The following is a 57,671-nucleotide window of genomic DNA, read 5'->3' as shown; positions in this document are numbered from 1 at the left end:
AGCGTCCCGTTCGACCCGCAACCGCTGGACGCACCGCTCGATCCGGACCAGTTGGCCTACGTGATCCACACCTCTGGATCGACGGGGCGGCCCAAGGGCGTCCAGGTCACCCACCGCGGCCTCGCCCACCATGTGCGCTGGGCCGCGCAAACCCTGACCTCCCACGGCGAGGGCGGATCCGCGCTGTTCTCGTCGGTGGCCTTCGATCTCGTCGTACCCAACCTCTGGGCAACGCTGGTCAGCGGACAGCGTCTGTGGATGTGGCCCGAGAACGGTGACCTCGCGGATCTGGCGGACGACTTGTGCGCAGCCGGCCCCTTCAGCTTCCTGAAGCTGACTCCGAGCCACTTGGAGGTACTGGCGAGCCGACTGGACGGGAAGCGCGCCAGGGCGCTGGCCGAGACCGTGCTGTCGGCGGGGGAGACCCTGACCGGATCCGCGGCCGATCGCTGGCTGGGGTGGCTGGGCCCGGGGCGGTTGATCAACGAGTACGGCCCGACCGAGACGACCGTGGGTGCGTCCGTCATGCCGGTGAACATCTCGCCTGCCCCCGACCGGGTCCCGATCGGACGTCCCTTGCCGGGTGTCTCCCTGCACACGGTCGACGAGGGGCTGCGCTCGGTGCCGGTGGGTGTGGTGGGCGAGTTGTGTGTGGGTGGTGTCGGTGTGGCCCGCGGTTATCTGGGCCGGCCGGAGCTCACCGCCGAGCGGTTTGTGCCCGATCCCTTCGGGCGGCCCGGTGCGCGCCTGTACCGCACCGGTGACCTGGCCCGGGTCCTGTTCGACGGCACCGTGGAGTTCGTCGGCCGCACCGACGACCAGGTGAAGATTCGCGGCCACCGCGTCGAGCCAGGTGAGGCCGAGGCCGCCCTCGTCACGCTGCCAGGGGTCGCCGAAGCCTGCGTCGTGGTCTCCACCCTGGGTCGCTCGCCCGCCCTCGTCGCCTACGTGGTGCCCGCCGAAGGCGTCACCCCCGACGGCGCGGAGCTGCGCGCCGCTCTCGAACGGACCCTGCCCTCCCACCTCGTGCCCGCGGCTTTCATGCCGCTGGACGAGCTGCCGCTGAACGCCAACGGCAAGCTCGACCGCGCCGCTCTGCCCGCTCCCGACGGCGAATCCCTGAGCACCGCCCATGTGGGGCCGCGTTCGGGGTTGGAGGAGCGGGTGGCGGGTGTGTGGGGGGAGGTGTTGGGTGTGGAGCGGGTCGGGGTCTTCGACGGGTTCTTCGATCTGGGCGGGGATTCGATCCGTGCGGTGGCGTTGGTGGGTGCGTTGCGGGCCGCGGGTCTTTCGGTGTCGGTGCGGGATGTGTTCGGCCTGCGGACGGTGGCGGGTCTGTGTGAGGTGCTGGCGGATCGGCCCGCGGCGGAGTCGCAGGAGTCGGTGGCGCCGTTCGCGTTGGTGGACGCGCGGGACCGTGAACTGGTGCCGGACGGCGTCGTCGACGCGTACCCCATGGCCCAGACGCAGCTCGGCATGGTCGTGGAAATGCTCTCCGACGACTCCCTGCATCCGTACCACAGCGTCTCCTCCTTCCGGATACGTGACGAACACTCCGTCTCCCTGGAGGCGTTGCGCCGTGCGGCGCAGACAGTGGTGGAACGGCACGAAGCCCTGCGCACGTCGTTCGACCTGCACACCTTCTCCATACCGATGCAGCTGGTGCATCCCGCCGCCGAAGTCCCGGTACGCCTGCGGGACCTGGGCGGCCTGACCGCCGAACAGATCAGGAACTCTCTCGACGCATACCAGTCCAAGGAGCGGGACCGCCCCTTCGACCTGGCATCACCGCCTCTGCTGCGGCTGTGCGCGCACCAGGAGGGCGACGGAGCCTGGTGGCTGACCGTCGTCCGCTGCCACGCGATCTCCGAGGGATGGAGCCACTACAACCTGTTGGTGGAGCTCCTCGGCTGCTACGAGGAGGTCAGGAACGGGACGACGCCCACGAGCCCGCCGCCCGCGGCGGTGCGTTACGCGGACTTCGTCGCAGGCGAACTGCGGGCGCTCGCCTCGCCCGACGACCGCTCCTACTGGAGCGGGGTGATCGAGGGATATCCCCGGTTCACGCTGCCCGCGGACTGGGGCACTCCCGGAGCCGCCCGCGAACGCGTCCGGCTCCGCGTCCCCGTCGACGACCTCACGGACGGACTGAGGGCCTTCGCGAGCCGGTCGGGCGTCTCGCTCAAGAGCGTGCTGCTCGCGGCCCATCTGAAGGTGCTCGGCTCGATCACCGAGGAGGAGACCTTCTGTACCGGCCTCGTCTGTGACGCCCGGCCTGAGGCGCTCGGCGCCGACCGCGTCTACGGCATGTACCTCAACACGGTCCCGTTCGCCTCTGACCGTGCGGGTGGTACGTGGCGGGAGTGGGTGCGGCAGGTCTTCGACCGGGAGGTGGAGCTGTGGCCGCACCGGCGTTTCCCGATGCCGGAGATCCAGCGCATGGCCGGCGAAGGGCGGCTCGTCGACGTCTCCTTCAACTACCTCGACTTCAGCAGTATCGACACCGGCCGGATCGACGTGAATCCCACGCTCGCCGCCGGGGCGACGGAGTTCGACCTGGCGGTGACCGCACAGGCCGGCCACATCGGGCTCAGCACGCATACCGGGGTGCTGAGCCGTGCGAACGCGGCGCGGGTGGCGGCGATGTTCCGTGCGGTCCTTGAGGCGATGGTGGCTGACGGTGACGGGGATGCCGGGGAGGTGTTCCTGCCGTCGGGGGAGCGGGAGGTATTGGCGGGGCTGCGGGCCGCTGAGTTGGGCGGGCCCGAGGTGCTGGTGCCGGAGTTGCTTGCCGAGCGGGTGCGGCTGTCGCCGGTGGCGGTGGCGGTGTCGGCCGGTGGTGTGGAGTTGTCGTACGGGGAGGTGGAGGAGCGGGCGAACCGTCTCGCGCATGTGTTGCGGGGCGCGGGAGTCGGCGCGGAGACGTTGGTGGGGGTGTGCCTGGAGCGTGGGGTGGACCTGGTGGTGGCGCTGTGGGCCGTATGGAAAGCCGGTGGCGCCTATGTGCCCATGGACCCGGCCTTCCCCCTGCCCCGGCTGCGCTCGGTGGTGCGGGACGCCGGCATCCGGGCCGTGCTGACCGGCGGTTCCGTCGCCTCAGTTGTGGAGGGGGCCCTGGGGTCGGCGGCCTGCGTCCGCGTCGACGGGACGGAGGCGGCACGGACGAGTGCCTCGGAAACTGTGGGCAGCGTCCCGTTCGACCCGCAACCGCTGGACGCACCGCTCGATCCGGACCAGTTGGCCTACGTGATCCACACCTCTGGATCGACGGGGCGGCCCAAGGGCGTCCAGGTCACCCACCGCGGCCTCGCCAACCGTGTCCGGTGGGCCGTCGAAGCGATCGGCCTGCGCGCGGATGACCGTACGCTGCACAAGACCGCACCGAGCTTCGACGCCGCCGTGTGGGAGATCTTCGCTCCCCTGGTGAGCGGCGGAACGCTGGTCCTCGCCCCGCCCGGCGCCGAACGCGACCCCGAGACGATGAACCGCGCGCTGGCCGACGAGCGGGTGACCGTGCTCCAGGCGGTCCCCACCGTGCTGCGGGCGCTCGTGGAGTCCCCGCGATGGGCGGACGGTACGGCACTGCGACTCGTCTTCTCCGCCGGAGAGCCGCTCGACGCCGACCTCGCCAGGCGCATCGTGGGCGGACGACCGCTCGCCCTGTGGAACACGTACGGCCCCACCGAGTGCACCATCGACGCCACGGCGCACCGTTACGACCCCGGGCAGGAGACGGGCCCGGTACCCATCGGGCGCCCGCTGCCCGGTGTCTCGTCGCAGGTGCTGGATGGGGGTCTGCGCTCGGTGCCGGTGGGTGTGGTGGGCGAGTTGTGTGTGGGTGGTGTCGGTGTGGCCCGCGGTTATCTGGGCCGGCCGGAGCTCACCGCCGAGCGGTTTGTGCCCGATCCCTTCGGGCGGCCCGGTGCGCGCCTGTACCGCACCGGTGACCTGGCCCGGGTCCTGTTCGACGGCACCGTGGAGTTCGTCGGCCGCGCCGACGACCAGGTGAAGGTCAACGGCGTCCGCGTGGAACCCGGCGAGGTGGCCGTCGCGCTGCGTGCGCTGCCCGGCGTCGCCGATGCCGCGGTCGTGCCGCGGGACGACGAACAGGGCAACCGGAGACTGGTCGCGTACACCGTGCCGTCCGGACCCGACGCCCCGGACGGCACCGCTCTGCGCCGCGCCCTCACCGAGTCACTGCCGGCGGCTCTGGTGCCCGCGGTCTTCGTGGGCGTCGAGCGCATACCGCTCACCGCATCGGGCAAAACGGACCATCGCGCCCTGCCCGCGCTGCCGAACGGCCCGCGGAAAGACCACGTCGAGCCCCGCACAGCGACCGAGCGGGCGCTCGCCGACATCTGGTCCAGGGTGCTGCGCCTCGAACGGGTGGGCGCGCACGACCGGTTCTTCGAGAACGGCGGCGACTCCCTGCGCATCACCAGAGTGATCGCCGCGGCCCACCGGCAGGGCATGCCCCTGACCCTTCGGATGCTCTACGAACACGATGTCCTCAGCGATCTGGCCGCAGTGATCGACTCCCTTGTGGAAGGGCGAGACACGACCATGGTTTCCGACCTCACTCCCGCTACCGACACGGCCCCCGTCCCGTCCACGGGACGATCCCGCCCAGACACCGCGCCCTCGATCCCCGAGGACGCCGTACTCGCCGCGATGGACCGCCACGCCGTACCGGGCGTGGGCCTCGCCCTGCTGCGCGGCGGCGAGGTGACCACCCTCGCGGGGTACGGCGTCACCGCGGCGGACCGCCCCGCACCCGTCACCGCGAGCACGCCGTTCCAGGTCGCCTCGATCAGCAAGCACGTCACCGTGCTCGGCGTCCTGCGGCTCGTGGCCGACAAGGTCCTCAACCTGGACGAGGACATCGACCACTACCTGACGTCCTGGCAGGTCCCGCGGAGCACGGGCATCACCCTGCGGGAGCTCCTCAGCCACCAGGCCGGACTGAGTCACGTGCCGCCCACCAACCATCTGCCCGGCACCACCATGCCGACGATCCCCGAAGTCCTGCGCGGAGCCCCGCCCGCGACCAATGAGCCCGTCCGCGCTGAACACCGCGCCGGGCAGGTGTTCAAGAAGACCAACATCAACTTCTCCGTGCTCGAACAGCTCCTGGAGGACGTCACCGGTGAACGGTTCGGCCCGCTGATGCAGCGCCTCGTCCTGGACCCGTTGAAGATGGCGGACAGCAGCTTCGACCAGGCCCACCCGGACAAGTCGCCGGTGCCGGTGGCCATCGGCCACGACGCGAACGGAACCCCGATCGCGGGCCGTTGGCGGGTGCGCAACGAAGTGGCAGCGGGCGGCCTGTGGGCCAGCGCCCGGGATCTCGCCAAGGTGGCCCTCGAAATCCGCCGGGCCCACAACGACGACGACGGCGTGCTGCTGACCCGCCCCCTGGCCCGTCAGATGGTGATGGTCTGGCACCCCGGCAGCTACTACGGTCTCGGCTCCGTGGTCGACGACTCCGGTGGCGACCACGAATTCGGCCACGGGGGCCGCACGGTCGGCTACCGCAACGGCACCTTCACCCAACTCGGCACCGGCGACGGCCTCGTGATCCTCACGAACGGTGAGTCCGGCAAGCACATCCAGACCTTCGTGGCCGACCACATCAGAGCACCGAAGGCCGGTCTGGGCACCGGTCGGGGCAGTGACGGCTGGGCGAACGCCGTGGACGAACCGGTAGAAGGCCCCCGTCGCGCCCGAAGCGGCGGCGCGAGATGACGCATGATGCCGTGCACGACGTGATCGGGCGGCGCCCGGACACGGAGGCGAGCGCCTTCCTGGTCAGGCTGACCGGACCCGACGGCACCAGCACCTTCGGCTCGGGAGCCGCGGACCTCGACACCGGCGCCCCGCTCCACGCCGGCCAGCACTTCCGCATCGGCGGGGTCACCAAGACCTTCCTCGCCGTGGCCGTGCTGAGCCTCATCGCCGAGGGGCGGATCGGGCTCGACGAGCCGGTGGAATGCCGGCTGCCCGGCCTGCTGCCCGCGACCGTCACCGTACGCAGCCTGCTGGACCACACCAGCGGCCTCGTGGACGAGAGCGACGTCCGCTACAACGACACCGCCTGGTTCCTGCGCCATCGCTTCGACACCTTCACCCCGGACCAGCTCATCGCCCGTGCCCGGAGCCGCCCGCTCGCCTTCCCGACCGGCACCCGGCAGCAGATCACCCGGGCCAACTACGTCGCGCTCGGCATGCTCGCCGAACAGGTCACCGGGCGCCCCTACGCCGAGGTGACCCGGGACCGGGTGCTGCGCCCACTGGGCCTCGACCACACGCACCTCCCCGGCGACGACCCCGAACTGCCCGTACCGTTCGTCCGCGGTTACGACGAGGGCGTGGACGTGACCCGGCACAGCCCCTCGCTGCACGGCGCGGCCGGCGAGATGGTGTCCACGGTGGCCGACCTCGACCGCTTCCTGGACGCCCTCACCGCGGGTGACCTGCTGCCCCCCGACATCGTGCGGGAGATGTACCGCGTACCCGACGTGCCGTACGCGAAGGGCGGTCGCGCGTTCTGCGGAGCGGGTCTCGACAGCGTGACGCTGCCCGGAGACGTGACCGTGTGGGGGATGGTCGGCATCGTGCACGGCTATCTCGCCGGCATCGTGACCGGCGCGACCCCCGAACGCCGGCTCGTCTACCTCATCTGCCCTACGCGCCGGGGTGAGTTGCGGGCGCCGCCGATCGTCGCCGGCCTGCTGCACTCCGCCTTCTGCGGTATCTCGAGTAGCCCCATTAGCTATGAAATATAGGTCTGCGCCGAAGATTGGATGCGGACGACGAAAGGAGCAACAGAGTGCACGACAACCCGATGTGGGCACCGTTCGAGGTCACTCCGGAAGAGACCGGCGCCACGGCCGATGCCGGTGGACTCGTGGCATACCTCCAGGACAAGGAGCGGCTCGACGCGGCTCTGGTCGAGCGGAAGGCCCTCACGTTCCGCGGGTTCGGGGTCGAGACGTCCGAGCTCGAAGCGGTCATGGACGTGTTGGTACCGCACCGGCTCGCCTATGTGCACGGCAACTCGCCGCGTACCAAGGTCGGCCAGAACGTCTACACGTCGACGGAGTACCCGCCTCAGTACACCATCTCCATGCACAATGAGATGTCGTACGCCCATCAGTGGCCGGCCCGGCTGCTCTTCTACTGCGAGAGGGCACCGCTGAGCGGCGGCGCGACGCCTGTGGTCGACGGCGTCCGCTGGCTCGCCGCACTCGACCCGGAGGTCCGCGAGGCCTTCGCGGGAGGTGTGCGCTACACGCAGAACCTGCACGGCGGCATGGGACTCGGCCGGAGCTGGCAGCAGACCTTCGAGACGGAGGACCGTGACGAGGTCGAGCGCTTCCTGGACAAGGGGCAGTCCGAGTGGGAGTGGCGCCCCGACGGCGGTCTCCGGGTGAGCCAGATCCGGGATTCCACCGCACGCCACCCGGTCTCCGGGGCCGAGGTCTGGTTCAACCAAGCCGACCAGTGGCACGCCTCGGGCCTGGGCGACCAGACCGCGGCCGCCCTCGCCCAGATCATGCCCGAGGAGGAGATGCCGCAGTCGGTCACCTTCGCGGACGGCACTCCCATCCCCGCCGAGTACATCGCACAGATCCAGGAGCGCGGCCTGGCGTCCGCTGTGGACGTCGACTGGCGGGTCGGCGACCTCCTGCTCATCGACAACGTTCTCGTGGGGCACGGCCGCCGCCCCTTCGAAGGGCCCCGCCGCGTGCTCGTCGCCATGTCCGACTGAGCAGCCGCCCGACCGCCGCTTCACGTTCTGTCCGTTCACACCGCTCGGAGGCACGTACTCATGACTGCGCACGGGGGCCGGGAGCCGGCGTTGCCCCTCACCGTGGAAGGCGATCGGGACGCCCCGGACGTCAGCGGCTACATACGCGACAACCAGGACGCCCTGCGTTCGCAGTTGTCGCAGCACGGCGCCGTGCTGCTGCGGGGGTTCCGCATCGGAGGCGTACCGGGCTTCGAGCAGGCCGTGCGCACCATGTCGGGAGAGCCGCTCGCCTACGCCGAACGCTCTTCACCGAGAAGCTCCATCAAGGGCAACGTCTACACGTCCACGGACTACCCGCCGGATGAGGAGATCTTCCTCCACAACGAGAACTCCTACCAGGCGTCCTGGCCCCGCCTGCTGTTCTTCTACTGCGACCGGCCGCCCGCCACCCGCGGAGCCACGCCGCTCGCCGACACCCGGCGCCTGAACAGGATGATCGACCCCGCGGTCCGCGAGGAGTTCGCCCGCCGCGGCTGGATGGTCGTCCGCAACTTCCACGAGGAGTTCGGGGCGTCATGGCGTTACATCTTCAACACCGACGACCGTGACGAGGTAGAGCGGTACTGCCGCACAAGAGACGTCGCTTTCGAGTGGACGGGCGAGGACGTACTGCGCACCCGGGCCGTGCGGCGCGCGATCCACCTCCACCCGGAGACCGCCGAGCCGGTGTGGTTCAACCACATCACCTTCTTCCACCACACGACCCTCCCCGAGGAGGTGAGGGAGGGCCTCCTGAGCCTCTTCGGCGAGGAGAGCCTGCCGAGCAACACGTACTACGGCGACGGCACGCCCATCCCCAACGACGTGGTCGCCCACCTCAGGGACTGCTACCGCTCCTGCTCCACGCGGTTCGACTGGCAGCAGGACGACCTGCTCGTGGTGGACAACATGCTCGCCTCGCACGGGCGCGAGCCGTTCACCGGCGACCGGCGCATCGCGGTGGCCATGGCCGAGGCGTTCACCCCGCCCGCGGCCCCGGACACCACCGGCCCCGCGGACCTCACGGCCCACTCGGCCCAGCGGGTGGGCTGAGACGTGGCCACTTCCTGGAACACCTGGCTGCGTGTCTCCACACCACGCCCCCGCGCTCGCATCCGGCTCGTCTGCTTCCCGCACGCCGGAGGCGCCGCGAGCGCCTTCCGCGACTGGGGTGCCCTGCTGCCCGCTGCGATCGAGGTCGCCGTCGTGCAGTACCCCGGCAGGCAGGACCGCTTGGGCGACCCCCTGCCGCGGGACGTCGCCGAACTCGCCGCATGGACCGCGGCCGCCGTCGGGGAACGGCTCGACCGGCCGACGGCGTTCTTCGGCCACAGCATGGGCGCCACCGTGGCCTTCGAGGCGGCGCGGCTGCTCCAGCCCCGGTTCCCCACCCCGCTGGTGCGCCTCTTCGCCTCGGCCCGCAAAGCCCCCGCCCACTGCCGCCCCAACGGGCTGCGCCTGGACGACGCGGCGGTCAAGGCGTTCGTACGCAGACTGGGCGGCGAGGGCGCGGCCCTGCTGGAGAACGAGGAGCTGTCCCGCCTCGTCCTGCCCGTCCTGCGCCACGACCTGAGCATGGTGGAGAGCTACCGGCATGTCCCCGGCGCCCCCTTGACCTGTCCGATCACCGCGATCATCGGCAAGGACGACCCGTCCGTCACCCAGGCCGACGCCGAACGCTGGGGCGCCTGCACCATGGCCGCCTGCCAGGTGCGCGAACTGGACGGCGGCCACTTCTACTTCGAGAAGTCGCCGCGCGATGTCATGGGTCTGCTCGTGAAGGGCCTGCTGACGGCGGAGGCGGCGCATGTCTGAGGCACGGACGCGGCGCTTCCCCCTGACCGCCGTCCAGGCGGGCGTCTGGTACGGCCACCAGGCCGACTCCTCGGGCCACCAGTACAACGTCAGTCAGTACGTGGACTTCCGTGGGCGCCTCGACACGGCCCTCCTGGCCGAGGCCTGGCGCCGGCTGCGGCAGGAGACCGAGGTCATGCGGATCAGCGCCGTCATCGAGGACGACGGGCTGTACCAGGTCGTCGGTGAAGGCGACGCCGAGCTGCCGCTGCTCGACCTCACCCGGGAGGCCGACCCCGAGGCGGCCGCCCTGGAGTGGATGCGGACCCAGGCGCTGCGGCCCATCGACCTGACCGCGGCGCCCTCGGCCTACGCGCTGCTTCAACTGGGCACGGACCGGTTCTTCTACTACCACTGCTTCCACCACATCCTCATCGACGCCTACGGCGAGTCGCTGCTGCTGCGCAGGCTCGCGCAGCTCTACACCGCACTGGTCACGAACCGGCCCGTCCCCGCGGCGGAGTTCACGACACTGGACGAGCTGGCGGAGGAGGAAGCCGCCTACCACGCGTCCCGGGCGTTCGCCCGCGACCGGGCGTACTGGGTCGAGCGTTTCGCGGACCGGCCCGCCCCCACCCGGTTGGTGGAGGACCGCGCGCAGGGCGCACGGAGCCGCGGCACCGACGTGCCGACCCTCAACCGGACCAGCGCCTTGAGCGAGGAGACCGAGCGGCGGCTCAGGGAGAGCGCCCGAGCCGCCGGAGCCGAATGGCCGGCGACGCTCATCGCCACCATGGCCGCTTACACCGCCCGGACCACGAGGCAGCGCGAAGTCGTGCTGACGTTGCCGCTCACGGCCCGAATGACCCCCGCCATGATGCGAGCCCCGTTCCTGACCGCCAACGCGATGCCGCTGCGGGTGCCGGTGAGCGACGACGACTCGCTCTCCAGCCTGCTGCCGGCCGTGGCGCGGGAGATCCGCGTCGTGCTCAAGCACCAGCGCTACCTGCACGAGGACCTCCGCAGGGAGCTGGGCCTGGCGGCGGACGGCCAGGGCCTGCTCGGCGTGATGATCAACGTGATGTCCTTCGACCTCCGGCTCGACTTCGACGGCATCCCGGCCGCGCTCCGCAGCCTGCTGCCCGCGACGACCGGCGACCTGGCGCTCCACGTCTTCGACCGCCGCGACGGGCACGCGCCGCAGCTCGTGTTCGACGCCGACGCCACGCTGTGCGACGCCGTGACGCTCGACGGGCACCGGGCGCGCTTCCTGCGCTTCCTGGAAGCGGCGGTCGCCCGACCGGACGCTCCGGTCGGTGAGCTGCCGCTGCTGAGCGAGGCGGAGGAGCGGGAGCTCACTGAGGGCGCCGACGATCCGCGCACGCGTGTCCCGGACACGACCCTTCCGGAGCTGTTCGAGGACCAGGTGCGCCGGACCCCGGACGCGGTGGCGCTCGCCACGCTGGACGAGACCCTTACGTACGCCCAGCTCAACCGCCGGGCGAACAGGTTCGCGCGCACACTCATCGCGCACGGTGCCGGTCCCGAACGCTTCGTCGCACTCGGGCTGCCCCGCTCGACGGACTTCTTCGTCGCCCTGCTGGCAGTGGTCAAGGCGGGCGCGGCCTACGTGCCGATCGACGTCGCCTACCCGGCCGAGCGGGTGTCCCGCATGCTCGACGACTGCGCCCCGGTCTGTGTGGTGACCGCCCAGGACTCCGGCTTCGTCGTGCCGGCCGGTGTGCCATGCCTGGCCGTCGACGCACGGGGCCGGCGCGAGGAGGCCGATCACGATGTGACTCAGGAGGAGCGGGCAGGACGGCTCGGCGCGGCGAACGCCGCCTACACGATCTACACGTCAGGTTCGACGGGCCTGCCCAAGGGCGTGGTGATCAGCCAAGGCAGCGTCGTGAGTTTCGCGGGCGTCTACGCCCGCGTACTCCGTGCCGAACCCCACCACCGGGTGCTGCAGTTCCTCTCCCTGAGCTTCGACGCGTCCGGCGCGGACTTCTGGCCGGCCTGGAAGGCGGGGGCGCGGGTGGTCCTGACGCCGCCGCACGCGTCCCTGCCGGGCCCGGAGCTGACCGAGTTCATGCGCGAGCAGCGGATCACCCACGCCGGCTGGACGCCGACCATGGCGGAGACCATTCCCGACGAGGATCTCCCGGACCTCGTCAACCTCATGATCGGCGGCTCAGCTCCCAGCCCGGGCGTCATCGGGCGCTGGTCGGCACGGTGCCGGGTGGCCAATGTGTACGGCCCGACCGAGAACACGGTCGCCGCCACAGCCAGCGCCCCGCTCGTCGGCGAGCAGCACGCACCGATCGGCTTCCCACTGTCCAACACCCGGGCGTTCATCCTCGACGACGAGCTGCGCCCGGTCCCGCCGGGCACCACGGGCGAGCTGTACGTGTCCGGAGCCGGACTGGCCCGCGGCTACTGGCGGCTGCCCGCCGTGACCGCCGAGGGGTTTGTGCCCTGCCCCTTCGGGCCGCCCGGCGCCCGGATGTACCGCACCGGCGACCTGGTGCGCCGCCGAGCGGACGGCCCGCTGGACTACCTTGGACGCACCGACGGACAAGTGAAGATCCGCGGCTACCGGATCGAGCCGGGTGAAGTGCAGTCCGTGCTCACCGACCATGCCGAGGTGGCCTCCGCGGAGGTCCTCGTCCGGGAGGACGAGCGGGGCGAGCGCAGGCTCGTCGGGTACGTCGCACCCCTCGCCGGAGCGCGTCCGCACGCCGCAGACATCCGCGCCTGGGCCCGCACCAGGCTGCCGGACTTCATGGTGCCGGCGGCGGTGGTGGTTCTCGAAGGACGGGAGTGGCCGCTGACCGCCAACGGAAAGGTGGACACCGACCGACTGCCCGCACCCGACTTCTCCGCGCTCACCTCCAGCCGCGAGCCCCGTACCCAGCGCGAGAAGGTGCTGTGCGGGCTCATGGCGGAGGCCCTCGGCCTGGAAAGGGTGGGCGCGGACGACTTCTTCTTCGACCTGGGCGGCGACAGCATCATCGCCACCCGTCTGGCGTCGGCGGCACGCCGCGAGGGCGTGGCGATCACCGTCCGCGACATCTTCCAGCACCGCACGGTCGAGAGCCTCGCCGCCGCTGCCGGCCCCGGCGACCCGGGCGGCGACCGCGCGGACCCGGCCCCCGTGCTGCTGCCCGACGAGGACGAGGTGCTCGCCCGGCTGCGGCGGACGAGTCCCGGCGTCAGCGAGGTGCTGCCGCTGTCCCCGCTCCAGGAGGGCTTCCTCTTTCACGAGTTGCTCCATGAAGGGGACGCCGACGTCTACGCGGCCCAGCTCCAGATGGACCTCCGCGGTGAGCTCGATGTGACGGCACTGCACACAGCGGCCCAACAGGTGATCGACCGGCACGGCAATCTGCGTGCCGCATTCGTGCACGACGTGGGCGACCGGGCGGTCCAGGCGATCCACGCCTCGCTCCCCGTGCCCTGGGACACGGCCGACCTGTCCGAGCTGACCCCCGGGAAAAGGGTGGAGCGGGCGACGCGGCTGGCCGCCGATGACCGCACCCGGCCCTTCGACCTCGCCCGTCCGCCGCTCCTGCGGTTCCGGTTGCTCGCCCTCGCGCCAGGACTGCACCGGCTGGTGATCACGGGACAGCACATCCTTGTGGACGCCTGGTCGACGCCGGTCCTGCTGCGTGAACTGTTCGCCCTCTACGCGGGACCCGAACAGGCCGGCCCGCTGCCGGCGGTGGCCCCCTACCGCGCCTACCTGTCCTGGGTCGCAGCCCAGGACGGCGCCGCGGCCGACCGCGCCTGGACCGCCGCACTGGCCGGCCTGGCCGGGCCCACCCTGGTGGCGCCCGGCGCGGCCGAGTCCGCGCGTCTCGAACAGCGCTCCCTGTCCACGCGGTTGACTCACGTGGACACCGCCCGCCTGGTCGCCTGGTGCCGTCACCACGGGGTCACGCTCAACACCGCGGTGCAAGGAGTCTGGGCCCTGCGGCTGTCCCGGTGGACCGGTTCGGACGATGTCGTGTTCGGCACGTCCGTCTCCGGCAGGCCACCGGAGGTGCCTGGGATGGAGCGGATGGTGGGCCTGTTCACCAACACCCTGCCGGTACGGGTCAGGCTGCGACCGGGCGTGAAGTTGTCCGAAATGCTCGTACAACTCCAGGAGCAGCAGGCGCAGGTGATGGATCACCATCACGTCGGCCTCTCCCGCATCCAGCAACTCACCGGACACAGCACACTGTTCGACACCACCACGGTCTTCCTCGACGCCTCGATGAACGCCAAGGACCTCGACATCACGGCGGGCGGACTGCGGGTGTCCACCCATGCGCTCGTCGAAGGAACTCCCTACCCGCTGCGACTGGCGGCCGTCCGCGGCGACTGCCTGGAACTGGCACTGAACTACCGGCCCGACGTCATCACCGCGGACGCGGCACACGACTTGCTCGACCGGTGCTCGGGCCTCCTGGCCTCCCTGGCCGAGGCCCCCGAGCAGCTGGTCTCCGAAGCGGGAGCGCCGAGCGAGGCGGAACAGGCCCGCATGCTCACCGAATGGGGTGGATACGGAACATGAGCACCGACACCGTCGATCTCACTCGGCTCACCGACCCGCTGAACCGAGCCGATCCCTACCCCGTCCTGCGGGAGCTGGCGCTCGCGTCGCCGTCCCGGCCCGCCGAAGGGCTCATGCTCATCGGCCGGCACGCGGACTGCTCCGCCGTGCTGCGCCACCCGGCCATGAGCAGCGAACGCGAACGCGCGCGCCTCTCCCCGAACGCCAAGGGGCCAAGGACCCGGAACTTCCTGCACCTGGACCCGCCGGATCACACCCGGCTCCGGAGGCTGGTGGTCAAGGCGTTCACCCCGCGCGTGGTCGCCGCCCTGGAGCCGCGTATCCGGCAGGCCGCCGAGGCACTCTTCACCGAAGCGGCCGCGAAAGGGCGGTTCGAGGTCGTCGCGGACCTCGCCTATCCACTGCCGCTGCGGATCATGTGCGAACTGCTCGGGGTGCCCTTCGCGGACCGGTACCTGATCCAGGACTGGTCGGGCAAGCTGTCCGAGGCCCTCGAACCGCCGCTGCCCGGCCTCGTCGCCCCGCGCGCCACGGCCCAAGCGGCACAGGCGCGCTCCGAGTTCATCCAGTACTTCCGTGATCTCATCGCCCGGCGGCGCGCCGACCCGCGTGACGACCTCGTCTCCCACCTCGTACAGGTGGAGGAGTCCGGCGACCGCCTCGACGAGCACGAACTGCTCGCCACCTGCATCCTGCTCATCAACGCGGGCCACGAGACGACGGTCAACCTGATCAGCAACGGCGTCCTGGCCCTGCTTTGCAACCCCGACCAGCTAGAACTGCTGCGCGGCCGGCCCGAGTTGTCGGGCAGCGCGGTGGAGGAGGTGCTGCGCTACGACGCCCCCGTGCACGTGACCTCACGCGTGGCGCGCGAGCCGGTGGCCCTCTCCGGCTCACACGCTCAGGAGGGCGATTTCCTCGTGCTGCTCCTGGGCGCGGCGAACCGGGACCCTGACGTGTTCCCGGACCCGGACCGCTTCGACATCCTGCGCTCACCCGGCGCACCGCACCTGTCGTTCTCGGCCGGCCCGCACTTCTGCCTCGGCGCCGGCCTCGCACGCCTCGAGGTGCGCATCGCCTTCGAACTCTTCGCCTCGCGCATGGTCGACCCGCGCCTCGCGGCAGCGGGCCTGTCGTACAAGCCCAACCTCAGCCTGCGCGGCCCCGACCGGCTCGAAGTGGCCTACGAGGGCATTCGACCGGCGGAAACGGAATGAGGAGTGGATTCGTGGATGAGCTGACCACGGCGACGAGTGTCGCGGCGCTTCTGCGCCGGCGCGTCCGTGAGAACCGTGAGGAGCGGGCAGTCGCCCATGTCGCACACCTCGACGGCCCCGACGGCGTCAGTTCATGGACGTACGGCAAGCTGGACGAGGAGGCTCGTGCGGTGGCCGCCCGGCTGCGACACCGGAACAGCCCGGGTGACCGGGTCCTGTTGCTGTACCCGGTGGGGCTGTCGTTCGTAGCCGCCTTCATCGGCTGCCTGTACGCGGGTGTCATCGCCGTACCCGCACCGGAGCCCGGACAGTACCGCCAGCAGCGGCGCCGTCTCAGAGCCATCGCGACAGACGCCGACGTACGGACCGTGCTGACTGATTCGTCAGCTTACGAGGCGGTACTGGACTGGCGCGCCGAGGAGCGTCTCGACCAGCTCCGAGTGGTGGCGACGGACGTCGCGGATCAGGGCTCCGGAGTCCTGGAAGCCGGTGACGCGGTGGAGACGGACCACGGCACGGTCGTGCTCCTTCAATACACCTCGGGGTCCACCGGCGACGCCAAGGGCGTCATGATCACCAACGGCAACATGCTGCACAACGGCGCGTCCTACCTGCGGGGCATGGGACAGCGGCCCGGCTACCGCTCCGGCGGCTGGCTCCCCCTATACCACGACATGGGACTGAGCGCACAACTGCTGCCCGCACTCATGGCCGGTGGCAGCTCCTACCTGATGCAACCGATGACGTTCGTGCGGCGGCCCCACCTCTGGCTGCGCATGATCGACACCTTCGGCATCCAGGTGTCCCATGCGCCCAACTTCGCCTACGACCTGTGTCAGCGCAAGATCACGGACAAGCAGGTGGAGGGCCTCGACCTTTCGCGTTGGGAGTACGCGGGCAACGGCTCGGAGCCGATACAGGCGTCGGTCCTCACGGCCTTCGCGAAACGCTTCGCCGACCACGGCTTCCAGGAGACGTCGTTGGGCCCGAGCTACGGCATGGCCGAAACCGTGGTCTATGTGAGCGGCGTCTCCGGCCGGCGGCCCGTCGTGCGCAGTGTCGACGCGGAACTGCTCGAACAGGGCGAGTTCGCGCCGGCCCGGCTGGGACGTCCGGCGCGCAACCTGGTCGGGTGCGGCCCCGCGGAGAGCTACGAGGTGCGCGTCGTCGATCCGGTCACGAGGCGGACGGTGCCCCCGGATGGCCTTGGCGAGATCTGGCTGCGGGGCCCCAGCGTCTCGCCGGGGTACTGGCAGCGGAAGGAAGCGTCCCGGACGACGTTCGACGCCGCCCTCGCGGACGGTGACGGAGGGTGGCTGCGCACCGGTGATCTCGGGATCGTCGTGGACCGGGACGTCTTTGTGAGCGGGCGCATCAAGGACCTGCTCATCGTGCGCGGCCGCAATCTGTACCCCCATGACATCGAGCACGAACTTCGCACCCAGCACCCTGAACTCGGCCAGGTCGGCGCGGCCTTCGGGGTGTCCCCCTCGGAAGCCGAACCGGGGGACGAGCACGTGGTGGTGGCGCACGAGGTGCGCGGGAGCGACGCCGACCTGCTTCAGGCACTGGGCACGGCGATGAAGCTGACCGTCGCCCGCGAGTTCGGCACGGAGAGCACCGTCATCCTGCTCAGACCCGGTTCCGTCGCCCGCACCACCAGCGGAAAGGTGCGGCGCGGTGAGATGCGCCGCCGCTATCTGGCCGGTGAGCTAGCCCCGGTCTGGCAAGGCTGATGGCCGCCGCCGAGCGGCAGCTACGCCGCCCCGTCCGACAATCCGAGGAGACGAAATGACCGCCCCCGCCGACCGCCTGGCACGAGAGACACTGGCTGCCTGGCTGGCCGAGTGTGTCGCCGCCCATGTGCGCATGGCACCCGAGGACATCAAGCCGGCCGAGCCGATGTCGTCGTACGGCCTTGATTCCATCGGGGCCACCTCTTTGCTCGTTCAAATCGAAGAACGAGTCGGTCATGAGCTGGACGCCAATGTCCCCTGGGAATACCCCACCATCGATGCGCTCACAGATTTTGTGTTGCAACTGGAGTCGCAGGATTCCGCTTCGGGCCGGATAGGGGCCGTCTGAGATGCCGGCCGCTGCCGAATTGGCCGTCGCGCAGGACGCTCCGGCCCTCGCCAAGATTATTTCGCATGTCGTCGATCTGTGGCCCGAGCATGAGAAATTTCTGACGGGCAGCCTGGCGGGCCTCGACTCGCGTTCGCTGCGCGACACGGAGGAGATCGCGAGCCTCGTATGGAAGCTGGTGGAGCCGGAGATAGCCGCCGTAGTGGCCAGTTATCGCTGGGTGTGCCGAAGGCTTCTCGACGAGGAGTTGTACTTTCGCAGACACGGTTGCTATCGCCATGCATCGGTCCGTGAAGTGGAGGAGTCGGGGTTCTACGATTCCGACGACATCCATCACTATCACCGGGGCCTTTTGCTTTCCCAGGTCCTGTGGCGCAACCATGCCGACGTCTCCCAGATGTACGTACGCGATTTCCTGTCCCGCTGCGATTCGGGGAGCCGGATCCTGGAGGTCGGCCCGGGGCATGGCCTGTTCCTGGCCCTTGCCGCCCGGCATGCCACTCAGGCGCTCACCGGCTGGGACATCAGCCCCGGAAGCCTCCAGTACACGCGGAGGAATCTTGCCGAAATGGGCGTGAGCGGCGTAGATCTCGCGTTGCACGATATTCAGGACGGAGTGCTCGGGAACGTCGGGTTCGACCGTGTCGTGGCCAGCGAACTGCTGGAGCACGTGGACAATCCGGCAGAGGTGCTGCGCTCCCTTGCCGGCGTCATGCGGCCGGGGGCCGAGATCTTCATCAATGTTCCTGTGAATAGTCCGGCTCCGGATCACATCTACTTGTGGAACACCCCGGACGACTTCTTCAAATTTGTCTCTTCAAACGGGATTATTCTGATGAAGACGCATGCGTTCCCTATGTCCGGATATACCGAGCAGCGTGCGCTCGAAGACCGTGTCACGATCTCGTGCGTGGCCATCGGAAGGGTGGGGTGAAAGGGGCTGTCACCTTGATAGTTTGAATTTGTTTTGTGTTGACGGTGCGGTCTGGGCGCCGTTACACTTTCGGTGTTCGATTTGAAGCGAGAGTTTGGGCGGATATCGTCGAACGTCTCGTAGGTTTTTGGCAAAGCCGGAAGCGCGGGGGATTCGTACACGCTGCTAGTGGGGCTTTTCGATGGTTCCTCGACGGCGTGTTTTCAAGCTACGCCGATCGTGTCGTCGGTGTGCTGTCCGGACCGGGAGTGGGCGAGTCGTGATGATGCCGACGCCCAAACCCTTCATGCCTGCGACCCACGCCAAGCCCCGAGGCGCGCCATTGATCTCAGGGAGAGAAAGTGGAATTCCAGCTCCTCGGTCCAGTGCAGGCGAGCGATCGTGACTGCGAAGTGATCATTTCCGGATCGAAGATCTCCACCGTCCTTGCGTCGCTCCTCCTCGCCAGGGAGAGGCTTGTCGCCAGTGACCGCATGAGCTACTTACTGTGGGGTGCGCAGCCTCCGGCCACCCGAAGCGCCCAGATCTACACGTACATCTCCAGGCTGCGGAAGGCGCTCGGCCACGATGTTCAAGTGGAGCGGAAGGGGTCGGGGTACCTGCTCAGAATGAACGGGTCCCGGCTGGACGTCGTGGAGTTCGAGGAACTCTGCCGGATCGGCCAGGGCGAACTGGCCCGCGGAGACTATGCGTCGGCTGCTGAGTCCCTGCGGCGCGCCCTCAGTCTGTGGCGAGGGTCCGCGCTCACCAACGTGACGAGCTACCTCGAGGATGCCGCGAGACCCAGGCTTGACGAGCTCAGGAACGCGGCTCACGAGAGCAGGATCGAGGCTGACCTCGGCCTCGGCCGGCATCGGAGCATCATCCCGGAACTGACGGCCCTCGTTTCGGAGTACCCGACCCGCGAGAAGCTCCGTTCCCAGCTCATGATCTCCCTCTACCGCTGTGACCGGCAGAGCGAGGCGATCGACATGTTCCACGCGGCTCGCCGCTATCTCGCCGACGAACTGGGCGTGGCTCCCGGGGACACACTCAACAACACCTACCTTGCTGTGCTCAGAGGAAATGTCGATCTCCTGATGCCCGCACCATCTGTGCCTTGACGATCCCGGCCGGCCGGGGCAGGGCGGCGAACTCGCACACGTCGTGCCGCGTCGCCGTACCATCCGGTGGATGGCCGCGCCGCTGATCGCCACCACAGGAACCAGCAGTGTGACGAACAGCATCCAGGGTGCCGCGCGCTCGGAGGAGGCCCGGGCCGCGGCACCCAGCCCGGTGTAGAGGGTAGACCAGAGCAGCGAGCTCGCCACCGACCAGCTGAGGAACCACCGGAATGACTTGCCGGACGCGCCAGCCGCCAGTGGTGCCAGCGTGTGTGCCACCGGGACGAACCGGATCCACACGAGCCCTTGCCATCGTCGCCCTTCGCCGATGAATGCCTTGGCCCGCTGCCAGTGCCGCGGCTTTGAGATCCGGCTGCAGAGGGAATCCGAGAGGCGACGACCGAGACGTCGACCGATTCCGTAGCCGGCCGCCTCGCCGATGACCGACCCGAGGGTGGCCGCCGCCACGACGTACAGGAAACTGCGTGGATCCGTCGAGAGGGTGCCGGACAGCACGGTGAGAGAGTCGCCCGGCACCATGAGTCCTACGAAGATCAACGTCTCCCCGACCATGGCAGCGCACAGCAGCAGCGCCAGGAGCCCCACAGGCTGTGCGGCCAGGTGGTCGTGGAGGGTCGCGACGGAAAAGCCCACTGATGCCTCCCTCGCTGTTCAGCCGTGGCGGCTGAGATCGTAGAAGAATCCCGGAATGGTCGTCGTCCCTCAGGGGAGTTGCTGCCCCGCCCGGCACGTCGTCAAGGTCTGCGTACTCATGGACGCGTCCTCACCGAGCCGCCCACGATCGAGGGCTCCTCGGGCTCGGGAGCGCGGATCTGCTCCGGGGCCGCCGCTTCTGCCTTGCCGCCCGGGAGCCAGTGCAGCCACCGCGGGAGGGCCCAGGTCTTCTGGCCCAGCAGGGCCATGATCGCGGGAAGCAGCACACCCCGCACGATGGTGGCATCGATGATGATCGCCATGGACATCCCGACGCCGAGCATCTTGTACTCGATGGCCGACAGCGTGACGAAGATGCTGAAGACGGCGACCATGATGACAGCCGCGCTGCTCACCACGCCGGCGCTCGTGGCGATACCGCTGACGACGGCGGCCGTCGGCTCCTCACCTGCCCGCCGCCTTTCACGGATCCGGCTCAGGATGAAGATGTGGTAGTCCATGCTCAGGCCGAAGAGCAGCACGAACATGAACAGTGGCAGCCAGCTGGTCACTCCGCCGTACGGGGTGAAGTCCAGGAGTGAACTGAAGTGACCGTCCTGGAAGACCCAGGTGACGGCACCGTAGGCGGCAGTGATCGACAGCAGGTTGAGGACGATCGAGATGACCGGAACGGCCAGCGAGCGGAAGGAGACGAGCAGGAGGATGAAGGCCACGGCGAGTACGAACGTGAAGACGATGGGCGTGGTGTCCTTCAGCGTCCTGGTGAAGTCGTACGGCTGGGCCGTCTGACCGTTCACCGCGTACTCGATGCCGTCGACCTTGCCGAGAGTCGCCGGCAGGAGGTCTTGGCGGAGGGTTTCCAGAGCGGCGTTCGAGGTGTCGTCGGTGCCCGAACCGGCCAGCGGTACCTTGACCACGAGTGCGTCACCCACCGCGGCGCTCGTGATGGAGGTGCTGATCTGCCCGTCGGTGTCGGCCGCCCGCTCGCGCAGTGAGTCGACCGCCTGGCGCACGGCGGAGCCGCCCACGTTGTCGCCCCAGACGACGAGCCGAGCCGGTGACGGATCACCGGGGAAGGCCTTGTCCATACGGGCCACCGTCTCGACGGCGACATGGGAGTGCGGCAGGCTGTCCGTGACGGACGGGTCCTGGAGGCGCATGTCAAGGGCGGGGAGCGCGACCGCCAGCAGCGCGAGCAACGCGGCGCCGCCCCACGCCAACGGACGACGTACCACGGCCCGGGCCACCGTGCCCCACACCCGTGACTCCGCCGCGGCGGTCCGCCGGCGGCCCAGCCAGGGGATCCGGCCCTTGTCCACGCGGTGGCCCAGTAGGGACAGGAGAGCCGGGAGCACGGTCATGGAGCCGATCACCGTCAGGCCGACGACGATGCTGGTGCCGACGGCCAGCCCGCGGAAGACGTCCATGCCGGTCAGGTACAGGCCGGAAAGACAGAGCATCACGGTGACGCCGGAGAGAACGACGGCGTGCCCGGAGGTGCGGGAGGTGACCTTGAGGGCTTCCTGGGAGCTGCGGCCCCGCTGCCGCTCCTCACGCTCGCGGCGCAGGTAGAACAGGGAGTAGTCGACGCCGACGGCCATGCCGATCAGGAGCACCACGGAGGAGACGGTGCTGTTGATGGGGATCACGTGGCCGAGTGCCTGGAGGAAGCCGAGGGCGGAGAGCACCGCGGTGATCGAGAGCAGCAGCGGGACACTCGCCGCGATCAACGCGCCGAACACGATGAGCAGGATGACCAGCGTCAGCGGCAGCGAGATGACCTCGGAACGCTGGAAGTCGTCGTCGTAGGCGTTGTCCACCGCGGTCCGCGTACTCATGTCGCCGGCCTCGCCGACCCAGACGTTCTCATGGCGGTCCTGGACGGCGTTGATGGCCTTCCACGCCGTTTCGGAGTGCAGGCCCAACTCCTCGTCAGGACCGGAGACCTCGAAGGTCACGAGTCCGGAGCGGCCGTCCTCGGAGAGGAGGCTGTCGTTGCCTTCGTCCAGAGGCGAGCGAACGTCGGCGACCGACGCGGACTCGCGTTCCAACGTCTGCACCATGTCGGTGACCGCCGCCTGGATCTCGGCCGAGGAGAACCGGGTCCGGCTGTCGGCCTCGCGCGGCTGGATCAGCACGTTCTCTTGGACGGGCTCGTCGGTCTGCTGCGATCGCAGCACTTCCTGGGCCCGTCCCGATTCCCCTGGGTCACTCGTCAGGGCTTCGGGGCCCGATACCATGCCGCCGGCCAGTATCGCGGCGAGGACCAGCGCGAACCAGCCCGCGACAGCCGTCTTGCGATGTCGTACTGACCATGCGTTGATGCGTTCGACGAAGGTGCCCCGGGGGCCGTCGACCGCCTCGTCGGGACGTGGCTTGCCAATGCCCGGCATGACGTGTTGTCCTTCCTCAGAGGGTGTTTACCTGCGAGAACTCGCCTACTGGCGAGATGGAGCGCCTTCCATACCTGGGCCGACGAGTTGCCGCTCGTCGGCCCGGGGTCGTTCTGCGGTGGTGCGTCGAGGTCTATTCGGTCTCTTTGAGGATGCGTTCAACCCCGTCCAGGCGGTTCTGCATGTCCTCCAGCCGTGCATTGACAGTTTCCAGTTGGCGTAGCACCGTCTGCTGCGTCTTCGCGCCTTCCTCGGACAGGTCCCGGTAGTCCGACTCGCGGGACAGGAGCGCCTTGGCCCGGGTAGTCGTCGTGCGCATCCATATGAGGACCACGATCACGGACGTGACCAGGATGAAGACGCCGATGATCGCGGCTACGGCCTGCCACTGATACTCGTCATCCATCGGATGACTCCTTTCGTCCGGACTGTGATCCATCACGAGGCAGCGTGAGGGTCTGGGCGGCGTCCGCGATGGTCTCCGGGCTGAGGAGGACCGCGAATCGGGTCACCTCGTAGTACTTCATTGCTTTCCCGTCCTCCGAAAGCTGTAGTTCAGCCGTAACCAGTTCAGCCGCCTCCAACTTGCGGAGGTGCACCTGCAGCAGGGCGCGGCTGATGCCGAGCTCGCGGGCCAACTCGCTCACGTAGCTGCGCTTGCCTGAGAGTGCCGCGACGACACGCATCCGATGCGGATTGGCGAGCGCCGAGGCAGCCCGCAGCATGTGGTCGCCATTCATCCTCCGCATACCAGCTCCTTGCTCGTGCCAAGGAATACTTGCAGGAGCCTAGAGATGGCGCAACCCCCGGCGTCCGCAGATCCCAACGTCACCTCGGACTTCGAACGAGGGGTGAGGGCGGCGTAGTTGCCGTGGCTTCTGCCTCAGCTCGCCGCCCCGCCGTCCGCCCCGTCCGGGCGCCACGTGGCTGTCACCGTCAAGTGGGCCTGGCCGCTGCCGTTCACGATGCCTAGTTTGAGGTCCTGGCCGACCTGTACGCCGAAGATGACGGTGATCTCGGTGGGGGGGCGTCGACCTGTCCTCTTGGCTCGATGACAACCATGCGGACCGGATCGCCGTCGATCGCCTGGCCGACCGTTTCGAGGACCTGACCCGGGACCTGGCAGACCACCAGATCGCCCATGGCGATCTGCAGCACGGCAACCTGCTAGTGGCGGGCGACGACACCTTGCGGCTGGTCGACTACGACGGCATGTATGTCCCGGCACTGGCCGGCCTGGGCGGGACCGAGCGAGGGCACCGGAACTATCAGTCACCCCTGCGGGGGAACGACGACTTCGGAGTAGATCTTGACCGGTTCTCCACCTGGGTCATCTTCCTCTCGTTGAAGGCGATTGCCTCCGAACCGGCCCTGTGGCCCCGATTGCACGAACCCAGCGGCGAGTTCCTCCTGCTCACCGAGGACGATTTCATGAGCTCGGCCGGGTCCGCACGACTGCAGACACTGCTCACTCATCCCGACCGTATGGTGAGCGGACTCGCCGACCAGGTGCGGACCCTGGCCTGCCAGCCCCTGGATATGCTGCCGCCGCTCACCCTGGCCGTGCCCAGGCAGCGCCCAGCCGCAACGGTGATCACGGACACCACTGCTCGCAGTGGGGCCGACGCCCCGGGTGCGGGCGGCCTACCCGGCTGGGTGGCGGGACACGTCACCTCTGCGGTGTCGCCCCCGCAGCCCGCGCCCTCGGTCGCCCCACCGGACAGATTTCAGGTCAGGACGCCACTGGATGTCGCCGTAGCCGTCGTCTGGCCCCTGATGGTGGCGGTGACCGTACTGGCTCTTTTCGTGGGCCTCTCGACAGCCCCGTTCGGTCCGGCAGTCCCGGTGCTCGCCGCCGCCGCGTTCTCGGTGTTCGGGCGGGCCCGCCGCGCGGAGTGGGCTCAGGCACGGGCCGTTCTCTCCGGGCTCACAGCGGAACGGGACCAGCTCGACGACGCAGTCAAGGCCGAGGGGAAGCTACGCAAGGACCGGGCGAAGTTCGACGCCGCAGAGACGAAGCGCACCGCGGACCACCCACGAGCACAGAGCAAGCTCACCGCGAGCCACCAGGTCGAGCTCCAGCAGATCGAGAAGCGGAGGATCCGAAAGCGGCACGAGCTGGACAAGAAGATCGCCGGGCTTTCGGCGGAGCGAGGGCAAGCGTTACGAACGGCGCTTGCCGCTCGGCAGTCCGCCTACGTGCGGGACCGTCTCGGACGACAGCTGATCACCCGGAATCCGCCGTACGGCATCGGCCCGAAACTGGCCGCGCGACTTGCGGCAGCGGGAGTCCGTACCGCAGCCGACTTCACCGGATACCGAACCGTGCACAATGCGCACTACAACAGCGTCGGTGCCGAACTGGTGCTCAGCAACGGCCGCCGCATCGACGTCCAGGGCATCGGTGAGGCCAAGGCCATCGCGCTCGATGTCTGGCGCAGGCAACTGGTCGCCATTGCCGAAGCCGATCAGCCCACCACGCTCACCGCACAGGAACGGCAGTCGATCGACCAGGGCATCGAGGCCCGGCGCACCCGCCTCACCGCTGAGCTGCGCTCCGTGGACGCGGCAGCTGAAGCCTCGCGGACGAAGGCACAGCAGGAGTTGGCGGACGGCCAGACACGGCTCACCCGGGAGAACACCCTGGCCGGCGAGCGGGCCCGCCGACAGCGGCAGGAGTTCAGCCGGCGCGCGGTTACGCTCCAGCAGAACAGTGCGCGCCATGCGGCGCTGAGCTCTGCTGCCGAGACAGCTGAGGCTCACCGGCGCAGGCTCTCCCTCGTGCGATACCTGCGATTCCTCTACACCGGTCGCTGAACCGCGCCCCTGGAATGCACGATGCCGCATCCACGGTCGGCCTGGATGATGGTGTGCCGGTTTTGTCGATCATGTTGCTGTCCGGAGGGGGCGGCTCCATCTGACACCATTCTCGCGGAGGACGGGCTTTGGGCGGTCTTGCCCAGTCTGGTAAATACGTCTTCTTTGGTGCATGTCTTGAAGCGGACGAACGTCTATGCGGACCCCGCAGGCCTCGCCATCACCAAGGAGGCCGCCAAGCGGCGCTGCATGGGTCCGATCGCACCCTCGGCGAGAGCGGGGTGCGCCGACACTGCGGCCGACGCCGTACGCCGCGAGACCAGGGCCGGTACTGCCGCGTGAGCATCAAGCGTCCAATGAAGCGATCATGGCCGCCGGCCTGTAGACACCCGGGAACTCGGCCGTGAAGCTGCGCTCAGCGCGGTCGACGACATCCGGGCCTGGATGTGGCGCGGCGCAGCGCTGTCCGCGAGATCACCGAGGACCACCTGGGAGTCGCCCAGTCCGTGCGGTGCGCCCGCCCGCCCGCGACAAGGCGTCGGCTGTGACGCTCTTTTGGCGCTCAGGGCTCCCTCAAGAAAGGGATGCGGGCCAGAAAGCGCTGCTTACGTGCGGTTTTCTGGTTCCTGTTCGGGCCGACATCTTTCCGATGGCGCATCATGTGGAGTGCGTCGCCATCCTCGAACCGGTTGCAAAGGGCTCCTGACCTGCGGTTTTGCCCGTGCGCATTATGTGCGGTGTGGGCGTTACGGGCGATATCTTGACGCTGAAATGACGCTCGTGACGCTCATTTGACGCTCGTTCTGATGGGGTGTCAGGTGTGCATCGGGCAGGTCAGGTGGCGTCAAAGCTGCGAGTGACGATGTGACGCCGAGGGCTGGTGACGCTCAATGCGGGGCCGCCGGATCGTGCAGATCAGATGTTCCGGAAGAGATTAGCGGGGCTCGTGACTGGCGATGCACTCGTCGCAGTCGGACCCGTGGAGCATCAGTAGATCCTGCCGGAACACGAATGGTGTGAAGCTCGCACCCTGCCCCGGGAAGTGCCTGCGGCAGTTGTCGCAGGTGTTCTCCTCGACGTCGGTCAGCTGTGGTTGATGGCGTACGCTGCGACGCAGTCACGGCAGCGCCACAGGTCGGTCGGCATCAGTAGGAACATCGGCTGCAATGGCACCCCGCGCGGGTGCGCCCACCTGTTGTCGAGCGGTAACCGCACCAGGTAGCCCTCGATGACCGGGCTGGTGCCCGACGTCGGTCTGTCGGAGCCGAACGGCGTCTTCGTCATGTTGCGCGCGTCGGCCTGCGCGGCGGCGATCTGGTCGAGCGCGGGATCCGTCATCCTGAGTCCTTCCGCGTTGGCCAACGAGCGTACGTCGCACCCCCGACGAACCACGCCCGCGACGGCCCTGGACATGCTGCTGCCGGCCGTTCAACAAACCACGACACTGTGTCGGTGGCTCGCTTTATCATGGGCGCATGGCGCAATGCACAGCACCCTCCCGAGGCCACCGCACCGCGAGTGGGGCAGCGAACTGCCCGGCGTGCAGCACCTGGGGACGGAGGTCGCACACCCCGTCGTATTCGTCCGGACCCTCCTACGGCGGTGGCGGTCGGTCGTCCGGCGGGTCGTATGGCGGCGGCACCTCGCGGCGCACCAGGTCCGGCAGGACGGTGTCGTACACCCCGACCGAGTGGCGGGCGGTCGAGCCCTACGCCGACAAGGCTGCGGTACAGGCACAGGTACACCCGGACAAGCGAGACCTCTTCCTCTGCCACGCCTGGAACGACCGCGAGGGCAGTGCGAAGGAGCTCTACGGTCACCTGAAGATGAGCGGTGCGACGGTGTGGTTCAGCGAGGAAGACCTCCCGTTGGGCTCGCTGCAGATGCGGGAGATCGATAAAGGGCTTCGTAACTCCCGGATCGGCATCGTGCTGGTCACGCCAGCCCTGCTCGAGAGCATCAAGAACGAGGGGATCGCCGAGAAGGAGCTCGCCGTCCTGCTCGGCACGAACCGCGTCGTGCCCGTGACGCACGGGGTGACCTTCGACGAGCTCTATGACGTCAGCCCCATGCTCGCGTCGCACTCCGGGCTGAGCACGAAGGAGACGTCGCTCGACGCCGTCGCCGCCAAGATCGCTGCTGCTGCCGCCGCGCTTCCCGTTGCCTGACGTCCGAATCCACCAGCGAACGTCGGGCCAGTCCGTCGCGGGCGGAGGGCCTGCAAGGCCGCGCTCTATGCGCTTGCACTTCCATGCGCACTACGAGTGCGGACCGCCGTCGTTGCAGTCGGTGGCCGGGTCCACGACGGGCTGCTCGCACACCTAGCAACGCACACTAGTCGGGCCGACCGCACAACGCGCCTTCAGGGACGCACTGGCGGATCTGCCGCCGCCCGTGCACGACTGGCTCCCGACCATCCGGATCAGCGATACGGAGGTCACCGCCATCACCGCTACACCGGATCCGGTCTCGTCGCTCAGGATACTGCTTGGAGAACGCGGGGCACTGGCTGCGTGTCTCGCCACTGAGTGAGACGGCGCGGCGACCCCCGTCGTTCAATGGCAGAAGCGAAGCGCCCGGCCTCCTCATCTGCTGGCCGGGCGCACTGCTGCTGCATTTGAGGCGACGCCCGCCGGAAAACAGCGGCGGGGCGTCTGCGCACAGCAGGCTACGACGGCGTGCAGTGTCCGGCGAGGGCACCGTTGTTTGTTGGCGATGCAGCTCGGGTGGGTAGGCGACGCCTGGTTCTCACAGAGAGGCTCCGGAAGGCCGCTCTGCGAGATGTCAGGAAATCCGTTCGTACAGGGCGCCCTCCGCCTCGCGCAGCTCGCGCTCGACGGCTTCGGCAAGGTTCGGGTTGTCGATGAGGACGCCGAACTCGACGTTGTTGTTCTCCGCGCTCCAGGAGAAGTTCGCGCTGGTCACCAGGAGAAGGTGGTGATCGATGGCGAGGAACTTGGCGTGGTTGCGGACGTATGTGCCGTCGAACTGCTTGGTTCGCCAGACCTCGGCCGGCGCTAGGTGCGCAGCGACTTCTGCAGTCGTCGGGGACCGTTGCTGTCCGACGCCGTCCGCGGCCCGGGCGTCCATATAGACGCGGACGGCGATGTCGTCACGCTGTGCGGCTTCTCGTAATGACTTCCAAAGCGCTGAACTCCGTTGGAAGTTGAAGGTTGAGCACGTGATTGCGTGGCGTGCGCTGTCCACGAGGCGGGTCACCGAGGTGGTGAGCGGCCCGCTCTGGACGAGGTGTCCGGGCATGGTCCAGAGCGGTGACAAAGTGGTCGGCAGAGCCCGTGCCCCCTCGATTGCGCGCAGGGCCAGGACTTGTTGGTGCCTTGGCCCGGTGCCGCTGGCAACCGCCTCCAGAAGGCGTCGGACCTCTGCCCGCTGGCCGACCGCGACGACCTTGAGCGCCGCGGTGAGGGTGTCACCGTCGGCGAGCCGGTCCGCTATGCCTTTGGCCTCGGTCCCGGTGAGGAGTTGGCCGAGGCGTCGTGGCGCGTCCGCCTCACTCATGGACCTGGAAGAACCCGAGGTTGCTGCCGGGCAGGTCGAGGAGGAAGCGGCGGTCGAGGAAACGGTTGGCGCGCTCGCAGGAGGTCTCCGAGGCCATGACACAGCAATGGCAGGCGGCACCGTGGAGGAAGTCCTCGGGGTCCTGCGGGGCGCGCTTCGAGCAGATGGGGTCGGAGGAGCATCGGGCGGCCTTGCGTAGCGCGCTGTCGACGACCCTTTGGAGGCGGGAAGGCTCGCTGAGTTGGACGAGGCCGCCGAGGGTGCCGTCGCTGTCGGAGGCGGTTGTGCAGATCAGAAGGCCGGCCGACGGGTCTCGGCCCTCCGCGGCGGGCCAGGCGTAGAGGCGTTCGCTGAGACTTGCCGCCGAGTAGCCACAGGTGAGAGCGAGTTCGCGGATCAGGACGTGGGCGAAGGTGTGGACGAGCCAGTAGCGCGGGGGCTTCAGGCGGGTGTCGGGGTCGACCTGGTCGGCGGTGTCGGAGAAGCGGCGCCTGAAGTTTCTGACGTGTGCCTCGCGGTGGAACTTCCACATGTCGGTGTCGAGGACGCGTTTTTCCCATGCGGCGACTGCGTTCTCGTCGAGCTGGAGGAAGATGCCTTCGCCCCGGTCCTCGGTTGCTACGGTCCAGGCCGGTCGTGGTGTACGGGTCAGTGGGGCCAGGCGGCGCGGGAGGTCGCCGACGCGGTCCATGTCATCAATGCGGGTGAAGCCGACCAGGGCATTCACCTTGCGGAGACGCTCGACCGCGAGGACGCGGGTGATCTCCGGCTGCAGGGTGTCGCCTCGCTCGCGGGTGGCGAGGGTGAGGCCGCTCTTGGGGTCCTCGACGCGGGTGCCGACGATGTCGCGCAGCAAGTAACGCCATTCAGGGACGAGAAGGTCGACCGGATCCCAGTCGCGCAGCTTCTCTTCCTGCTCCTCCGGAGTGTCGGTGGGTGCGGAGGCGGCCTGAAGGATTTGTTCCAGGTCGTGGTCCGACAGGCCGGTTACGTCTACGCCGCCGTCCATCCCGAGCAGGTCCCTGATCAGGTCGAGGTTGGCGCGGTACTTGGCGAGCTTGTCGCCGAGCGCGGTGCGGACCCGGTCGGCCAGGTCACTGGCTTTTTCTTCCTGGGACTCCGGCATGACGATGATCGACTGGGTGGCCGGGAACCACAGGTTGGAGGCCCCGACGAGCATCAGCCGGGTGTCGTTGCCGCATCCCCTGGGCTCGAAGGCGTCCAGGTGCGGGTGACGTCCGCGACACTTCGGCAGTTTCGCCTTGCCGGCCTCGCCCTGTGCCTCGTTCATCGGGCGCCGCAAGTCGCAGGATGCGCACTGGATGACGGCCGAGGCACCCTTCCCGGCCGTCCGGTCGACCATCTTCAGGGCGGGCAGTTCTGCCTTGCTGCATGGCTGCCCGCGGTGCACCCACAGGTCGTACGGGAACTCGTCCAGGTGCCCGTCGACGCAGGCCAGCAGATAACGGGCCGGGATGGCGGTGCGCCGCATCGGCTTGCGGGTGCGGCCACCCGCGCGCCCCGTGCACTTGGCATGTTCGAAGACGGCCAGGTCGGTGCGGAAGGGATGCGTATTGCGGTAGTCGAACTGGGTGAGCAACCCGAGCATGTCGCAGCCAGTGCACCGTAGCCACTGCGGGAAGACCCGGGACGGGACGCCGAGGTCGTTGCCCTCGGCGGACCGGCTGTGCTTCTTCGGCTGCCAGGGATACGGCCGCAGCTGCACGTCGGGGGAGCGCAGCATCATCCGGACCACGTCACGCAGCCGTGGAGCGTGGATCTGGGGAGGAGCGGAGTCACGCCGCTGCCAGATGCGGTCCCACTCGTCCAAGCCAGTGGGCATGATCGTGAACTGTGGCAAGTCCATGATCGCGCCGGGACCGTAGGTGTAAAGCAGGGAGGAGGGGCGGGCTGAGCCGACCTTGGCGCGGTTGTGCTTGGTGGCCTTCTCCGCCTCCTGCTCCAGATCGCCCAGCGGGTCGACGGCGTGAGCGACGTCGTAGACGAACCGCGTCTCGTCACTCACGAATTCTCCTCCGGCATCTGCCACTTCGGGGCATAGTCAGGTGCTCGGTACACCAGTCGTTCCTTGATTGGGCTCACCAGCAAGTTGATCTCCGGCTGGACCTCACGCATCGAGTTCGCCACGATGAACGGCGGTGCGTCCCGTGTGTCAAGGCCCGCCTTCGCGTTCTCCGCGCTCATCATCAGCGCATCGTGCCGACTGTCGTCCAGTACCCTCTCGTACACCAGTGACTTACGCAGCTCCACGAGGTGCTTGCGCCGCTTGCCCCACTGGTCGAGCCGGTTCTCCAAGCGCAGGCGGGCGCGGTTGGCCGCGTCCTCGTCACCGGCCCGTGCAATCCGCCGCACGAGGGCGTCGATGAGCTCACCGGCGAAGTGCTGCTCGACCTCGATACGGGCCGCGCCGTCCTCCGGGGACAACCCTTGGCCTTGGCCGGACTTTGCGGCCTGCAAAACCCTCGCCGCGCTGACCAGCACACCGTCCAGGCCGCGTTCCAGCGAGGTCACCGAGAACGGGGTCACGGACAGTGCCTCAACCTGGGCATAGAACGTCTCGTGATAGTGGCGGAACTGCTCGAAGTGGGCGAGGTCCCTGGGCCGCGCCCAGTTCCCCAGCGCGAGGACCAGGCCCGGCCGGTCTGCGGCCCGGCCGACCCGGGAAGACGCCTGGATGTACTCGGCCGTGTTCTTCGGCTGCCCGACTACGAGCATCAGACCCAGCCGGGTCACGTCGACGCCCACCTGCAGCATGGAGGTCGCAAGGACCACGTCGTACGGGTTCACCTCGCGCGTGGGCTCAGGCTTCTTCGCCTCCCGCAACGCGCGCCGGTTTCGCTTGCCCGCGGTGGAGTCGAAATCTGGATCGAACGACACAGCCATCTGGTCGAGGGTCGCGGTGATGTCGGCGCTGGCCACACGTGACGTCAACTCGGCGACGTGTAGCGACCCGTAGTTGGTACCCGTGCGGCGGGGCAGCTTCGACCAGGGGCGGCCCTTGGCGAGCGCGGTCTGGATGTCGTCGCTCATATACCGTGCCATGCCGGCCAATTCACGGGTAGCGCTGAAGTAGCCGACCAGGCTCATGTACGGATCGGCCACGCTGCCGGAGCGGTCAAGAAGCAGTTGCCCGCCGGCCATGAGGACCTCGGCAACCCGGATCTCCGCCGTGGTCAAGCGCACCCCGGTCGTGCTGATCCCGACGTACCGGCGACCCGGCTTGTCCTCGGAGACCGGGATCTCCTTGGAAAAGAAGGTGTTCCCGGCGTCCAGGACCTGCGGCGGGAAGATGGTGACGTCCCGCCCGTACAACGCACGTACCTGGTCGGACGCGTTGCGTGCGGTGGCGGTGGAGGCGACAAGGAGCGGACGAACCGGGCGCCCGTCCTTCGTACGCCAGTCGGTCATCACGTCGATGGCCACCTCAAACAGGCCCACCGTGGTGCCAAGGGCTCCCGTAATCAGGTGAAGCTCGTCCTGGATGACCAGATCCGGGGGCCGGAGCCGGGTGGCCGGGTGCACGGGAGCGGCCGGATGGCCGTCCTTCTGGGGGTGCTTGCTGCCGTCCTTGATATCGCACTGCTGATAGTCGGGGTGCACGAAGCCGTGCCGCTCGCAACGTCGTGAGACATGCCCGAAGAGCGAGGCCGCCTCGCCCTCCCGCGCCAGACGGGCGAACTTGTCCACTGTGGCGATGACGAACGCCGGCGCGAGCCGGTAGATCTCCTCGTCGACCGTAAGGACCGGCAGCCCGTCGGGGACCTCACCGCCGTCAGAGAATGGGCACTCGGCCAGCTCGTCACCGCAGTACACGTACACCCGACGCAGCGCGGGCTCCGTGCGCACATCCCGCGCCTCGACCCGCGTCCCGCACCACGGGCAGCGCTGGATCTGCAGCACCGTCAGTCGATACCCGCGGCCCCCGTGGGCCTTCTGCAACTGCTCGGCAGCCTCGTCATACCGCTTCGGGCTCACATCGGTACCGACCCACAGCCCGATCCGGAACGGCTCGTCTCCCCAGGTCGCCATATCATCGCGCCGCGCCATCTCCGCTGCGCACACCAGGGCGGTGGCGCGCTGGAACTGCTGGGCGGTGAGCAGACGCAACGTGTACCGCATGAGAACGGCCACTCCGGGCCGTCCGTCCAATGGCCCCTCAAAGGCATCCACGACGCCTTGGCGCCGCCGGATCGCGAACGTGTACGCGGCCAGACCCAGATACGCCTCCGTCTTGCCACCACCGGTCGGGAAGAACAGCAGCTGCGCCTTGGCCAGATCCCCCGACCGCTTCTCGGCCGCCGGGTCGGACAGCAACGGCAACTGCATGAGCACGAAGGCGAGCTGGAAGGTACGCCACGAATGCGCCAAGGCTCCCTTCTCCTCGAGGATCGCCTCGCGAGCCTCGTCGATGCTCTCCTCCGGCTGACTCGCCCGCCGCTCCGCGACCTGGGACTGCACACGCTGATCAGCCATCACCCGGTTCATGAACCGGAAGCAGCGCAACGCCTCCTCGTCCCCGAGGAGATGCTTTAGACCCTCCTCAAGCTGGCGTTGCACCCGGCGCGCCTCGGTGACCGCGTCCAGACCCTCGGACCGCAGATGCTCCGGGAGAGCCTTGGCCCGCTGCTCCTCGCCGTCCAGCCAGGCCGTGTAGCCCGCGAGGATCGGCTCAAGACCCGTACGCAGTTCGTCGGTCGACGCCTCCTGGAGCCGGCGCATGTCCAGCAGGGCCGCGCCGATCTCCTCGGCGGCCGTCTGCGGTGTCTCGCTCACCGGCAACCACGTCGTCCAGACCTCGCTGGCCCTGCGTGCTCTCTCGGCTACCTCCCAGTCCACCGAGCAGGTCCGGCCATGGGCGAACTCCAGACGGTTGCGGTACTGAAGCCGCAGTCGCCGCAGTTCGTCGTCCGGCTCCTCGCGCGTGTCGAGGAGTACGTCATTGACCGGCAGGAACACCTCAACGCCACCGGCCGATATCGACAGCTTGGTCTGGTACAGCCACGCCTCGACCGGGATCTTGCGAGGTGTCTCCCGGTCATTGCACAACGCCACCTCAATCAGCCGACAGCCACGCTCGGAGTCGTCGTAACGATCCACCCGAAGAAGGATCTTGTCCTTGAGCACGATCTCGGTCGTACGGGACGGCTTCAGGTCGGCAACCTTGATCGCCTTCGCAATAGTGTGCGGGGTGCGCTGAAAACGACGGAGAGCCGGAGCGGGTGCCGTGCCCTCGTCTCCGCCGTCTTCGGTGCCCGCGCCACGCTTCTCCTTCACCGGCTCGTACGTGCCCCACGAGGCGGTCACCGTGAACTCGTCGAGATCGTCAGGGATCTGGAAGCGCAGCCCCATCGACGCCGGGATCATCAGCCCACGCTTCTGCGGCTGGTCCTCGACCTCGTCCTCGTCCGAGCTCGCGCTGCTGTCGTCGACGGCGGTGAGCGGAACGCCCCGGCTCTCGGCGGCGTCCACAGCGTCACCCACGTCGGTCGCGGCGTCGTCCGATCCGGCTTCGCCAGGGTCGCCCTGGCCGGCGGTGAGGCGCACGGGAGCGATCCGGCCGATCAGGTACGCCGAGTCAGGGACCCCGTCGAGGATCTCGTCCGGGCCGTTGGCCGGTCCGAGGAGCTCACGCTCCAGGATGTCGACCAGGTTCTCGCGGGCCGTCCAGGAACGTTCGTCGGGTTCGAGGGCGAGACGGTAGGCCAGGGCCTGGGGGCCGCCGGATCCCGCTGCGGGCTGGGTGCCGTCGCGCCGGGGGGTGGTCACTCGTCGCCCTCCTCTTCCTCAGTGGCCTCATTGTCGCCGATGGGTACGACAACGCCCTGCGAGGCGGCGCGGCGGTGGTTCTCCTCGAGGAGACGGTCGAGGACCTCCACCCGGGCGGCAGGACTCACCGTCCAGCGTTGCATCTGGCGGTAGGTGTGAAAGCCGTGCTCCAGGGGGACGTCCCAGCCGTAAGCCGCCATGACGGCTTGGTCGAGGTCGACGTGGATCTCGCGGATGCGGGCTACGTCGAGGTCGGCTGAGTCGGTAATGCCGGGGTCGTTGACCAGGTTGTATAGCTTGGTGAGGCCGAGGTCTCGGCGGAGCATGATCTCGCGGCGCTTGGTGTCGAGGGTTCGGCCAGCATCGGTGAGTTCATCCGTGAAGCTTGGAAGAGGGAACGTTTCGAATACGTCTGACGGCGTGTACCGAGGGTCGTTCCTCATGCCTGACCCGTACTTGATGGCCCAGGTCTGATGGAGCGACGAAGACAACACTGCCTGAACCGCGTAGGAGTTTTTGGCGAACACTACGACTTGCTCGCTCGGGATGATGTCCGCCTGCATGCGTGATGGCATCACAGTCTTACTGACCCGCGCGATGACCAGCACGTCTTCTAGGCCGGCATCGGCGATTGCCTTCCGCATCGCGGGACGCGTTCGCAAGAAGCGCCACCAAGGCGCCTCACGAACCGCTTTCGGCTTCTTGGCTCGCTCCGGTTTCACAGTCTCAAGAACCCGCTGGAATGGCAATGCGTATTCTTGTGCCTGCGACTCGGATCGATCGTTAAAGTCGATCACCCATCGTGACGGTGAACTATCCGAGCGGGAGTTGAGGTCTTCTCCGGTCAAGTAAGGGGACAAAACCTCGGCGTTCTTCGGATCTGCCTCGATCCACTGCGCGGCCTCTTCGGGCGTAAGTACGAAGCCGACACCATAAGGCTTGCAACCCTCGAAAGTGACTCCCTGGTTCTCCGGCAGCCTCTTCGATAGCCCTTCAACGCGCCCTTCGGGCTCCAGAAGAGTGGAAATCTTCTTGACCACGATATCGTCGGCGATCCGAGGCACCTCGGCAGCTACAGGCCCCCGACCACCCCAAAACGCCGCGTATTCCAGGTTGGCGCTGACTGCAGGCCAGGGGCGGCTTTGAATTGACCGCGTGATGGTAATTCCGTCGGCCGCGAGGCGATCGAGGCCGATCTCTCTCGTGTCCCCCTGAGCGATTGTGTTAGTTGCAATTAGTCCGATGCTTCCCCGTCGTGTCAGGAGGGCCACAGCTCGAAGGAGGAAGTAGGCCACTATGTCAGCGCGTCCGCCGCCTCCATTCCCTTCCGCGAGAACGTTTCTGAGCCAATCGAGGAAGTTGCCCCCCGCCGCCCCAGAGATCTTGGTTCCACCCAAGAACGGCGGGTTCCCAACTACCGCATCGAACCCGCCCCGCTCCATGACATCCGGTACGGCCAGGATCCAGTGCAGCGGTTTCCACCGCTTGTAGTCCGTCGTCACCGTCGGGGTGAGCCCCGCCTCCTTGATGCCGTCGAGCATCGTCCTGACCGGTTCCCCGCCATCGGCGGGGTACGCGCCCTCGACGGCAACGCGCAGATCCTGGTACGCGGCCTTCAACTGCTTGCCGGGCTTGCCACCCCACCGCAGCCCGGCCGCGATCACCCCGTCCGCGACGTCGGCGAGCTGCAGCGTCAGCTCCTGGTACCGGCGCCACTGCCGCCGTTTCGTAGCGGCCGAGCGCTGTGGGTCGCTGTCGTCGACCTCGGTGGCGAGCTGGCGGCGCAGACGGCTGGCCCTGGTCCAGGATGTCGTCCACGTCCAGGGCGAAGATGCTGAACTGGTTGCCGGCCGCGGCGGGGTCGATGTGGAGGCGGCGCAGCTGGTCGGCGTCGGTCAGGCCGAGCAGGGCGTTGCCGTGGAGCACCTTGTCGTCGACGAAGGAGAATGGGAGCTTCGGGTCCAGCGACACCAGCCACAGCGACAGTTTGCACATCTCCACGGCCATGCCGTTGATGTCGGCGCCGTACAGGCAGGTCGCGACGACGGTCCTTATCGCGTGGACGTGCAGGTCGTGCGGTGTCCTTCCGTACCCCACGCGCTCGCGCTGCCATGCCTCGACGAGCCGGTCGGCGAGGTACCGTGCCGCAGCGACGAGGAAGGCGCCCGAGCCGCAGGCGATGTCGGCGATGCGCAGGTCGAGGATCTGGTCGGAGTCGATCGGACGCCACGCGTCCTGGTCGGCGGTCTGGTGTGGTCCGGGCGAGTAGACGAGAGGTTCCAACGCGTACCGGACGACTTCCTCGGCCAGTGAGCGGGGCGTGTAGTGCGCGCCCGCCGAGGCGCGCGAGGGGGTCTCCACCAGCAGAACGCCGCCGGGCTCCACTACCAGCGGCCGGTTGCGCAGGTCGCGGCGGATGATGCCGATGAACGGGCGGAGCCGGGCGCGTAGTCCAGGGTCGTCGGTGACGTCGCGCAGGGCAATTTCGGTGTCGTCGAGAGTGTCGCCCGCCTTGAGCGCCTTGGTGAGGGCGGCTTTGCTGGACGGCTTGGCGGCCGGCTGGTGCTGTTTGATCCAGGCGAGGATCGCGTCGGCCAGCGCGGTCTCGGTGTGCTTGGTCTGGCTGAGTTCTTCGAGGGTGGCGAGGGGGATCTCGGGCTCGGATCCCGCGCTGCCGGTGAGTCCGACGATGATCTCTTCGGCGGGTTCGCAGGAGTAGCCGAGCAAGCCCTCGTAGATGTAGCCGATCTGTTCGACGTCGATGTCGCGGAAGGAGATCCGTCGTGCTCCGCCGGGCAGTTGGGCGATCTGGACAGCGCGCAGGACTTCGAGCATGACGCGGTCGCTGACCGTGATGGCCAGGGTGTCCTGGGAGTCGCGGTCGGTGAGGAAGGGGAAGCGGGCCGGGTCGAAGAGGGAGCCGCCGTACTCGGGCAGGCGCAGGTCCTCGAAGCTCGCGCCCCGGTACAGGGCCTGGGATGTGGCCAGGAGCCGGTGCCAGGTCAGGAACGTGGCGTCGAGGGCCTGTTCGCCTTCCTCCTTCTCACGGGCGTCGAGGAGGTCGAGTTCGTCGCTGATGCCGTATCCCATGGCGAAGAGGCGGCTCTGGGGCAGCAGTCCGCGTTCTTCGGCGAAGAGGAGGAAGACGACGCGCATCATGACGGTGACGGCGGCCTCGTAGACCTCGCCTCTTGCCGCCGGCAGTGGGTCGGGCTCGCCGCGTCGCTGTGCGTCCAAGGCGCCTTCGGACAGGGCTTGGACGATGAGTTCGACGGCGCGACGGACCTGGGTGCCGAGTGCTTCGGTGATCTTCTCGGCGGCGGTGACGGACTCGCCGAAGAGTTCTGTCAGCCGATCCTGCTGTTTGCCGCCGACCAGGCGGCGGCGCTGGAGGAGTTCGATGAAGGCGTTGCGGGTTTGGGGCTCTTCGATCCAGGTCTGGGCGTCGATGATGCCGGAGGCGACCATGGTCTGCGGGCGGGCGCTGACGATCGCCCACCAGCGGCCGTCGGTGACGACGCCGATGGGGACGTCGGAGGCACGCAGCAGCTCCTCCATGCGGTCGATGGGGCTGGCCGACCAGCCGTCGGTGAGTGGGTCGCGCAGGGAGTCCGTAGGGTCGGTGACCAGGACGAGGGCCCCGGTCGTGTCTCCGTGGACGAGGGCACCGTCGGCGCGCACGGTGACGGTGTAATCCGGTGAGTGGACCTCGGCTGCGGCTGGGGCGGGCACGGTGTAGGAGGCGCCCCACCGCAGCCCCTGGCGCAGGACGAGGTCGACCCAGGTGTCGCGGGCCTCGCGGTACAGGTCGAGGGCGGCTTCGTCGCCCGGGTGCTCGTCCCAGTTCTCCCACGCCTTCTCGAAGGCGGGCTTGGCGTCCTTGATGGCGTCGAGCGCCCGGGAGTCGGGCTGGGGAATGCCTTCGCGGTAGACGCGTTCCAGGGCGGGGATGGCGAGGAAGGGGCCGTCGGTGTCGACGAGTTCGAGCCAGGCGCGGTGCAGGTCGGCGGCGGTCGGGGGGTAGCGGCGGCTCATGCCTTGACCATTCCGTTCTTCGCGTCTTCGGGGGTGAGGGCGAACACGACCGCGGCGGCGGATACGTAGGGCCTGATGTCGCTGTAGCGCTCCTGGATCGAGGCGATCTCGCGCGCCTCCTCGTCACCCAGGCTGTCCAGGCGCTCGTTCATGTGGTGCAGGTCCCGGCGTCGCTGCTTCTGCTGGTCGTCGGTGAACAGCAGTTCTTCCTCGGCACGGATGGCCTGCTCCAGGCGGTCGCGGGACTCACGCAGGTTGAGCCGGAAGGCGCCGAAGATCTCGTGGGCGCGCTTGATATCGGAGTCCCGGCGCTGGGTGAGTGCCTCGGTGACCTTCTCCTGACGGCTGGCGCTCTTGCGTTCCATCGCGGTCAGCAGGCGTGTGCGCAGCCGGGAACCGTCGTCGTTCCACTGCTCGGCGAGGTGAGCACGTACCTTCTCATCGGCTAGGAGCAGATCGGCGGAGTCGAGGGTCTCGTCGAGGACCTGCTCGACCTTGGACTCGGCAAGGGCCTGACCACGCAGCCGGACGCCCGTGAGGAACACCTCCTCGTGGAGGCGCAGCCCGCCGCGTCCGACCAGGACGAGCCGGGAGACCGCGGCGACACAGGACTCGGGAAGGCCGGGGGCGATGACGGCGGTGACCCGGTGCACCGGGGAGTCCGTGCTGAAGAGCGCGGAGCGCAGGGTGCGGGTGGCGCGCTGCATGAGGGCGTGCCCGAGGTGGATGTGGACCAGGTCGGTGCGGTGTTGCGCGGCCTGGTCGTCGAAGGTGATGGGGCGCGGGATCCCAGGCTCCAGGCGGGTGTCCAGGCCACGCAGGGCCGGCTGCCAGGAGCGGCTGAGATTCGGGATCTCGAAGACCTGTGCTTCGGTGCGGTCGTCGCCGATCTCGACGAGCGGGGGCTGAGAACTCAGCGTCAGCGCCGTGTCCACCACTCGGCGGGCGTTCGCGGGCGTGAGATGCATGGCGGCCTTGCTCTCGTGGTACGTCTCGGAGAGCTTGGTGAGCCGACGGTTCAGCTCCATTCCGCCGGCCAACACGCGGGTGATCACCGCGTTGCCGTCGTCCGGCGCGGTCAGCCGGGCCTTGCGCGCCGTACGGGTGGGGGCGAAGTGTTCCTGCACCTCGGCATCGATGACCTGGTTGACCTTGCCGAGGTCCTCGGTAGCCTGTCCGACCTTGGTCGCGATGATTCCCATGAACTTCATGTCCGCGTCGTACGTCGTGGAGCCGGAGACCGGCACGAAGTGGAAGATCTCCGGGTGCTTCGTCTGGCCGTAGCGGTCGATCCGGCCGATGCGCTGCTCCAGGCGGGACGGGTTGAAGGGGACGTCGAAGTTGACCAGGCGGTGGCAATGGGTCTGCAGGTCGATGCCCTCGCCGGCGGAGTCGGTGGCGAGCAGGACGCGGACCGGGTGCTTGTCCGGGCTCTCGGTGAACCGGGCGCGGATCTTCTCCCGCTCCTCGGTCGGGGTCGAGCCCTGGATGACCTCCAGTACGTCGTTGTAGCCCCGCTGGCGCAGGACGCGCTCGATCCATTCGAGGGTGGCCGCGTACTCCGTGAAAACCACGACACGTTCGTTGGTCCAGTGGGTGCCGTCCGGCCGGCAGACCGCGGCGAGGAAGGTCAGCAGTTCTTCCAGCCGGGAGTCCGGCTTATGCTCGTAGCGGCGCCCCCACTCGACGAGCGAGGCGATCTCGCTGCTGGTGGCCGCGACCAGGGGGTCCGAGCCCTTGGTCTGGCGCAGCGCGGTGAACTCGGGGTGTTCGGCCGCGCCCTCCTCCTCGTCGGACTGGCCGCTGCCCAACACCTCTGTGTAGTACTGGTCTTCGTCGTCCATCCGAAGCTGTCGGTCACCGCCGTCCGAGCCCTCGTACAGCTCAAGGGTGCGGGCGAAGGACCACGGGCTGGACAGGAAACGCTTTTTCAACAGCATCGCGACGATGTCGCCGCCCGTGCCCTTGCCGTTCGCCCGGGCACTGTCCGCCAGCAGCCGCTCCAGCCGCGCGAACTGCTGCTGCTCCTCCTCCGACGGCGTGAACGGGAGGGTCCCCAGCTTCCGGGTCTTGAACTCCTTGTCCGGCAGATCAGTCTTCAGCCACCGCACCATCACCTCCTTCAGTGCCTGCTCGTCGATGCTCGCGCCGCGGGTGAACCGGCGACTGTCGATCATCTCCAAGAGGGCCGTGAACGACTCCGAATAGCCGTTGTGCGGCGTCGCACTCAGGAACAGCCGGTGCTCGCACGCTTCCGCGAGCCGCATCGTCGCTGTCGTCCGCTTGCTGTCCACCGCGTAGCCGCGCTGCCCCGGCGCCGTCGTCGGGCTGGCCGGCGCCACATGGTGCGCTTCGTCGACCACCAACACGTCGAACGCGTACCGCCTGGCCGTGCTCGCACTGCGTACATCGGCCAGCACGTCGCGCAGCAGGCGCTGCGCCCGCAGTGACGGCAGCCACGCCATGCTCACGATCACGCGCGGAAAGAGCCGGAACGGGTTGGCGTTCAGCCCGTGGCTCCGCCGCACCTTCGCCATCAGCTCGCTGTTGACGATGACGAAGTCGAGGCCGAACTTTTCCCGCATCTCGTCCTGCCACTTCAACGACAGACTCGGCGGGCACACGATCACCACGGACCGCGCGCGGTGCCGCAGCAGCAGCTCCTGCACGACAAGCCCGGCCTCGATGGTCTTGCCCAGGCCGACGTCGTCCGCGAGCAGCAGGTTCGTACGCGACGACTGAAGGGCCCGGCTCAGTGGCACTAGCTGGTACGCCTCCACGTTCGCGCCGCTGCGGAAGGGAGCCTGATAGGAGTCGGTGTCCGCCGAGGTGACCGCACCCCAACGGACCGCGTCCACGAACGCCGCGAGGGTGTTCGGATCGTCGAACGCCTCCGCCCGCACGGTCTCCGGCAGCCCCTGATTCGGGGCGACAGTGTGCCCGACCTCCAGCTCCCAGACCACCGTCAGCTCCTGCCCGAGCCGGTCCTCGTCCAGCGACTGCAGGCTGACCACATGGGCAAGGCCCGGCACGCCCTCATCTGCGGGGCTACGTGGAAGCCCCTGCTTACGGACATCAGACACGGCCCAGGTCGAGCCCCGGACCTTGACGACCTGCCCGGGCTCCGGGACCGGTGGAAGGGCAGTCGCGCTCGCGGTACTGCTCGCTGATCCCTGCGGATGCTCCGTAGCGGTCGCCACCTGGGCGGACTCCTTCACTGATGCCGTCATTGCCGGACTGAGATCCCCTATGCGCTTCGCGCCGCCACGAGGCGCTGGAGGATCACGAAAGCACCAGTATCTACGACCTTGGGCGCGGCCTGCTTCGAGTCGCGCGAACTCGCTGACAGCGCTGGTTAGCCGGGTGCAGGAGTGCCCTAACAGACTGTCCCGGGAGGCGTTGGCAGCCACGGGCTCCTGGGACCGGACTCCGCTCGATCTCGGGTAAATGGTGATGCGATCCTCCAGTTGAAGCTGGTGTCTCTGGCTGGAGAGCAGTACAGGTTCGACACCTGGGGATCGTCTGCCATGCGCCTTGAGAACTGGGCAGATGGCGGACTACTGTCCACGGGTGTCCAGCATCTCCGATCGCGTGAGAAGCCTGATCGACCAGTCGGGCTTGAGCCTCCATGATTTCGCCGACCAGGCCGACCTCGACGCCGAGCAGTTCCGTGAGTGCCTCAGCGGCACGAGCCCCTTCTCAACTGTTGATCTCGCGGTCATTGCCGATGAATTCCACGTCTCCATGGACTGGCTGCTCACCGGAGCCGAGCCCCCACTGGCCGTGGCAGCGAGAACGACCACTGGAAAGGCGGCCGAGGCACTGGCAGCCGCCCGGGACTACGTTGCCCGACGCGCCGACCTGGACAAGCTCGGCTATACGCAGCCCTGGCGGCCCGTCTCCCCGGCAGCGCCTGCTGGCAGTACCTACGCTGCCCAGGGAGAGGCGCTGGCGAAATCAGCTCAGAGGGCGGTGGAGCTCCAGGGACGATTGGTGCTCCAGGGCGGCTTGCCGGAACTGATCGAGGCGGTCTTCGGGGCCGATGTGGCTGTCGAGCCGCTGGGCGACGGCTTTGACGGCCTCGCTGCCACGGGTCAAGGTGCCAAGCTCATCCTCCTGACCACGACATCTAACCCGGCACGTCAGCGCTTCACTCTCGCGCACGAACTCGGGCACCTTCTCGCCGACAACGACCAGGACGTCCACCTCGATCGCGATATCTTCGAACGGGCCCAGAAGATCGACCCGAGCGAGCAGCGAGCCAACGCCTTCGCTCCCGTCTTCCTCTTGCCCGAGCAACCGCTGCGCGAAGCAGTCGGTGCAGTGAAATTGACCCGGGAAAGCTTTGCCGCGCTCTGCTGCGACTTCATGGTCAGCCCTGCGACCCTGGCCTACAGACTGCTCACGCTTCGTGTGATCGACGCCGGCGCCTGCGACTACTACAAGCGCATGACCGTGCGCGAGGCCGCAGTCGTCGCTGACCGCGTGGAAGTACTCGACCGGCAAGTCGCGGCCTCGCAGGAGAAAAGGCTCCCCGGACTTCTTGTACGCGACACGCGCGCTGCCTACGAGGCCGGCAAGGCGACCTTGCGTCCGTACGCGTCGCTACTCGGCGTTGATGTCGACGAGCTCAGAGACCAGTTAGCGTCCGGACAGGACAACGGCGGTACAGCATGAGCGACTTCCTGTTCCCGGACAACACCGTGCTGTGCAACTTCGCCGCCGTTGAACGCCTCGATCTGCTTCGCGCGGTCCTGGCCGGCCGCGGCAAGTGGACCGCGGCTGTGTCGCGGGAGGCCCGCAAATCGGCCGAACAGCTGCCCGCTCTTCACGACCTGAGAGAACAGGGCTGGCTCGGCGAAGCAATCCGAGTAACGGCTCCGGATGACGTTGAGAACGTCGGGCGCCTTCGCACAGCTGTGTTCGGCGGCCAAGCCGACCGGTACCTGCAGCACCTCGGCGAGGCCGAGACCTGCCACATCATCCAACGCTGGCCCCAGTTCTCCGGTGCATGGTGGATATCGGACGATAAATCCGCTCTTGAGTATGCAATTGGGCAGGGCATCATGACGGCGGAGACGCTCGACGTGATGCAGCTTGCCGTGAAAGCGGGATTCGTCGCGGCGGAGGACGGCTTCGCCCTGATGCAGAAGATGCGCCAGCTGAACCGCTATCCGCGGCTTCCCCAGTCCGTCGCCGACCTCACCGTCCTCCCATGGTCGCTCGCTGAACTTTTACCTGGTCAGGGCGACGACGAAGCTACCGCGCACACCACCTAGCAACTGCCTCCCCAGTCCGTAGGACGGCCCCTGCGCAAGGAGGCAGGCCCATGCTAAGCCCCGCCAGCGAGAGTCACGGCGAACAATTGCCGAAGGGGAGGCTCACCATCGCCAGTCTGGATCGAGACTGAGTTCGTTCCGGTTGGTTGCTTCCTGCGCGATGCGTTGCCCTTTGGTCAGCAGGACGTGCGCTGCCTCCCGGAGTTCCTCGGGGAGCCATGCCGTCAGGCTGTGGGCCCGGTCGCTGGCGATGATGTCGCCGGCGTTGGATTCGCGGCCCAGCAACAGGCGGTACAGCCCCGTCGCCGGTTCGATAGGTGGCAGTCCGTGCTGGACGCCGTTGATTGAGGCTCTGGCTGGGATGGCGATGCCTTCGGCGTCGAGGTCGCCGTAATAGACGATGCGGTGGATGCCAGGGAGCTCAGCGATGTTTTCTACGGATGCTTCGAAGGCTCTTCCGGAGCCGAAGGCGATGTATCCGATGGGGCCGGGGGCGGCCTTGAGCAGGTTGTGCAAGGTGGCGTAGGTGTCGCTGTTTTCCACTACGAGCATGGTGTCGCCGTCGCCGAGCCTGCGGTGGGCCAGCGGTGGCGGTTCGCGGTAGGTGGAGAGCTGTTCGAGGGTCAGTCTGCCGGGGGCGAAGAGTGCTCCGGTGATCAGGGTGTCGAGGCGCTTTTCGTAGCGGAAGATCTCGTGTGAGCGCTCGCGTAGGGGGAGGGGAGCGCGGCGGGCTGGTTGATTGTGGGTATCCCGGAACCAGCGGTTGCAGGCGAGGAGGTCTTCGGTTTGGGACGCGGTCAACCGAGTGCCGTAGGCCCAGTTGAGCTCTGGCCGCCATGACACATGCTGGCGTGGGGTAGAGGATTTCGCTGGCGGCGCGGTGGGGATCCGGACCTGTTCCGGAAGGGCCGGGCGGCCGGCGTCCCATTTGGTGGGGGAGGTGGGCAGGGCGATGATGCCGTGTTCGGCGATTTCGTACAGGAGTGTGGCGAGCGTGCTGCGTGCGTTCTCGCCGCTGGCGGCGCCCGGTAGAGCGTCGCGGAATGCCTCGATGAGGGTGGCTCGGCCGACCGTGACGCGGTCGGTGCGGGCCTGGAGCGCGGCGCTGAGTTGTGCTGCTGCGGGGGAGAGCGGCACTTGGAGTTGTCCCGTGGGGGAGGTCATTTAGCGTCGCCCTGCTTCCTGTACAGCCGGGCAGAGGTGAGGACACCGACGGGTTCGGGGACGTCTTGGTCTGGAGTGATACGGGGGGCGGGGATGAGAGCGTTGCGTACCCGTTCGTCGAGCCGGATGAGGGAGAGACCGCTTCGGGCCTCGGCGTCGTTGCGGAGCTGGATGCGCATGGGGAACCGCGAGATGACGTCCTCGTCACTCAGTCCGGTGGTGTAGATCAGCTGGATTCCGAGGGCGGCGGCCATCTCCATCTGGATGTCGACGAGGTACCCGGCGTTGGCCCGGCCGATGGGGTTGTCGAGCAGGAGCAGTCCGCCGTTGCGGGTGCGGCTGCGAGGTCCGGGTGAAGTACGGAGTGCGGCGAGTGCGCAGTACAGGAGGATGGCCCCGGTCAGTTCCTGGCCACCGGAGAAGACGCGGCTCATTTCCTCGACGGGGACGCGGTCCAGGCGTTGGGAGGCGTTGGGCTTCATGACCTCGGCGGTGAATCCGCGGGGGACGGCTGCTACGAGGCAGCGCATGACGACATCGATGCCCTTGAGCTTGCGAGTGCGTTGATTGCCGGCCAGTGCATCGACGGATTCGTGCATCTGGGCGGCTAGGGCAGTGAGATCCGGTTTCTTGTAGCGGATGTTGAGGAACTTCTGTCCGGACCAGGGAGCGTCCCCCTCAGGGAAGGCGGAGAAGCGGCTGGCCTGGTCGAGGCGCTGCAAAAGGTCGGTGACGTGGCCGCTGAGTTGTGAGGAGAGGGCCTCGCGGGCCTTGGCCATGCCTTCGAGATCTGAGTTCAGGGCTGCGATGCGAGAGGTCAGTGCATCGGTCCAGGTGGCAGCCATTGCTGGGATGTGGCGGCTGTCCAGGGCGGAGATCTGCGTACGCAGCGGGATGTCGAGTCCTTCGAATCGGACATCGGCGGGTACTTCTTTGAGCCGGCTGACGCTTCCTTCCAGGCTTCGCTCTGCCTGGCGGGCTGCGTCCCGGCACGTGGTGTGTGCGGCTGTCACCTGTCGAGCGGCGAATGCGGCTGCTTCCGCAGTGCCGTCGTAGGGCTCCCGGTCCGGAGGAACGGTTAGGCCATGGACAGCGGTTTCCAGCACCGGGAGGATACGGTCGAATGCCGCAAGCTCCTTGGTGGAACTGGCCTGATCGCGGCGGGCGGTGTTGAAGGCTGCGGCGGCAAGACGTTCCTTGTCCTGAGCCGTGTCGAGTTCGCCCGTGGCCCGGGCCTCCAGCTCGCGGGCCTCAGTAACGGTGGTCGGCGTCCAGGCTGCGGCGTCTTCGTCGTTCAGCGAGACTGCCGAGGTGAGGTGCTTGGAGCGTTCCGCAAGACGGCTCGACTGATCCCGCAGTCGCTGAAGGGCCACGTCGCAGGAGTCGATCTTGGCGGTGAGGGCGCGCAGAATGGCGTCGCGTTGAACGGGGTCACCGGCCCGTCCATCGCGACTGTGGGCCATGGCCAGACCTCGTACCTGTTCGGGGACTTTGTTCCATTCTTCCTGGCTCGCGAGCAGAGCCTTCTGCGCGGCCGTGGCGCGCACTTGCTGGTCCTCGCCGACCTCAACGCCCCTCAGCTCGTCCTGCGCTTGCAGATAGCGTTGTTGGAGAGAGGGGAGGGGCAACAGGGTTGCGTTGGAGGCGTCGTGTGCCTGTTGCGCTTGGGACGTGCTGGTGATCTCTTCGCGCGCCCGGGCGTATCGGTCTGCGGCCTGCTCAGCTGATTCGATGGCGCGCGCGAGATACAGGATCTCCTCACCCGCCTGGTCGATCTGGCCCGCCAGTAACTCGAGTTCGTTGGTGCGGGCGACCCTCTCGCCGGCAAGGGCCTTGATCCGGGCCCGTGCTAGGTCGGCAGCGGTCTCCTCCTCCGCCAGGCGAGCCAGATCCTCGGCGATCCTCTGCGCTGCCTTAAGACCTTCGGTACGGCGTTCGCATTCGTCCTCCGCGACCTCCAGCGCAGTCTCCTGCTCACCTGCTGCGGTGCGGGCTGCGGCCAGTGCGGTCTCGGCCTCTTCAGCAGAGGTCTCCAGCAGTTCCGGCTGGCCAAGCAGGTCGGACACAGTCCGCATACCGCAGGCATCACGCCAGTTCGCGATCTGGCGCAGAAGGTCTCGTACAGCGGTGATGCGCTGTCCGAGCAAGTTCAACTCGCGGGTGACCTCGGTGATGCGGGCGTCGACCGCAGCGCGCTCGTGTGCGGCGGCTTCTTCGTCGTGGAGGGCGGGGGTAGGTTCGACCACGAATCGTCCACCGTCGGACGCTGCATGGGTGCTCAGCATCCGTTCTCCGGTGCCGACGGTGACGGCCGCGGAGGGCAGGGGGCGAAGGTGCTCCACAATGCTCTGGGCTGTGTCCAAGCCGTCGAGACCGCCCACGATGATCCCGCCGACCAGGTCGGGGTGTGTACTGATGACCTGCTGGCGCTCCGTGGTCGGGATGTTGTCGCGCATCCACTGCCAGCCGGGCACCGCGTGGATCCCGTGGTCCGACAGTTGGCCGCACAGGTCGCGTACCTCTTCGGCGGCAGGCAGCAGGCCCTCGCTGGTGTCGAGGAGGGAGAGGAGGTCCTGATCGTTCTGCAGGTCGATGTGCTTGCGTGTCAGTGCGGTCTCGAGGCCGCCGGTGCGACGCTCGGCGAGCTGGTGCAGGGCGCCGGCATGGTCACCCAGCCAGCGCAATGCGTCGCCGGCGCCAAGCTCGTCGCTGTTGGCTTCCAATAGCTCGGCACACAGCGGGTTGCTGCGGATGGCTACAGCCTGAGCTCGCAGTTGGCTGCTCTCCTCGTCCGCTGCCGTTGCGGCCGCACGCGCGGACCAGGCCAGTGCTTGTTGCTCCGCCAGTGCGGTGTGGGCGCGGTCCCGTTCGGTTCGGACGCTCTTGCGGGCCTGGTCGGCTTCACGCAGCAGCTGCTTGCTGTGGTGTGCGTGATCCTGGATGCGGGCGGCGGCATCGGCGGCGCTTTCTTGCGGGGCAAGGAGATCATGTTCCCGGGCGGCGTTAAGGCGTAATGCGAAGGCGTCGGTCTGCTTCTGTAGGGTGCGGGTTTCCTCCTGGGCAGCGCCTGCCGCGGTGAGTAGCTTGTTGCTTCGGGTACGCCATTGTTCGATCTGTTTCTGCGTCTCGGCTGTGGTGTCTTTGTGCGTGCGGATCGTGTCGCGGGCCTCTTTCTCGGCCCGGGTATAGCCCGCGCGTAGAGCTGCCGCTGCGGCGTCTAGGGCTTGGACGAAGGGGGCGGCGGTTAGTTCGGCCTGGACGAGGGCCCGCTGGGCACGGTTGTTGTTGTCCAGTGCCTGTGTGTGACGCAGCGCGATCGGGACGCTCGCCCACGCCGTCCTCTCATCTTGCGCCTGTTGCCTGTTGCCTGTTCTTCTGGGTTTCCTGCTCTTGGGCGGTGATCTCGTCCAGTTCGAGGGTGTGGGAACACGCCTGTACGTGCTGGACGCGGGAGTGGGCGAGTTCGCTGGTGCGCTTCGCGGCTTCCAGCGCGCGATGCGTGTCCTTGAGGGTGGTGTTTCTCTCGGCCTCGGTGGCGGTGAGGGCGGTGTGACGTGCCCGGATCGCGGAGGTGAGGTGAACGAGGTCCTTTTCGGCGTTCTTGGCTGCACCGGCATGCCGGTTGAGCGTGTCGTGGAGGCCGGCGACGTCCTCGCATGCGTGCTGCATCTCCACCGCGAACTGCCGCTCCCTTTCCCAGAGGGCGCGTTCGTCATGTGCAGCGGCATAACCGTGGAAGGCCGTGCCCAGTTCGGTGTACCGGTCATCGTCTGTGGCCTTGCGCAGCAGCCATTCGACGAAGGCGTCGGCGGTGTTGGTGGTGAAGGCTGCGGCGGCGTCGCTCTCCTTGGCGTTCATCCTGCGCTGCACGTCAAAGAGTTCGGGCTGCAGGCCGAGGCCGCGCTGGTGTTTCTCCCACTTCTCCTGGCCTTCGACGATGTGCAGTTCGAGCGCTTCCACTCGTTTTTCCCAGTCGCGCAGTTCGGTGCAGTAGTCCTCGTACGGAGTCCAGTGCCCTTGACGGTGGAAGGGAAGCCTGTCGGCGTCCAGGGCTGCAGAAGGGTGGAAGCTGTAGAAGCAGCGGTGCAGTTTGCCGTCGTGTTCGGGGGCCAGGACCTGTGCGGTGACCAGCAGGCGTCCGGTGCGGGCGTCGGCCCATTCGAGTACCACGTGCGACGGCTGGGCCATCGAAACGGTGAAGTTGCGTAGTGACTCCAGATCGCTGTGACGGTAGGGGATGGTGGTGCAGGTGATGCCGGTCAGTAAGACGCCTTTGCCGCCGCCGTTCTGCAGCATCACCAGGCTGGTGGGTGCCGGGCGCTGGGCGACATGTCCGGCGTCGGGGATCAGCGAGGCGGTCTCCACTTCGGCGCCGGCGCCGGAGAAGTCCAGGGGTACGTCTTCGTAGCGGGCATCTCGCGGCCCGAAGTTTCGCAGCAGGATGCGATTGAGCTCATACATGAAAGAGGTCCTTGCAGTAGGGCGGTCAGCTGAACAGGTCGGTTACCGGCGTGTTCTCGGTCGGCGACGGGGGGTCGTCCGGTGATGGCTGGTCGTGGTTGGGTGTGCCGTCCGTGGGGAGCGCTGCGACTCCCAGTGCTGCGAGTTCCTCCAGCATGTCCCGCGCGGCCTGGTCGCGGATCTGCAGTCGGTACTTGACGTTGGTGACATATGTGCCGGCGTCTTCGTCGCTGACCTTGCGTACGAAGCCGTGGCTCTCCAAATGCGCGAACGCCTTCTTCACCAGTGCTCTCGTCGAGGCTCGTGGGGCCCTGTCGGTCTGCGTCTTTCCCGTGGCGTTCCGGCGCAGGTAGGCCCGCCACAGTCCTTCCAGCCCCGGCTGATCGGAGGGTGGATCAACATCTGCGTCACTCTGTGCAAGGCGGCGTTCGATGGTCGACGCCATGACCCGGACCTCTTCATCGACCTGCTTGACTGAGATCCGGCCGACATGCTCGTCATCGTCGAGGTCTTCGGGACGGGGGAAGACCATGGCGGCGATGGTCAGCTGGGCCAGCAGGTACAGGGGGCGATCGGCGGTCTGCGGGACGAGGTCGGAGACGGACACCCCGAAGTCGGTCTCGGGCGTGGTGCCCAGGACCAACCCGGTCATGGGATGAACTTCCAGCACCGTCAGGTCGAATCCCTGGGCGACCTTGCGCACTACCTGCGCGAAGTCCGGCTCAGAGTCGAAGCGTTGGACGAGTCGGGCGTAGTCGACAGAGCGAGCGGGCGCTTTGCGGCGGGCCATGGCGAAGGCGACCATCCGGGCAGCCTCGGCAGCATCCTCGTGACGGTTCATGCACTCTCCTGATCAAGCTGGTGGGCGTCAGGGCCTTGCGGGCGGCGCGGTGCTGGGAAAGTGGGCAGTGGCGCGTTCGTCTGTGACTCCTGCGAGGGACCGATGCCCCCGGTGCGGACCAGGAGGAAGTCGCTGCCGCCAAAGAGGACGTCATCCAGGACTGTGCCGTCGTCGACGGCCACCACGGCAGTTTCACCATCGACGAGTTGGCGCACCGGAATGAGCCGGAAGAGCTGCTGGGTGCGAAGCGTGAGCAACTCGTCGGTGCCTGATTCCGGTCCTGTGCCCGGGCCTGGTTGGCGTGTGGCCGCCAGCAGGGTCGAGAGCCGCACGCCCTGGTCCGTGATGGCAGCCAGCAGCGCGTCCACCGCGTAGTGTTGCTCTTCGCTGAAAGCGGGACGGGCGTCGATCTCCGACCAGTCGTACTCGTTCTGAACCGGCACCAGCTCCCCGCCGGCCTCCTCGGCGACCCTGGTGAGCCCTTCCAGGAAGTCGGGCAGGTACATCACACGAGGACGCACGGGCCCCATGACGGCACGAGTGAACGCCTCCAAGGGGCCCAAGCACGCGTTAAGTGAGAGTTCCAGCACCGGCTGAAGGAGCTGCTCATGTAGATGTACGCGGGTGTGAATGGCCGGAGCCACGAACACCTGACGGTCCTGTTGGCGCCGGAACTCCGGACCGACCGTCATCAGCATGTCAATCAGTACCGCGTGACGTTGCCAGCACTCGTGGATGAGCGCCTCCAGGTCTTGTAGCTGTCTGCGCTTGCGTTCATCGGCGGTGGCTTCCAGTAGTTGGTTGACCCGCTCCTTGTGCTTCGTCTCGGCCGCGGACCGGCTGCGCACGTGCTCCAAAGCCTCATCGACCGTGTCCCTGACTTCCGTGTCCCAGTCCACAGCCCGCACATTGCGCTTCATGGCTTCGATGCGCCCATGGATGTCCTTGGCGTACCGGACGCTCCGGATCCGTGCGTTGTGCGCGGCCTGCCACGCCTCGCTGATCCGTGAACGCTTGAGCAGAGCTTCCAGCTTGGCTTCGGCGGCGATCTGTTCCGAGGCAATATCGACGTCGATCGCATGCACCAGCACGGTGATCGCCGCGTCCGTGGCGATGAGAGCTGCCTGCCCCACGTGATCAGGGACTTCCTTGAGGATCTGGAAAGATGCCTCGCGCGTCTCGAACTTGTTGTCTGTCACGTACCCGACGTCGTGACGGAAAGCGCGGTCGCGTTCTTCGGTGTTGATCAGCCGCTCGGTCACCCAGCGGGCGACTGCCCGGTACTCCTCCCCAGGCCGGCCTGGCTGCTGCAGTGCGGCGAACTCGGCCACGTGTTCCACGACCGTCTCCTGCCGCACAGCTGTCCGCATGTCGGTGCGCAGCGTTACGAAGTCAATCGCGGCCAAGGCCAGTTCAGCCATGCGGTACGGGTCCCACCCGCGCTCCTTCTTGGCCTTGCTGGCATCCAAGGCCAGCACCGGATAGACTACCGCTAGGGCTCGCATCCGCGACGTGATGCTTTCGTAGATTGCGGACGGCTCTTCAAAGATCACCAGGTCTTCCCCCAATTCCCTGTCTCGCGTTGTGATTTCAAGCTGGGACACGGCACTGACAATCACTCAGAATCCGAACTGGTGCGCTATTTGTGGATGCGGTGAGGGGCAGCCTGCGATGGCTGGCGTGCCGCTCTCGGGTGATCGTTCCCAGTTCGTGTGGCCGCCATGGCGGCGGATGGGCGCAGATTAGAGCGGCTGGCGCGAAAGTTATGGCTCAAAGACGTTTCCCTGATCTCCTGCTGAGGTGGAGGTCCTTGGCGTCCGATGGTGTTGTGACGGGGCCGTGCCTCATCCCGGGGCCGATCGCTCCGAAGGTTCGGTAGCGATTGGATGGTGAGGAAGTGGGTGCAGGGTCCTGTCCGGTGAGGCGTTTCTTGCGGATCGGCCGGGGCGGTCTATGCGTGGGAAGGCTGGGAGTATCCCGGCGAGAAAGGCGGCATCCGGGTCAAGGCCCATGATCAGGGCGAGAGCTGGTCATGAAGAGCGACCAGTGAAAAAATAAGGGGCATTGTTCGGCTCTGCTGCAGACTGGCCGAGCTTATGAGGCGCTTCGCTCCCGCGCTTTGAGATCGTTTAGAGGAAGGTGACTGGTGGAGTCAGTTAGATCAACTGGTGGCCCGGCGGGAGAGCGAATCGATGAGACGCGGCTCCTCGCTGCTTTTCGTGTCACAGATCCTGACACAATGGCGGACTTCTAATCCTGCGGCGTAACAGCCAAGGCTTGCGCGCCCCAGGTAGGACTCGAACCTGCGGCCAAGCGCTTAGAAGGCGCCTGCTCTATCCACTGAGCTACAGGGGCTGACCTGCGCAAACGTAGCTCCCCAACGCTGTCCTCCGGGGCGCGGGGGACGCATGGGGGAACAGTTGATTCCCGGTGACTCGGGGGACGCGAGTGCTCCCGATGGGGCCGTACGTAGGCTCTCACATCGTCTTCACGCCTCCGAAGCCTCTCGCGGGAACAGTCCCGCACCCTCTCGGCGTTGCTGATCTTCGAGCCGAGGAGGGGAAGGTGTCGGGCCTGAAGCTGTTCCGCACGGACGCGACGAAGAGCGGCATGACCGAGGTCATGCCGCGTCTGGCCGAGGTCGAGGCCGATGTGCAGGGTCTCGTCGAGGCGCACATGGAGACGCTGCTGGGGGTGCGGTTCCTGGCCAGCGAGTACAGCACCGGGCCCGTCCACGGGGGCCGGATCGACTCGCTCGGGCTGGATGAGAACGGATCGCCGGTCATCGTCGAGTACAAGCGGGGCACGGATGCGGGCGTCTTCTCTGAACTATGCGGTTTCGGCTGTGAAGTTGACGGGCGACGGAACGATGGGACGAAGCCGGTTGGGTTGCGTCCCGAGCAGTGATGTAGCCAAGCGGAGTTCGCGACAGAGACGGCAACGTCGTAGTCAGGTCTCCATGCCTCGTGTTAGGCCCGCCATCTGTATTTGCAAGTTCTTGAGTCGCTCATAAGATTCGATCACGTCCACCTCGAACTTCATCGGCCAGTTCACCTTGGAGTGCCATGAGTATGGCACCCCATCCTCCTTCCATCGGAGATGCGTCACGCGCCAGGCGTTGTAGTGCGCGATGAATTCCATGAAGGAGTCTGGCATTTGGTCGCCCGCGATGAGGTGTGTCTTCGACGACAAGAGGCGCTGGATTGCCTCATTGCGTGGCATGAACTCATGGTCGACCCAGAACAGCCAGAGGGCCTTCTCCTCCTCGCTGAGCGGCCTGCCATTCAGGAACACGGCGTTGCGCCCGAGTGTGTCGCAGAAGTCCTGCCACGCTGACCGCCCCTCCTTCACCAAAAACAGGAGCGGTCCATAGAGTTGCTCGAGCTGCTGTTCCACATGTGTGAGCTGCGCCTCGGCTTGTCTCCGCCTTAGCTCGGCCCGGCTTCCCAGTGCACTATTGATGATCCATCCGGCGGCAGTGGCCATCGCAGCGATCAACGCTGCTAGGAGGGTCGAATCCATGACCTCTGATTCTGGGGCAGTGTCGACCTGGCGGTCCGCCGCTTCTCTCAACTTGTGTTTTTGTCATGGTCTGGGATGGTGTTCTGTCGCGCGTAGCCGCAGGCGAAGGCTCTCGTCAGCGGTGGTCACGTGGATCTCATCCAAGGGTGACGGTCGCTGGTGAGGGGGCTGCAGCGGTGTGGATCGTGGTGGGCATGCCGAGGTCGACGGTGGTCCTCTGAGCAGTGAGTTGGTCGACCTGGGCAAGCTTCTGCTGGGCTCCCGCGAGGCTGACCTGGAGTCCTTCGACTTCACCGAGCCAGCCTTCGCGTTCGGCTTCGGCGATGCGGGCGACGAGGTTGTCGCGGATCTCGACGAGCCGGTCGCGCTGGGCGGGGTCGGGCCAGAGCATCGGGCAGCGGACGCAGGCGTGTTCATGGATGCAGGGGGTGCCGAATGCGCGACCACAGGCGCCGATGGAGACTTTGCGCCGCTCGAAGTGCCCAAGGAATTCATGCCATTCATCATCGGTGGGAACTCGGTATTCCTCGCTGGGACGGAGGGACCGGCGTCGGGCGAGGAAGCTCATGTGCGCCTGAACTGCCTCTTCGGGATAGACGGCCTTGTAGCCGAGGGTGGTGTTGATGTCCTGGTGGCCTGCGATCACCTGGGCGATATGCGGTGGCAGCCCATTGAGAATGGCGTCGGTGATGAACAGCCGACGGAAGTCGTGCGGTGTGTAGCGCAATGGGTCGCCGGTGGCGTCGGTCAGGCCCGTGGCGATGAGGGTTTGGTCCAGCATCGTGCGGACGGTCTCATCGGTGAACGCGCGGTCCTCGCCGGAGATGCGTCGTTGGAACAGCAACGGGGCTGGTGCCTGCCACTCGCATTCGCGCCGGTCCCAGAAACGGACCAGGGGAACCGCGCCGGTGCTGTCCCGGGCTCGGCAGATGATCGCGCTCAGGACGTCAGCGAGCTCGGGGCTGACCAGCAGCAGCCGCTCGGTATCGGTCTTGGACGGCACAATCTGCAGGAGGGGGACGAGCTCACCGGTGGTGGGCAGCCGGTATTGGACCAGGCTGTGGTGGCTGAGTTCGAGTAGTTCTTCGACGCGGATGCCGGTGCTCCGCAGGACCTCGACCGCGGCCCAGGTCCAGAAGGTCCGCTCGTCCTCAAGCCCCAGATCGCGGCGTTTGCCGGTGTCCGGGTCCTCGGCCCAGATCCGGCCGGCCGTTCCGTGCGGAACCACCGCGCGTACGAGTTGCTGACCGGCAGCGGTGAACACCTCGCCAGGGCGGGTATGTCGGGCGGCTTCCAGTACCGCGTCCGCGTCCCTGCGACGCTGGTCGACCGAGCGGACGAGGACTGGCAGCACCGGAAGGCGCTCGCGAGTGCGGGCGTCCATCCGCGCCTTGCGTCGTCGTTGGTGTTTGCGGTTCTCCAACTCGTCAGCCCTCACCGGGCTCGGTGCCACCCACGGGCCCCAGCGGCCGGGGTCTTCCAGTGCCCACTGGGCGATATCGAGGTAGAAGGCCCGCACCTGGATGAGCGTGTCACGGTGATTGAGCCTCTCGACCTTGGTGCTCGTGCGCCGGCCGTCCGGGTCGGTGACAGTCTTGTCCTTGGTGCGAATCCTCTGCTTCCACTGCCCGATGACGTCCGGGGCGAGGCGGAGGCTATGGGCGCCGGGATGGTGGTGCTCGATGTCCTGCCAGAAGCACTTGCCGAGGTGGTAGGAGAGGGACTTCAGGCTGTTGTGATCCAGCGCGGGCTGGCGTTCCCGCAGATAGTCCACCAGCAGATCCCGGACGGGACGACAGATCAGTCCGTAGCGGTCGATCAGCTCTTCCGGAGTGCGCTGTCCCAGGTTGCGGACCGCGCGCAGATTGGGCGGGGCGTCCTCTCCGAAGGCTCCGAACTGGTGCAGCAGACGGTAGAACACCTCGGTCCCTGCCATCGCCCGCCTGAGCACCACGGCTTGGGTATCGAGGAGTTCCAGGACGTCGCCGATGGTGATGTCGGCCAACGTGCCGCCCTTCGCCGCGAGGATGAGGGCGCTGCGGCAGAGCGTCGTGCTGACAGCGCCCGGCCGCACGCCCTGGGCCTGCGAGCCCAGCTCACGAAGGCGCTCAAATCCGCGCGGATCACGGCTATGCGCCATGGAGCGGACCAGCACTCCTTGGCGGCTGGCTCCGGCGGCCAGCCAGTCCACCGACGGCCGCAGCAGCTCAGCGCTGATCACCGTGGTCAGAGCCCGGCCCACTACCGGCATACGCCAGGCTGCCTTCAAGCCGCGCTCGTGAAGCCACTGCTTGATCACCGGCCGCCAGGCGGCGCCGGCCTGCTCGATGCCGCTGGCCTGCCACCGTTCCTGCCAGGTCTGTCCGGGCTGGTCTTCCAGCCAGTCCAGCACCATGACGATGCCGTGCTTGTGGTGCAGTTCGCTGGCAGCGTTCTTCAGCGTGTAGGGCGGACGGGACAGCAACCGGGCCGCCTCGACGCGCGAGCGTTCGGTGCCCGGCCAGCTCTCGGGAACGGTCCGGGCGGGGAAGCGCTGCTGGGCGGCCAGTGCGCGAGTGCGCCCAGGTGAAACCCCGAGCGCCGGTGCGCGGTCGGCGCGTGCCGACAAGGTGGCGGTCACCGGGCACCGGTCCCGAACAGCACATCGAGACTCTCCGGCCGATAGTCGGCTGCGGGAGGAGGCGCGATGCGGGCTGCTGCCTGCCGTGTCTGTTCGGCATGGTGGGCCAGCAGCCGCCGGATCACCACTTCCTTGCGAGGCGTGAGGTAAAGCTGTGTCGTGGTCAACTGAGCATGACCGAGGACGAATTGGACATCGGTGAGGGGCAGGCTGGGATCCTCGGCCATGCGGTAGGCCGCTGTGTGCCGCAGCGCATGCAGCGTCGCAGAGGTCCCCGCCTTAGCATTCGCCCGCTCGAACATCCGGTGAACCGCGTGATAGGTCAGCGGCCTCGACGGCGAGCGCAGGGTCCACCACAGTGGGAGGCGCCGCCCGCACGGGATCGCATCGTCCATCTCCACCTGGTAGAGCCGCAGCCAGACGAACGCGTCGGTTGAGGCCGGGAGTTCCTGGACTTCCCGGGTGCCCTTGCGGACCACCGAGATCACCTGACGCCCCGGATCCACGCCTGCCTGCCATGTACTGAGCAACTCGCTGGCCCGGGCACCGGTGGAGATGTAGAAGGCGACCAAGGCCCGGTCCCGGTGCGACTGGAGCCGAGCGAAGATCTCGTTGAACTCCTCATCAGGGACACTGCGAGGCACCCGCTTGGGCACTCTCGGCCGGTAAAGCCCACTGCGTTCGTTGCGGGGCGGGTCCATCGGGTTGCGATGGGCATGCGCTCGTCGCCCATGACGTGATCGGTCCAGTGGGAACGGGTTGAGGACCGGCCCGGTGCCGATGTCGCGATGGAAGTCGTAGAAGGTCCGCAGCACCGTCTCGCTGTGCGCTCGTACCGACGGCGCGTACGGCTTCCCGCCCGCAGACCACCGGCCCGTCTCACTCGGGCGCCGCCAGTGCGGACGCCTCGGCTGGCCGGCGATCTGCAGCCAGCGGGAGAAGTCCCTGGCCTCGATCCGACTTGCCCGGTCCCACGACACCTCGACAGCCCACAAGAAGCGGAACCAGCGCAGCAGATCCATCCCGTAGGAACGGGCCGTCGTCGCTGAACGACCGGTTCCCTGCAGATTTC

General features: G+C 67.7%; 35 protein-coding genes, 1 tRNA gene and 3 pseudogenes (2 of these 39 cut by a window edge). 18 read left to right on the top strand and 21 right to left on the bottom strand.

Annotated features, from left to right (window positions below):
* The 11 genes from ACRAKF_RS06510 to ACRAKF_RS06460 all read left to right on the top strand — a co-directional run.
* Positions 1–5,745, top strand: the 3' portion of a protein-coding gene (locus tag ACRAKF_RS06510) for an amino acid adenylation domain-containing protein (RefSeq protein WP_447035926.1). 5,082 nt of this gene lie to the left of the window's left edge; the window shows 5,745 of its 10,827 coding nt (coding positions 5,083–10,827); its start codon lies off the left edge, out of view; it ends in the stop codon at positions 5,743–5,745.
* Positions 5,742–6,785 carry a serine hydrolase domain-containing protein gene (locus ACRAKF_RS06505; RefSeq protein WP_447035925.1) on the top strand — a complete coding sequence of 348 codons (1,044 nt, stop codon included), beginning with the start codon at positions 5,742–5,744 and terminating at the stop codon, positions 6,783–6,785. Before ACRAKF_RS06510 ends, ACRAKF_RS06505 begins: the two co-directional genes overlap by 4 nt.
* A 44-nt stretch (positions 6,786–6,829) precedes the next feature.
* Positions 6,830–7,771, top strand: coding sequence for a TauD/TfdA family dioxygenase (locus ACRAKF_RS06500; protein ID WP_447035924.1), 942 nt, complete (start codon positions 6,830–6,832; stop codon positions 7,769–7,771).
* Positions 7,772–7,831: 60 nt separating this feature from the next.
* A complete protein-coding gene (locus tag ACRAKF_RS06495) occupies positions 7,832–8,845 on the top strand; it encodes a TauD/TfdA family dioxygenase (RefSeq protein WP_447035922.1) in 1,014 nt (337 codons plus the stop codon).
* Positions 8,846–8,848: 3 nt separating this feature from the next.
* Positions 8,849–9,607, top strand: a complete 759-nt coding sequence (locus ACRAKF_RS06490) for a thioesterase II family protein (protein WP_447035921.1) — start codon at positions 8,849–8,851, stop codon at positions 9,605–9,607.
* Positions 9,600–14,147, top strand: coding sequence for an amino acid adenylation domain-containing protein (locus ACRAKF_RS06485; protein ID WP_447035920.1), 4,548 nt, complete (start codon positions 9,600–9,602; stop codon positions 14,145–14,147). Before ACRAKF_RS06490 ends, ACRAKF_RS06485 begins: the two co-directional genes overlap by 8 nt.
* Positions 14,144–15,364 carry a cytochrome P450 gene (locus ACRAKF_RS06480; RefSeq protein WP_447035919.1) on the top strand — a complete coding sequence of 407 codons (1,221 nt, stop codon included), beginning with the start codon at positions 14,144–14,146 and terminating at the stop codon, positions 15,362–15,364. Before ACRAKF_RS06485 ends, ACRAKF_RS06480 begins: the two co-directional genes overlap by 4 nt.
* 11 nt (positions 15,365–15,375) lie before the next feature.
* Entirely contained in the window at positions 15,376–17,100 is a 1,725-nt protein-coding gene (locus ACRAKF_RS06475; RefSeq protein ID WP_447035918.1) for a fatty acyl-AMP ligase, read from the top strand.
* 55 nt (positions 17,101–17,155) lie between these two features.
* Positions 17,156–17,449, top strand: coding sequence for an acyl carrier protein (locus ACRAKF_RS06470; protein WP_447035916.1), 294 nt, complete (start codon positions 17,156–17,158; stop codon positions 17,447–17,449).
* A gap of 1 nt (position 17,450) precedes the next feature.
* Complete coding sequence (locus ACRAKF_RS06465) at positions 17,451–18,383, top strand: class I SAM-dependent methyltransferase (protein ID WP_447035914.1); 933 nt, start codon at positions 17,451–17,453, stop codon at positions 18,381–18,383.
* Positions 18,384–18,724: 341 nt separating this feature from the next.
* Positions 18,725–19,486: an AfsR/SARP family transcriptional regulator gene (locus ACRAKF_RS06460; protein ID WP_447035913.1), complete on the top strand. Its 762-nt coding sequence runs from the start codon at positions 18,725–18,727 to the stop codon at positions 19,484–19,486.
* 171 nt (positions 19,487–19,657) lie between these two features.
* On the opposite strand, the pseudogene ACRAKF_RS06455 reads toward ACRAKF_RS06460, so the two are convergent.
* The 5 genes and pseudogenes from ACRAKF_RS06455 to ACRAKF_RS06435 all read right to left on the bottom strand — a co-directional run.
* Positions 19,658–20,026: pseudogene (locus ACRAKF_RS06455) on the bottom strand (DedA family protein); the annotation flags it as partial.
* Between the two features lie 230 nt (positions 20,027–20,256).
* Positions 20,257–22,554, bottom strand: coding sequence for an MMPL family transporter (locus tag ACRAKF_RS06450; protein ID WP_447035912.1), 2,298 nt, complete (start codon positions 22,552–22,554; stop codon positions 20,257–20,259).
* A gap of 133 nt (positions 22,555–22,687) precedes the next feature.
* On the bottom strand, positions 22,688–22,960 hold the full coding sequence (locus ACRAKF_RS06445) for a hypothetical protein (RefSeq protein WP_447035911.1): 273 nt from the start codon (positions 22,958–22,960) through the stop codon (positions 22,688–22,690).
* Entirely contained in the window at positions 22,953–23,294 is a 342-nt protein-coding gene (locus tag ACRAKF_RS06440; protein ID WP_447035910.1) for an ArsR/SmtB family transcription factor, read from the bottom strand. Before ACRAKF_RS06440 ends, ACRAKF_RS06445 begins: the two co-directional genes overlap by 8 nt.
* 143 nt (positions 23,295–23,437) lie before the next feature.
* On the bottom strand, positions 23,438–23,782 hold the full coding sequence (locus ACRAKF_RS06435) for a CU044_2847 family protein (RefSeq protein WP_447035909.1): 345 nt from the start codon (positions 23,780–23,782) through the stop codon (positions 23,438–23,440).
* Here ACRAKF_RS06435 and ACRAKF_RS06430 point away from each other — a divergent pair.
* Both ACRAKF_RS06430 and ACRAKF_RS06425 read left to right on the top strand, forming a co-directional pair.
* A complete protein-coding gene (locus tag ACRAKF_RS06430; RefSeq protein WP_447042305.1) occupies positions 23,725–25,371 on the top strand; it encodes a hypothetical protein in 1,647 nt (548 codons plus the stop codon). The genes ACRAKF_RS06435 and ACRAKF_RS06430 overlap by 58 nt on opposite strands.
* Positions 25,372–25,548: 177 nt before the next feature.
* A complete protein-coding gene (locus tag ACRAKF_RS06425) occupies positions 25,549–25,713 on the top strand; it encodes a hypothetical protein (RefSeq protein ID WP_447035908.1) in 165 nt (54 codons plus the stop codon).
* 741 nt (positions 25,714–26,454) lie between these two features.
* On the opposite strand, the gene ACRAKF_RS06420 is transcribed toward ACRAKF_RS06425, so the two are convergent.
* Positions 26,455–26,709 (bottom strand): hypothetical protein, encoded by a 255-nt coding sequence (locus ACRAKF_RS06420; protein ID WP_447035907.1) that lies wholly within the window; start codon positions 26,707–26,709, stop codon positions 26,455–26,457.
* A 332-nt stretch (positions 26,710–27,041) separates the two neighbouring features.
* Here ACRAKF_RS06420 and ACRAKF_RS06415 point away from each other — a divergent pair, with 332 nt between their 5' ends.
* Positions 27,042–27,539, top strand: coding sequence for a toll/interleukin-1 receptor domain-containing protein (locus ACRAKF_RS06415; protein WP_447035906.1), 498 nt, complete (start codon positions 27,042–27,044; stop codon positions 27,537–27,539).
* Between the two features lie 616 nt (positions 27,540–28,155).
* Here ACRAKF_RS06415 and drmC read toward each other — a convergent pair.
* The 6 genes and pseudogenes from drmC to drmD form a co-directional block, all read right to left on the bottom strand.
* Positions 28,156–28,890 carry a DISARM system phospholipase D-like protein DrmC gene (gene drmC, locus ACRAKF_RS06410; RefSeq protein ID WP_020273718.1) on the bottom strand — a complete coding sequence of 245 codons (735 nt, stop codon included), beginning with the start codon at positions 28,888–28,890 and terminating at the stop codon, positions 28,156–28,158.
* Positions 28,883–30,916, bottom strand: a complete 2,034-nt coding sequence (drmB, locus tag ACRAKF_RS06405; protein WP_447035905.1) for a DrmB family protein — start codon at positions 30,914–30,916, stop codon at positions 28,883–28,885. The genes drmC and drmB overlap by 8 nt, the downstream gene beginning before the upstream one ends.
* Positions 30,913–34,677: a DISARM system helicase DrmA gene (gene drmA / locus ACRAKF_RS06400; protein ID WP_447035904.1), complete on the bottom strand. Its 3,765-nt coding sequence runs from the start codon at positions 34,675–34,677 to the stop codon at positions 30,913–30,915. The genes drmB and drmA overlap by 4 nt, the downstream gene beginning before the upstream one ends.
* On the bottom strand, positions 34,674–36,119 hold the full coding sequence (locus ACRAKF_RS06395; RefSeq protein WP_447035903.1) for a type IIL restriction-modification enzyme MmeI: 1,446 nt from the start codon (positions 36,117–36,119) through the stop codon (positions 34,674–34,676). Before ACRAKF_RS06395 ends, drmA begins: the two co-directional genes overlap by 4 nt.
* Before the next feature lie 577 nt (positions 36,120–36,696).
* Positions 36,697–37,512: pseudogene (locus ACRAKF_RS06390) on the bottom strand (SAM-dependent DNA methyltransferase); the annotation flags it as partial.
* Between the two features lie 1,196 nt (positions 37,513–38,708).
* Positions 38,709–41,942, bottom strand: coding sequence for a DISARM system SNF2-like helicase DrmD (drmD, locus tag ACRAKF_RS06385; protein WP_447035901.1), 3,234 nt, complete (start codon positions 41,940–41,942; stop codon positions 38,709–38,711).
* Between the two features lie 340 nt (positions 41,943–42,282).
* Between drmD and ACRAKF_RS06380 the strand changes: the two genes are divergently transcribed.
* Both ACRAKF_RS06380 and ACRAKF_RS06375 read left to right on the top strand, forming a co-directional pair.
* Positions 42,283–43,389 (top strand): helix-turn-helix domain-containing protein, encoded by a 1,107-nt coding sequence (locus tag ACRAKF_RS06380; protein WP_447035900.1) that lies wholly within the window; start codon positions 42,283–42,285, stop codon positions 43,387–43,389.
* A complete protein-coding gene (locus ACRAKF_RS06375) occupies positions 43,386–43,991 on the top strand; it encodes a hypothetical protein (protein WP_447035899.1) in 606 nt (201 codons plus the stop codon). The genes ACRAKF_RS06380 and ACRAKF_RS06375 overlap by 4 nt, the downstream gene beginning before the upstream one ends.
* 102 nt (positions 43,992–44,093) lie before the next feature.
* Here ACRAKF_RS06375 and ACRAKF_RS06370 read toward each other — a convergent pair whose 3' ends face one another.
* Positions 44,094–45,155, bottom strand: a complete 1,062-nt coding sequence (locus tag ACRAKF_RS06370; protein ID WP_447035898.1) for a Wadjet anti-phage system protein JetD domain-containing protein — start codon at positions 45,153–45,155, stop codon at positions 44,094–44,096.
* Complete coding sequence (locus ACRAKF_RS06365) at positions 45,152–47,878, bottom strand: hypothetical protein (protein WP_447035897.1); 2,727 nt, start codon at positions 47,876–47,878, stop codon at positions 45,152–45,154. Before ACRAKF_RS06365 ends, ACRAKF_RS06370 begins: the two co-directional genes overlap by 4 nt.
* 108 nt (positions 47,879–47,986) lie before the next feature.
* On the opposite strand from ACRAKF_RS06365, the gene ACRAKF_RS06360 reads away from it, so the two are divergent.
* On the top strand, positions 47,987–48,169 hold the full coding sequence (locus ACRAKF_RS06360; protein ID WP_447035896.1) for a hypothetical protein: 183 nt from the start codon (positions 47,987–47,989) through the stop codon (positions 48,167–48,169).
* 328 nt (positions 48,170–48,497) lie between these two features.
* Here the strand turns inward: ACRAKF_RS06360 and ACRAKF_RS06355 are convergent, their stop codons facing one another.
* The 4 genes from ACRAKF_RS06355 to ACRAKF_RS06340 form a co-directional block, all read right to left on the bottom strand.
* Positions 48,498–49,616 carry a hypothetical protein gene (locus ACRAKF_RS06355; RefSeq protein ID WP_447035895.1) on the bottom strand — a complete coding sequence of 373 codons (1,119 nt, stop codon included), beginning with the start codon at positions 49,614–49,616 and terminating at the stop codon, positions 48,498–48,500.
* Between the two features lie 25 nt (positions 49,617–49,641).
* Positions 49,642–50,457 carry a hypothetical protein gene (locus ACRAKF_RS06350; RefSeq protein ID WP_447035893.1) on the bottom strand — a complete coding sequence of 272 codons (816 nt, stop codon included), beginning with the start codon at positions 50,455–50,457 and terminating at the stop codon, positions 49,642–49,644.
* Positions 50,454–52,061 carry a hypothetical protein gene (locus ACRAKF_RS06345; protein ID WP_447035891.1) on the bottom strand — a complete coding sequence of 536 codons (1,608 nt, stop codon included), beginning with the start codon at positions 52,059–52,061 and terminating at the stop codon, positions 50,454–50,456. The genes ACRAKF_RS06350 and ACRAKF_RS06345 overlap by 4 nt, the downstream gene beginning before the upstream one ends.
* Positions 52,062–52,739: 678 nt before the next feature.
* Positions 52,740–52,812, bottom strand: a tRNA-Arg gene (locus tag ACRAKF_RS06340).
* Positions 52,813–53,022: 210 nt separating this feature from the next.
* On the opposite strand from ACRAKF_RS06340, the pseudogene ACRAKF_RS06335 reads away from it, so the two are divergent.
* Positions 53,023–53,286: pseudogene (locus ACRAKF_RS06335) on the top strand (DUF5655 domain-containing protein); the annotation flags it as partial.
* 120 nt (positions 53,287–53,406) lie between these two features.
* On the opposite strand, the gene ACRAKF_RS06330 reads toward ACRAKF_RS06335, so the two are convergent.
* The 3 genes from ACRAKF_RS06330 to ACRAKF_RS06320 all read right to left on the bottom strand — a co-directional run.
* Complete coding sequence (locus tag ACRAKF_RS06330) at positions 53,407–53,979, bottom strand: hypothetical protein (protein WP_447035889.1); 573 nt, start codon at positions 53,977–53,979, stop codon at positions 53,407–53,409.
* 136 nt (positions 53,980–54,115) lie between these two features.
* A complete protein-coding gene (locus ACRAKF_RS06325) occupies positions 54,116–56,599 on the bottom strand; it encodes a tyrosine-type recombinase/integrase (protein WP_447035887.1) in 2,484 nt (827 codons plus the stop codon).
* Positions 56,596–57,671: the 3' portion of a tyrosine-type recombinase/integrase gene (locus ACRAKF_RS06320; RefSeq protein ID WP_447041842.1), read on the bottom strand. 76 nt of this gene lie beyond the right edge of the window; the window shows 1,076 of its 1,152 coding nt (coding positions 77–1,152); its start codon lies beyond the right edge, outside the window; it ends in the stop codon at positions 56,596–56,598. The genes ACRAKF_RS06325 and ACRAKF_RS06320 overlap by 4 nt, the downstream gene beginning before the upstream one ends.

This window comes from Streptomyces sp. DSM 118878, assembly GCF_052936595.1.
Note: the sequence above shows the minus strand (reverse complement) of the source record. Positions and strands in the feature narration are given on the sequence as shown.

Bases quoted from the DNA above. Each gene is read 5' to 3' on its own strand.
- ACRAKF_RS06375 (WP_447035899.1), top strand. From the start codon at position 43,386: ATGAGCGACTTCCTGTTCCCGGACAACACCGTGCTGTGCAACTTCGCC.
- ACRAKF_RS06395 (WP_447035903.1), bottom strand. From the start codon at position 36,119: ATGGAGCGGGGCGGGTTCGATGCGGTAGTTGGGAACCCGCCGTTCTTG.
- ACRAKF_RS06440 (WP_447035910.1), bottom strand. From the start codon at position 23,294: ATGAATGGCGACCACATGCTGCGGGCTGCCTCGGCGCTCGCCAATCCG.
- ACRAKF_RS06330 (WP_447035889.1), bottom strand. From the start codon at position 53,979: ATGGATTCGACCCTCCTAGCAGCGTTGATCGCTGCGATGGCCACTGCC.
- ACRAKF_RS06355 (WP_447035895.1), bottom strand. From the start codon at position 49,616: ATGTATGAGCTCAATCGCATCCTGCTGCGAAACTTCGGGCCGCGAGAT.
- ACRAKF_RS06420 (WP_447035907.1), bottom strand. From the start codon at position 26,709: ATGACGGATCCCGCGCTCGACCAGATCGCCGCCGCGCAGGCCGACGCG.
- ACRAKF_RS06350 (WP_447035893.1), bottom strand. From the start codon at position 50,457: ATGAACCGTCACGAGGATGCTGCCGAGGCTGCCCGGATGGTCGCCTTC.
- drmD (WP_447035901.1), bottom strand. From the start codon at position 41,942: ATGACGGCATCAGTGAAGGAGTCCGCCCAGGTGGCGACCGCTACGGAG.
- ACRAKF_RS06465 (WP_447035914.1), top strand. From the start codon at position 17,451: ATGCCGGCCGCTGCCGAATTGGCCGTCGCGCAGGACGCTCCGGCCCTC.
- ACRAKF_RS06370 (WP_447035898.1), bottom strand. From the start codon at position 45,155: ATGACCTCCCCCACGGGACAACTCCAAGTGCCGCTCTCCCCCGCAGCA.
- ACRAKF_RS06505 (WP_447035925.1), top strand. From the start codon at position 5,742: ATGACGCATGATGCCGTGCACGACGTGATCGGGCGGCGCCCGGACACG.
- ACRAKF_RS06480 (WP_447035919.1), top strand. From the start codon at position 14,144: ATGAGCACCGACACCGTCGATCTCACTCGGCTCACCGACCCGCTGAAC.
- drmC (WP_020273718.1), bottom strand. From the start codon at position 28,890: ATGAGTGAGGCGGACGCGCCACGACGCCTCGGCCAACTCCTCACCGGG.
- ACRAKF_RS06470 (WP_447035916.1), top strand. From the start codon at position 17,156: ATGACCGCCCCCGCCGACCGCCTGGCACGAGAGACACTGGCTGCCTGG.
- ACRAKF_RS06450 (WP_447035912.1), bottom strand. From the start codon at position 22,554: ATGCCGGGCATTGGCAAGCCACGTCCCGACGAGGCGGTCGACGGCCCC.
- ACRAKF_RS06485 (WP_447035920.1), top strand. From the start codon at position 9,600: ATGTCTGAGGCACGGACGCGGCGCTTCCCCCTGACCGCCGTCCAGGCG.
- ACRAKF_RS06445 (WP_447035911.1), bottom strand. From the start codon at position 22,960: ATGGATGACGAGTATCAGTGGCAGGCCGTAGCCGCGATCATCGGCGTC.
- ACRAKF_RS06495 (WP_447035922.1), top strand. From the start codon at position 7,832: ATGACTGCGCACGGGGGCCGGGAGCCGGCGTTGCCCCTCACCGTGGAA.